This window comes from Vreelandella olivaria (assembly GCF_023507745.1).
Taxonomy (GTDB): Bacteria; Pseudomonadota; Gammaproteobacteria; order Pseudomonadales; family Halomonadaceae; genus Vreelandella; species Vreelandella olivaria_A.
Map to the genome: position 1 here is coordinate 1 of NZ_JALPZO010000117.1, position 48622 is coordinate 48622.

The 48622-nt window shown below is 54.7% G+C and carries 44 protein-coding genes, 1 tRNA gene and 1 pseudogene; 32 read left to right on the top strand and 14 right to left on the bottom strand.

Features of this window, described 5'->3' with window-relative positions; all coding sequences use genetic code 11:
* Positions 1-347 (top strand): annotated as a pseudogene (locus HP566_RS11700) (hypothetical protein); the annotation flags it as partial.
* A 109-nt stretch (positions 348-456) separates the two neighbouring features.
* On the opposite strand, the gene HP566_RS11705 reads toward HP566_RS11700, so the two are convergent.
* A complete protein-coding gene (locus HP566_RS11705; RefSeq protein ID WP_284041433.1) occupies positions 457-1146 on the bottom strand; it encodes a pirin family protein in 690 nt (229 codons plus the stop codon).
* A 247-nt stretch (positions 1147-1393) separates the two neighbouring features.
* On the opposite strand from HP566_RS11705, the gene HP566_RS11710 reads away from it, so the two are divergent.
* From HP566_RS11710 to ybiO, 4 genes are all read left to right on the top strand, one after another.
* Positions 1394-2341 carry a rhodanese-related sulfurtransferase gene (locus HP566_RS11710; RefSeq protein WP_249977443.1) on the top strand — a complete coding sequence of 316 codons (948 nt, stop codon included), beginning with the start codon at positions 1394-1396 and terminating at the stop codon, positions 2339-2341.
* A 221-nt stretch (positions 2342-2562) separates the two neighbouring features.
* A complete protein-coding gene (locus tag HP566_RS11715; protein WP_249977444.1) occupies positions 2563-3384 on the top strand; it encodes an IclR family transcriptional regulator in 822 nt (273 codons plus the stop codon).
* Between the two features lie 16 nt (positions 3385-3400).
* Positions 3401-3832: a YqaA family protein gene (locus HP566_RS11720; protein ID WP_249977445.1), complete on the top strand. Its 432-nt coding sequence runs from the start codon at positions 3401-3403 to the stop codon at positions 3830-3832.
* Between the two features lie 189 nt (positions 3833-4021).
* A complete protein-coding gene (ybiO, locus tag HP566_RS11725) occupies positions 4022-6412 on the top strand; it encodes a mechanosensitive channel protein (RefSeq protein ID WP_249977446.1) in 2391 nt (796 codons plus the stop codon).
* Positions 6413-6476: 64 nt separating this feature from the next.
* Here the strand turns inward: ybiO and HP566_RS11730 are convergent, their stop codons facing one another.
* The gene (locus HP566_RS11730) at positions 6477-7223 is read right to left on the bottom strand and encodes an SDR family oxidoreductase (protein ID WP_249977447.1); all 747 of its coding nucleotides are present in this window, start codon (positions 7221-7223) and stop codon (positions 6477-6479) included.
* Between the two features lie 177 nt (positions 7224-7400).
* Here HP566_RS11730 and folK point away from each other — a divergent pair, with 177 nt between their 5' ends.
* The 5 genes from folK to HP566_RS11755 all read left to right on the top strand — a co-directional run bounded on the left by folK (position 7401) and on the right by HP566_RS11755 (position 12030).
* The gene (folK, locus tag HP566_RS11735) at positions 7401-7841 is read left to right on the top strand and encodes a 2-amino-4-hydroxy-6-hydroxymethyldihydropteridine diphosphokinase (RefSeq protein WP_249977448.1); all 441 of its coding nucleotides are present in this window, start codon (positions 7401-7403) and stop codon (positions 7839-7841) included.
* A gap of 115 nt (positions 7842-7956) precedes the next feature.
* Positions 7957-8778, top strand: coding sequence for a flagellin (locus HP566_RS11740; protein WP_249977449.1), 822 nt, complete (start codon positions 7957-7959; stop codon positions 8776-8778).
* Positions 8779-9394: 616 nt separating this feature from the next.
* Positions 9395-10462 (top strand): ABC transporter substrate-binding protein, encoded by a 1068-nt coding sequence (locus HP566_RS11745; RefSeq protein ID WP_249977450.1) that lies wholly within the window; start codon positions 9395-9397, stop codon positions 10460-10462.
* Positions 10462-11244, top strand: coding sequence for an ABC transporter ATP-binding protein (locus HP566_RS11750; protein WP_249977451.1), 783 nt, complete (start codon positions 10462-10464; stop codon positions 11242-11244). Before HP566_RS11745 ends, HP566_RS11750 begins: the two co-directional genes overlap by 1 nt.
* A 15-nt stretch (positions 11245-11259) precedes the next feature.
* Entirely contained in the window at positions 11260-12030 is a 771-nt protein-coding gene (locus HP566_RS11755; protein WP_249977452.1) for an ABC transporter permease, read from the top strand.
* Positions 12031-12059: 29 nt separating this feature from the next.
* On the opposite strand, the gene HP566_RS11760 is transcribed toward HP566_RS11755, so the two are convergent.
* Positions 12060-12806, bottom strand: coding sequence for a DUF481 domain-containing protein (locus HP566_RS11760; RefSeq protein WP_249977453.1), 747 nt, complete (start codon positions 12804-12806; stop codon positions 12060-12062).
* Positions 12807-12939: 133 nt separating this feature from the next.
* Between HP566_RS11760 and HP566_RS11765 the strand changes: the two genes are divergently transcribed.
* The 13 genes from HP566_RS11765 to HP566_RS11825 all read left to right on the top strand — a co-directional run bounded on the left by HP566_RS11765 (position 12940) and on the right by HP566_RS11825 (position 28832).
* Complete coding sequence (locus HP566_RS11765; protein WP_249977454.1) at positions 12940-14631, top strand: ATP-binding protein; 1692 nt, start codon at positions 12940-12942, stop codon at positions 14629-14631.
* Between the two features lie 24 nt (positions 14632-14655).
* Complete coding sequence (locus HP566_RS11770) at positions 14656-15393, top strand: response regulator (RefSeq protein WP_249977455.1); 738 nt, start codon at positions 14656-14658, stop codon at positions 15391-15393.
* Positions 15394-15807: 414 nt separating this feature from the next.
* Positions 15808-17136 (top strand): CitMHS family transporter, encoded by a 1329-nt coding sequence (locus HP566_RS11775; RefSeq protein WP_249977456.1) that lies wholly within the window; start codon positions 15808-15810, stop codon positions 17134-17136.
* Positions 17137-17402: 266 nt separating this feature from the next.
* A complete protein-coding gene (locus HP566_RS11780; protein WP_249977457.1) occupies positions 17403-18401 on the top strand; it encodes a Bug family tripartite tricarboxylate transporter substrate binding protein in 999 nt (332 codons plus the stop codon).
* Positions 18402-18496: 95 nt separating this feature from the next.
* Entirely contained in the window at positions 18497-18979 is a 483-nt protein-coding gene (locus HP566_RS11785; RefSeq protein WP_249977458.1) for a tripartite tricarboxylate transporter TctB family protein, read from the top strand.
* A 48-nt stretch (positions 18980-19027) separates the two neighbouring features.
* A complete protein-coding gene (locus HP566_RS11790) occupies positions 19028-20518 on the top strand; it encodes a tripartite tricarboxylate transporter permease (RefSeq protein ID WP_249977459.1) in 1491 nt (496 codons plus the stop codon).
* Between the two features lie 384 nt (positions 20519-20902).
* Positions 20903-22255 (top strand): urea ABC transporter substrate-binding protein, encoded by a 1353-nt coding sequence (gene urtA / locus HP566_RS11795; protein ID WP_249977460.1) that lies wholly within the window; start codon positions 20903-20905, stop codon positions 22253-22255.
* An 83-nt stretch (positions 22256-22338) separates the two neighbouring features.
* Complete coding sequence (gene urtB, locus HP566_RS11800; RefSeq protein ID WP_249977461.1) at positions 22339-23940, top strand: urea ABC transporter permease subunit UrtB; 1602 nt, start codon at positions 22339-22341, stop codon at positions 23938-23940.
* Between the two features lie 3 nt (positions 23941-23943).
* Positions 23944-25092 carry an urea ABC transporter permease subunit UrtC gene (gene urtC / locus HP566_RS11805; protein ID WP_249977462.1) on the top strand — a complete coding sequence of 383 codons (1149 nt, stop codon included), beginning with the start codon at positions 23944-23946 and terminating at the stop codon, positions 25090-25092.
* Positions 25089-25925 carry an urea ABC transporter ATP-binding protein UrtD gene (gene urtD / locus HP566_RS11810; RefSeq protein ID WP_249977463.1) on the top strand — a complete coding sequence of 279 codons (837 nt, stop codon included), beginning with the start codon at positions 25089-25091 and terminating at the stop codon, positions 25923-25925. The genes urtC and urtD overlap by 4 nt, the downstream gene beginning before the upstream one ends.
* Entirely contained in the window at positions 25925-26635 is a 711-nt protein-coding gene (urtE, locus tag HP566_RS11815; protein WP_249977464.1) for an urea ABC transporter ATP-binding subunit UrtE, read from the top strand. The genes urtD and urtE overlap by 1 nt, the downstream gene beginning before the upstream one ends.
* A 130-nt stretch (positions 26636-26765) precedes the next feature.
* Complete coding sequence (locus HP566_RS11820) at positions 26766-28127, top strand: diguanylate cyclase (RefSeq protein WP_249977465.1); 1362 nt, start codon at positions 26766-26768, stop codon at positions 28125-28127.
* 153 nt (positions 28128-28280) lie between these two features.
* Complete coding sequence (locus HP566_RS11825) at positions 28281-28832, top strand: copper chaperone PCu(A)C (RefSeq protein ID WP_249977466.1); 552 nt, start codon at positions 28281-28283, stop codon at positions 28830-28832.
* A 109-nt stretch (positions 28833-28941) separates the two neighbouring features.
* Here the strand turns inward: HP566_RS11825 and HP566_RS11830 are convergent, their stop codons facing one another.
* Positions 28942-30282, bottom strand: a complete 1341-nt coding sequence (locus tag HP566_RS11830; RefSeq protein WP_249977467.1) for a PepSY-associated TM helix domain-containing protein — start codon at positions 30280-30282, stop codon at positions 28942-28944.
* A 458-nt stretch (positions 30283-30740) separates the two neighbouring features.
* On the opposite strand from HP566_RS11830, the gene HP566_RS11835 reads away from it, so the two are divergent.
* The 7 genes from HP566_RS11835 (at position 30741) to ureG (ending at position 36090) form a co-directional block, all read left to right on the top strand.
* Complete coding sequence (locus HP566_RS11835; RefSeq protein ID WP_249977468.1) at positions 30741-31625, top strand: urease accessory protein UreD; 885 nt, start codon at positions 30741-30743, stop codon at positions 31623-31625.
* A gap of 37 nt (positions 31626-31662) precedes the next feature.
* Positions 31663-31965, top strand: a complete 303-nt coding sequence (locus HP566_RS11840) for an urease subunit gamma (protein ID WP_126952249.1) — start codon at positions 31663-31665, stop codon at positions 31963-31965.
* A gap of 9 nt (positions 31966-31974) precedes the next feature.
* On the top strand, positions 31975-32289 hold the full coding sequence (locus HP566_RS11845) for an urease subunit beta (protein WP_249977469.1): 315 nt from the start codon (positions 31975-31977) through the stop codon (positions 32287-32289).
* A gap of 144 nt (positions 32290-32433) precedes the next feature.
* On the top strand, positions 32434-34149 hold the full coding sequence (ureC, locus tag HP566_RS11850; protein WP_249977470.1) for an urease subunit alpha: 1716 nt from the start codon (positions 32434-32436) through the stop codon (positions 34147-34149).
* Between the two features lie 80 nt (positions 34150-34229).
* Positions 34230-34754 (top strand): urease accessory protein UreE, encoded by a 525-nt coding sequence (ureE, locus tag HP566_RS11855; RefSeq protein ID WP_249977471.1) that lies wholly within the window; start codon positions 34230-34232, stop codon positions 34752-34754.
* A complete protein-coding gene (locus tag HP566_RS11860) occupies positions 34744-35436 on the top strand; it encodes an urease accessory protein UreF (protein WP_249977485.1) in 693 nt (230 codons plus the stop codon). The genes ureE and HP566_RS11860 overlap by 11 nt, the downstream gene beginning before the upstream one ends.
* A gap of 21 nt (positions 35437-35457) precedes the next feature.
* On the top strand, positions 35458-36090 hold the full coding sequence (ureG, locus tag HP566_RS11865; RefSeq protein WP_249977472.1) for an urease accessory protein UreG: 633 nt from the start codon (positions 35458-35460) through the stop codon (positions 36088-36090).
* A 202-nt stretch (positions 36091-36292) separates the two neighbouring features.
* Here the strand turns inward: ureG and fdhD are convergent, their stop codons facing one another.
* The 4 genes from fdhD to HP566_RS11885 are packed head-to-tail and all read right to left on the bottom strand — an operon-like array spanning position 36293 to position 39969.
* Positions 36293-37168 carry a formate dehydrogenase accessory sulfurtransferase FdhD gene (gene fdhD / locus HP566_RS11870; protein WP_249977473.1) on the bottom strand — a complete coding sequence of 292 codons (876 nt, stop codon included), beginning with the start codon at positions 37166-37168 and terminating at the stop codon, positions 36293-36295.
* Between the two features lie 22 nt (positions 37169-37190).
* On the bottom strand, positions 37191-38453 hold the full coding sequence (locus HP566_RS11875) for a TRAP transporter large permease (RefSeq protein ID WP_249977474.1): 1263 nt from the start codon (positions 38451-38453) through the stop codon (positions 37191-37193).
* On the bottom strand, positions 38450-38971 hold the full coding sequence (locus HP566_RS11880) for a TRAP transporter small permease (protein ID WP_249977475.1): 522 nt from the start codon (positions 38969-38971) through the stop codon (positions 38450-38452). Before HP566_RS11880 ends, HP566_RS11875 begins: the two co-directional genes overlap by 4 nt.
* Positions 38971-39969, bottom strand: coding sequence for a TRAP transporter substrate-binding protein (locus HP566_RS11885; protein WP_249977476.1), 999 nt, complete (start codon positions 39967-39969; stop codon positions 38971-38973). The genes HP566_RS11880 and HP566_RS11885 overlap by 1 nt, the downstream gene beginning before the upstream one ends.
* 143 nt (positions 39970-40112) lie before the next feature.
* On the opposite strand from HP566_RS11885, the gene HP566_RS11890 reads away from it, so the two are divergent.
* Positions 40113-40189 (top strand) — tRNA-Arg (locus tag HP566_RS11890).
* A 187-nt stretch (positions 40190-40376) separates the two neighbouring features.
* Entirely contained in the window at positions 40377-41285 is a 909-nt protein-coding gene (locus HP566_RS11895; RefSeq protein ID WP_249977477.1) for a LysR family transcriptional regulator, read from the top strand.
* 167 nt (positions 41286-41452) lie between these two features.
* Here the strand turns inward: HP566_RS11895 and HP566_RS11900 are convergent, their stop codons facing one another.
* From HP566_RS11900 to HP566_RS11925, 6 genes are all read right to left on the bottom strand, one after another.
* Positions 41453-42229 carry an ABC transporter permease gene (locus tag HP566_RS11900; RefSeq protein WP_249977478.1) on the bottom strand — a complete coding sequence of 259 codons (777 nt, stop codon included), beginning with the start codon at positions 42227-42229 and terminating at the stop codon, positions 41453-41455.
* Positions 42226-43068 (bottom strand): ABC transporter ATP-binding protein, encoded by an 843-nt coding sequence (locus tag HP566_RS11905; protein WP_249977479.1) that lies wholly within the window; start codon positions 43066-43068, stop codon positions 42226-42228. The genes HP566_RS11900 and HP566_RS11905 overlap by 4 nt, the downstream gene beginning before the upstream one ends.
* A 21-nt stretch (positions 43069-43089) precedes the next feature.
* Positions 43090-44079 carry an ABC transporter substrate-binding protein gene (locus HP566_RS11910; RefSeq protein ID WP_249977480.1) on the bottom strand — a complete coding sequence of 330 codons (990 nt, stop codon included), beginning with the start codon at positions 44077-44079 and terminating at the stop codon, positions 43090-43092.
* 52 nt (positions 44080-44131) lie between these two features.
* Positions 44132-45535 carry a UbiD family decarboxylase gene (locus tag HP566_RS11915; protein ID WP_249977481.1) on the bottom strand — a complete coding sequence of 468 codons (1404 nt, stop codon included), beginning with the start codon at positions 45533-45535 and terminating at the stop codon, positions 44132-44134.
* A 362-nt stretch (positions 45536-45897) separates the two neighbouring features.
* Entirely contained in the window at positions 45898-47523 is a 1626-nt protein-coding gene (locus HP566_RS11920) for a BCCT family transporter (RefSeq protein WP_249977482.1), read from the bottom strand.
* A gap of 455 nt (positions 47524-47978) precedes the next feature.
* Positions 47979-48622 (bottom strand): hypothetical protein (locus HP566_RS11925; protein ID WP_249977483.1); only part of this gene is annotated, 644 nt, incomplete at its 5' end.

The following is a 48622-nucleotide window of genomic DNA, read 5'->3' on the forward strand; positions in this document are numbered from 1 at the left end:
GTGAAAAAGCCGAGTGCGAGCGCACTAATGATATGGCCCGCTGGCGACGCTTTCGGCGCAAACGGCTGTGGGAGCATGCCCGTTTCGCCCACTGGTACACCGAGTACCGCATGAAGCATGTGCTGCCCAAAGCCGTGCCGGATGACTGGCTGGCGGAGTGGTCCAGGCCCCTCCCCAAGGCGCAGTGGGCCACACCCTCCCAGGCATTGACGGAACTGAGCGAACACCTACGTGCCGCCTACCAGCGCGGCGAGAAATTCAGTGAGATGGGCGATATTGAAAAGCGCTTTGGGGTCACCCCCCCTGATACCCGCCAACACGCGTACCCTGCGTTTCCGTTTAGGTAGTAGGTGATGTTAGGTACACCACGAGGAGCCTTAATCTGCTTTTGTGAGGTCAATAAAAGCGATCAGAAAAACGGCCCAGTAAAGGACTGTTTTGCTATATATCATCGGTTCAGGCCAGGTCAAACAGCAGCACTTCGGTGGCCAGGGTGGCCGTTACGCTGAAGCTCTCCCCTGGCGTAAAGGCTGCGGCATCGCCAGTGTTCAGGGTTTCGCCGTTCACCTCTACGGCACCTTGGACCACGTGGAGCCAGGCGTAGCGAGTAGGCGGTGTCGCGATTTGCTCTCCCGCCCCCAGCAGGCTGGCGTAAAGGTTTACATCCTGATTAACGCTCACTGAACCATCACGGCCCGTTTGTGATGCTACCAGGCGCCACTGGCTTTGGCGTTCGGCGATGGGGAAAGCTTTCTGCTCGTAGCTGGGGGTAACCCCCCGTTGGGCAGGTTCGACCCAGATCTGCAGGAAGTGCAACCCGTTTTCCTGGGAGTGGTTAAACTCGCTGTGGAGCACGCCGGTACCTGCCGACATGCGCTGCACGTCCCCTGGGCGCATCACTTCACCGTTGCCCATGTTGTCCTTGTGCTCCATTTCCCCCTCTAATACGTAAGAGATAATCTCCATATCCCGATGAGGGTGGGCACCAAAGCCATGGCCAGGGGCAACCCGGTCTTCATTAATGACCCTCAAGGCCCGAAACCCCATATGGTTGGGATCCATATAGTTGGCAAAAGAGAACGTATGGTATGAGCGCAGCCAGCCGTGGTCAGCATAGCCCCGTTCGTTGGAACGGCGAATGTTCATGATGTGCTCCAAAAATGTCGTAAGGATAAGCGTTAATATACGCCTGCCCGAATGTCTTATGGGGTGAAGGTTTCTCAATGATGTGAACGAATAAATCGATGATTCGCCATAGCTATGAATAGGTATTGTTGTCGCCTATATAAGCGGTCGTGGTTAGCGCTTATGTTTTGTTGGGCTTTCCGGTAAAATATGCGCGTCTATTTTAACCCGGTCCGCCCTTTGCGAGGGCGACTACCAGGAGCATTACATGTCTATCTCTACCCCCACGCCTCCCATTGTGGCGGCGGCGTTATATAAATTTGTCACCCTGAACGACTTTGAAGCCCTGCGTGAACCACTGCGCCAAACCATGGTGGACAACGGTGTAAAGGGCACGCTGCTATTGGCAAAAGAGGGAATTAACGGCACCGTGGCTGGCACCCGCGCGGGCATTGATGCCCTGCTGGCCTGGCTTACCGCAGACCCACGCTTAAGTGATATCGACCATAAAGAGTCCTTTTGCGATGAGCCGCCTTTCTATCGCACCAAAGTGAAACTGAAAAAAGAGATCGTCACACTGGGCGTGCCTGACATAGACCCCAACGACACGGTGGGCACCTATGTTGAGCCTGAACACTGGAACGACGTGATTGCCGACCCGGAAGTACTGGTGATTGACACCCGCAATGACTACGAAGTGGCTATTGGCAGCTTTGCAGGGGCCATTGACCCGAAAACCACCACCTTCCGCGAGTTCCCTGAGTATGTGCGTGAGCACTACAACCCGGCACAGCATAAAAAAGTGGCGATGTTCTGCACCGGTGGTATTCGCTGCGAAAAAGCCTCCAGCTTTATGCTAAAAGAGGGGTTTGAGGAGGTATATCACCTGAAAGGCGGTGTGCTGAACTATCTTGAAAAGGTTCCTGAGGAGCAGTCGCTCTGGCGCGGTGAGTGTTTTGTGTTCGATAACCGCGTCACGGTGCGCCATGACCTGAGCGAAGGCGCCTATGAGCAGTGCCATGCCTGCCGCATGCCTGTTTCGGTAGAGGATATGCAGTCGCCAGCCTATGAGCCAGGTATTAGCTGCCCTCACTGCATTGACTCACTTCCCGAAAAAACCCGTGCTGCCGCCCGCGAGCGTCAGCGCCAAATCGAGCTGGCTAAAGCCCGTGGTGAACCCCACCCATTGGGTCATAACCATCGTGAAAAAGCGTAAATATTGAAAGTGCAGGGTACCGGCGCTGAATGAAGTCTATGCGTAGGTTGGCTGAAGACGTGGCTGGAGGCATTGATACCTGTATTGCCAAGCGCTCAACTCAGTGGTGCCATCGTTAGACGAGCGTGTGCTGTCCATTGGTGGAATTTGTTTCCGTAAACGCGACAGCGGGCCCTGCGCACGTTATCCTCACTCCCTTTACACCTTCAGGAGAGAGCAAGGTGAGTGAAGCCAAGCGCAGGCCGGTCGGTCGTCCAGCGGGAGCCACTAAGGCGAGTGGTGGGCATAGCCAATCGCTGGTACGCGGCCTAACGCTATTAGAGCATTTGTCGGCGAGTCCTTTAGGGTTGGCCCTTTCAGATCTGGCAGAGATGGCCGATCTCGCGCCTTCCACCACTCATCGTCTGTTGCAAGCACTGCAAAGCCAGGGGTTCGTCACCCAGGAGAGCGAGCAGGGGCTGTGGCGCATTGATGTGAAGACGTTTCGTATCGGTAACAGCTTTTTAGAGGCTCGTGATGTTGTGGCTAAAAGTCGGCCTTTTCTGCGTCGGCTAACGGCGGAGACTGGCGAAACCGCGAACCTGGGAATTCGCGATGGCGCGACCGCAGTGTTTCTTGCCCAGCATGAGTCCCCGCAGATGATGCGCATGATTACCCGTCTGGGGTCACGCGCCCCGTTGCATGCCTCTGGTGTAGGTAAAGCACTGCTGGCCTGGATGAATGAAGAGGAGCGTGCGGAGCTGCTTGAAGGCTATGACCTCGCCAGGGTAACTGAAAACACGCTTTACCAACCGGATGCGCTGTTAACAGAGATGGCGAACATTCGTGCGCAAGGGTTTGCCTGTGATCGCGAAGAACATGCGGTGGGCCTCCATTGCGTAGCCGCCTGTGTACATGATGAGCATGGTACGCCGCTGGCGGCGATTTCGGTATCCGGGCCAATGGCGCGTATCCCTGAAGAACGCCTGTTGGCACTGGGGGCGTTGGTGCGCACCACGGCTGATGAAATTACGTTGCAGCTGGGTGGGCACGTACCCCGCTGATAAGGCCTGAAACCCTATGTTCAGCCTGTTTTGGATTGCCTTGGCCAGTGCCACGTTGCTGCCTGGTGGCTCAGAGGTATGGTTGGCGCGGCTGTGGTGCGTGGGAGAGCCCGCACTGGCCTTATGGGTGGTGGCTACCACGGGCAATACGATAGGCAGCATGATTAATGTGGCAATGGGGCGCTACGCCCGTCAGTTTCAGCACCGTCGTTGGTTTCCTGCTTCACCTAATGGCCTGGCTCGGGCTGAGCGCTGGTATCACCGCTTTGGGGAGTTTAGCCTGCTGCTTTCCTGGGCGCCTGTGGTTGGCGATCCCTTAACGGTGCTGGCGGGCATTTTTAAGTTGCCTTGGTGGCGCGCATTGCTGTGGATTGTGGTCGCAAAAGGTGCGCGTTACGCGCTGGTGCTCATGTTGGCACAGCAATGGTTGGTTCCGCTGTGTCATTAATGCGTGCAGCAGTGTCCCATTATTCACCTGGCAAGCCTGCTGGCCCCGCGAGACTTCTCTTTACCCATGTTACCCTAAGGCTATCGCTAACCAGCGTTGCGCTTCTCTGCGAGGTGCGCTATTGAGTTGCATAACGCGATTCAACCGTTAGATTGATAAGGGTACTCACCACAAAAGGGAGGTTAAGGTGTGACGTCACTACGTTTACTACCCTGGCTAGGTGTCTGGATGTTGGCGCTGTTTGCCATATTCTCAACGCCAGCAATAGCACAAACCACGCTTGGCGCAGCTAATGAAGACACCGCTCCAGCAACCCAGGAGCCACCTTCTTACGCGGCACTTGCTGATCTTCTGGAGGATGAACAGGCACGGCAGGAGTTGATAGAGCTGTTACGGCATCAAGCATCCGCACTGCCTGAAGGGCTTGCCAGTGAACTTTCCCCAGAGGCTGCTGCCGAGGGCAGTGATATCGCGCCTGAGGATGTTTCACTGCCACGCCAACTTGCTGAACTCACCAGCCGGGTAGTGAGTGATGTGGGTGGGCAGCTTGAGCAGGCAATCGCCATTGTGGGTAATCTGTTGACCGGTCAGGCGGGTGGCACCTTCGATATGTCGGCGTTTATTAGCGCAGCTATCAACCTTGGCCTGGTGATCGTCGCCACCTTCGCGTTATTTCTAACTTTCCGCCGGATAGCGAAGCCTCTGTTCACCCGCATCAGTGCGTGGTCCCAGCAAGGCGGGGGGTTAACACCTGTACTGCGGCTGGTGCTGTGTGTGGCGGTGGCCGCCGTTATTGATGTCCTGCTGGTCGCGGCGGCGTATGTGGGTGGTAATCTGGTGGCCACCTTTGCGGTTGGAGAGACAGGAGAGCTTTCTACGCGCGCCTCACTGTTTTTAAATGCCTTTTTGATTATCGAGCTGTTAAAAGCGTCTGTGCGGATGCTCTTTTCCTCTCGTTATGAGGGGCTTCGGTTATTGCCTGTCTCCGCCCCGGAAGCCTCTTACTGGAACCGCTGGATAGCGCGCCTGATCGGCATGGTGGGTTATGGCCTGATGGTGGTTGTACCGCTGATTAACTTCTATGTGTCCGTTACGTTAGGGCAGGCCGTTGGCACGCTGATCATGGTGCTGGCGTTTATTTATGCTGTGGGCGTCGTGCTTAAAAACCGTGTTCGGATACGCACTAACCTCAACCAGATGGGTAACCGCTCCACGTTGACGGCCAGCCGTGTCTCGTTACGCCTGTTTGCACGCACCTGGCATCTGTTTGCGCTGCTCTATTTCCTGGTGGTGTTTGTGCTTACTCTGGTTCGCCCAGGAGACGCCCTGCCATTTGTATTGTTTGCCACCCTGAAAACCCTGGCAGCTATCGTGGTTGGTCTGTTGCTATCGACCTTCTTAAGCCAAACCATTGGGCGCCGCATTCAGCTTTCCGATGACCTGCGCCGCAAGTTACCACTGCTGGAAGCACGCTTGAACAGCTATGTGCCGAATGCGCTGCGAGTGCTGCGAAGTGTGATTTTAGTCGCTGTTATTATGGTGGTGTTGGATGCCTGGGGAGTCTTTAATCTGGCGGGCTGGTACGCCTCTGAGCGTGGTGCTCATATGGTGGGCATTCTGATCAGTATTGCGATCATTCTTATGGTAGCACTGGGTGTGTGGTTAGGGTTGGCCAGCTTAATTGAGCATAAGCTGAATCCTGAGACCGGCCACGGTGAGCCTTCAGCACGGGCCAAAACGCTGTTAAGCCTGTTCCGTAATGCCCTGGCCATTGCCATGGTCACCATCACTGGCATGATTCTGCTGTCAGAAATTGGTATTAACATCGGGCCGCTGATTGCGGGTGCCGGTGTTTTGGGCCTGGCAATCGGTTTTGGGGCGCAAACGCTGGTCCAGGATGTGATTACCGGTATCTTTATTCAGGTCGAGAACGCGATGAACACGGGGGATGTGGTCACTGTAGGTGGTATAACGGGGACTGCTGAAAACTTGAGTATTCGTTCCGTAGGAATTCGTGATCTATCGGGTACTTACCATATTGTACCGTTCTCCAGTGTTAATACAGTGTCTAACTACATGCGTGAGTTTGGTAACCACGTTGGTGAGTACAGCATTGCGTATCGTGAAAATATTGATGATGCCATTGAGCAGCTCAAACTGGCCTTCGAAGATCTGAAAGCCAGCGAAGATTATGGCTACAAGCTATTAGCAGACATGACCGTAGCGGGAGTCACGGCGCTTGCAGACAGCTCGGTAAACATCCGTGTGGTCATCAAGACGGCTCCAGGCGAACAATGGGGTGTGGGTCGTGCGTATAACCGTCTTGTGAAGATGCGCTTTGATTCTGCGGGTATCGAGATCCCGTTCCCGCATACGACGCTCTACTTTGGCCAGGATAAAACCGGCTCTGCACCCCCCGCGAATCTGCGTGTCATGCAGCAGGACTTCACCATTGATGGCAGCCCGGCTGGGCAGCCCAAATCCAAGCATCTGGACACAGATGATCGTTATGATCCTCGCCAGAAAAAGTCCCAGCCTGTCGATAAAGAGCACCTCAAACCTGATGGGGAGGATGTCTAGATTATAAAAAGGCGCCGCTTTACGTGGCGCACAGAAGGGGCTGCCTTAGGGCAGCCCCGCTGGGTTAGCCAGGGTAATTTTCGGAGTGCCGCCCTTCAAGGTTGATAGACTCTCCTCCATCCACCGTGAGTATCTGCCCCGTGACGAAATCATTACTCAGTAAGTAGTGCAAAGCCTGTATCAGATGTTTAGGGGCACCCTGGTGTTTTAGGGGGATACCCTCTAACCGCCACTGAAGATAATCGCCGGTCCGCTGCGAGGCAGGTAAAACTACGCCTGGAGCGATGCCATTGATACGAATACGGGGTGAAAATTCAAGTGCTGCCATACGTGTCATATCGGCAAGACTTTTTTTAGACAATAAATAAGCCGCATAGGGGTACTGATGGTAGGCCGTTTTATTGTCGATGATATTGATAACCTGGCCTTGCTCCACACGTTCGGCAAACAGTCGTGTTAGTAGTAGCGGTGTAAACATATTGACCCGAAACTGCGTTTCCAGCATGGACATATCTGTCGCTGATACAGGCGCAGCCTGGTAGGTTGAGGCGCTGTTAAGCAATAGGCTCAAACCAGGAAAGTGCTGTTTGGCTGTGGTTATTAACGGCTCAAGGGGGTCTACTAAAAAATCGCAGGCTAATATTTCACATGCCCGTCCTTTGTCACGAATCACTTGAGCAACGTTTTCGGCTTCAGCTCGCGAGCTGTTAACGTGCAAGGCAATGTCATAGCCTGTATCCGCCAATGCTTCAGCAAAGTAGCGGCCCAGTCGTGTAGCGCCTCCAGTCACTAAGGCAGCAGGTGTGGTCATCTATGTCTCCCCTTGCTTATTAGTGTTAGTTGCTACCATGACTTTCTGCGTGAGCTTAACGTTTGTCAATGAGCTGTATAGCCCTTGAACATAATAGCAGTAAGTCTACTCTGGGAAAGTGCCTACATGGTTCAGTAACTTCTTTGCTGGCAGTGCCTTATAAAGCGGGATGTTGATATGCCATCATCAGCGTTTCAGACAACACTAACGAGTGCTTACCATGAAGGTTTCATTTCGGTAGGTACCAATATTGAGCCCGAGCAGCACTATGCTGATGTGCTGGCCATTCTTAACCGAGAATGCATTTTACTGGCCAGTTCCAGCGTTATTCGCACCTCCCCAGTGGGGTACCAGTATCAGCCTGACTTTCTCAATGCGGCGCTGTTGGTACGCACACCTCTTGAGTACGACGCCTTCCGTGCCTATTTAAAGGAAGTCGAAAATCGCCTTGGCCGCGTACGCGGGCCAATCAAGTCCGGCCCCAGGACCATGGATTTGGATATTGTGGCATGGGATGGAGAGGTAGTAGATGAGGGTTACTACCAGTATGACTATGTACGTGGCCCAGTCGATGAAGTGTTAGCGGCGACTGGGCGAGTGCTAACCACCCAGAATTAACAGTCATTTTTTTGATCACGGAGCTAACGCTTTGCAACAAACGGCCGATAATGCCAGTACTATCCTGTTGCTTACTCCAAGCTGCACTGAAGGGGTAGTCTGAAGAGGGACAACCGTGATCAGCCTCGCGACTAATGTCACGTCGTTACTGGTGCTCAATAACCTGCGCAGTAGTCAGCAGGCGATGCAAACCGCCATGCAGCGGCTTTCGTCGGGCCTGCGTATCAATAGCGCCAAGGATGACCCCGCAGGGCAGGCCATTGCCAATCGTATGGAAGCGCAGATCCGCGGTATGAATCAGGCGATTCGTAATACCAATGACGGTATTTTCATGGTGCAAACCGCTGAAGGTACGCTTAATCAGATTAACGATAACTTACAGCGTATTCGCGAATTGAGTGTTAAAGCTGCTAACGGCACTAATGCCTCCTCAGATCTCGCCTCTATCCAGATTGAAATTGACCAGCGCCTGGAAGAAATTGATCGTTTGGCAGCCCAGAGCAATTTTAATGGAATAGGCCTGTTCGGCAGCGATCAAACGCTCAATATCCAGGTAGGGGCGAATGCGGGAGATATCATTGGGGTGCGCTTTGAAGCCATGGGTATAGAAGCCCTTAACCTTGATGGCTTTAGCGTACTGGATGATGGTAGTGCAACGCCAAACCCCATGGAGGCCATTGATGAGGCAATCAAGCGGGTGGACCGCCAGCGCAGTTATATGGGCGCGGTGCAGAACCGTTTTGAAAGCGTGATTGATGGCCTTCACACCAGCATTATTAACACATCGGCAGCCCAGTCGCGTATTCAAGACGCCGATTATGCCCAGGAAGTCTCTAACCTGATTCGTGCACAACTGCTGCAACAGGTGGGAATGGCGATGCTGGCACAGGCAAATCAACAGCCGCAGATTATTCTACGGCTGTTAGAAGGGCTTTAAATAACTCAATAATCCCCTGTTCCCGTGCCATAGCATAGGCTGCGAAGTGATAGATCGGCGCTCCTGAGGCAAAACATACTGCCACTGGCCAGAAACGTGCATGCAATGACGGGGCGTCACATCGACATGCTCATTTATGGTGCATAAAGATTGCTGATTTCTGCTTTTAGCGGCGGGAGTGACTGCCGAGCTGATTTAGTACCCGCTCAATAGGATCACCAATGGCAAACTGTAAGCGGCCCTCTGGATGTTGGGTGGGTTGAGCCACTAAGTCATCGAGTGATTAAAAAGGTCGGCTGGTAGGGTTTTTGGCTGCAAAATATATGGATATGTAGTCAGAACATCCATATTGTTGGAGTGTTTGTGGCAAAAAAAGCGCCATTCAATGAATGGCGCGAGGACAGGAAACTGAATACAGTATATAGCATATGTAGACCAACGTCTAACAAGTTTTAAAATGGTGCATCAAATATTCAGGGCGCACCAATCTGGACTTGCCGGATGGCGTAAAGATGATTTTTATGAAATCTAAGATATTGAAAATAATAAACAAATAGAAATATGGCAGCATTGCTGCAACCAGCAAAGCAGGTTTTGTATACAAGGTGCTTTGCGAATGACACGTTTATCCTCATTTCCTACCCGGTCATGTGCTGTTGGCCCACGTTCCTTTAAGGCTTGGGCGGCGGCCCTGGCCTTGCTGCCGATGAGTGCATTGGCGGACAACACGTCCGTGCGCTTTCAGTTGGATTGGCGTTTCGAGGGGCCTGCCGCGCCATTTTTAATGGCTGCTGAGAAAGGCTACTTTGCCGAAGAGGGCCTGGATGTACAGATTGATTCGGGCAGTGGTTCTGCAGGGGCCATTAACCGCGTTGCTTCTGGTGCCTACGAAATGGGTTTTGGTGATTTAAACGCTCTGGTTGAGTTTTTAGCCGAAAACCCCGATGGCCCTGGCATTCAGGGCGTCTACATTGTTTACGATGGTACCCCTGCGGCAGTGTTTGCACGTAAGGATAGTGGTATCGAGAGCCCTGCTGACCTTGCTGGTAAAACAATAGCTGCCCCCGCCTTTGATACAGGCTACCGTGGCTGGGGGATTTTTGCAGCGGCCAATGGGCTGGAGGCGGATGCTGTCGAGTGGCAAAACGTTGATCCTACCTTGCGGGAAACGTTACTTACCCGTGGCGACGTGGATGCCATTACGGGGTTCTACTTTACCAGTCTGCTGAATTTGGAAGAGCGGGGCATCAGTGAGGAGGATCTCACCATTATGCCATTCCCTGATTACGGGGTGCCGCTGTATGGCAATGCCATTATTGCCAGTGAAGCCTTTGCCGAAGAGAATCCTGAGGCTGTGCAGGGTTTCCTGCGTGCCTTTAACCGCGCGTTGGGTGAAACGCTGGCGGACCCTGAAGCGGCTATTGAGTATGTTAGAAATCGCGATGGGCTAATTGATGTTGATATGGAAACCCGCCGCCTCAAGCTTGCGCTGGATAGCGTTGTGGACACCCCCGATGCGCGTGAATTCGGCGTTGGTGGAGTGGATGAAGAGCGCCTGGTGCAGGCCATTCAACTGGTGGCGGATGCCTACGACCTGCCCACCCTACCCTCGCCGGATCAGGTCTTTAACTCTCGTTATCTCCCACCTGTAGACGAACGGATGCTGCTGCCGGAGGTAGAGTAATGTCGGCAGCGTTTGTCACCTTTGATGGTGTGAGTTTGGCCTACGACGGGACAGGCAATGCCATTGAGGATATTAATTTAGCCATCCACGAAGGTGAGTTTGTCGCCTTCGTTGGGCCATCCGGGTGCGGAAAATCGACCTTTATGAAGCTTTGCACCGGACTGCACGCCCCTACAATGGGAACGGTCAGTGTGGATGGCACGCCGGTAGCGGGGCCGTTGAAAATTTCCGGTATGGCCTTTCAAAACGCCAACCTGCTCCCTTGGCGCACAACATTGGATAACGTGCTGCTGCCCCTCGAAATAGTCAAACCCTACCGGCACCAGTTTCGTAAACGACGTGAGGAGTTTGTGGGCTGGGCTCGCAAGCTGCTGAAAACCGTTGGCCTGGAAGAGCATGAAAATAAGTACCCATGGCAACTTTCCGGCGGTATGCAGCAGCGTGCTTCCATTTGCCGGGCGCTGATTCACCAGCCGCGCCTGCTAATGCTGGATGAGCCGTTTGGTGCCCTGGATGCGTTTACCCGGGAAGAGCTGTGGTGTGTACTGCGGGACTTATGGGAAGAGCAGCGCTTTACCGTTGTGTTAGTGACACACGATTTGAGAGAGGCGGCGTTTCTCGCTGACACCGTGTATGTCATGAGCCGTCGCCCGGGCCGCGTTATCGAAAAACGCAGTATTACGTTACCGCGTCCCCGTCCGCTGGAAACCACTTACGAAAAACCATTTATTGATCTGGTGCAGGAACTTCGTGCCCAGATTGGTGATGTACGTAGTACTTGATGAAAGGCGTCTTTAATGACTAAAAACAGCAGTCTCATTGAGCGGCTAGCCCCGTGGATCGCCGTTGTCGCCCTGGTGGTGGTGTGGGAAGTCACGGTGCGTCTTTTTAATGTACCCAGCTTTATTTTTCCCAGTGCATTGGATACTGCCCAGGCATTGGTGACCTATGCAGGCCCCATTGGCAGGCACTCATGGCAAACGTTCTGGACCACACTGATTGGCTTTGGTCTGGGGGTGGTGGTAGGTCTGCTGCTTGGTTTTATTATTGGCTCGTCACGCTTTCTGTATAACGCCTGCTACCCACTGTTGGTCGGCTTTAACGCTATCCCCAAGGTCGCGTTTGTGCCGATTTTGGTCGTGTGGTTTGGTATTGGCTCCGTGCCCGCCATTCTTACCGCGTTTCTGATTTGCTTCTTCCCGATTGTGGTGAACGTTGCCACTGGACTGGCAACACTGGAGCCGGAAATGGAGGATGTGCTGCGGGTGTTGGGTGCGCGTCGGCTGGATGTACTGCTCAAGGTGGGGCTGCCCCGCTCCTTGCCCTACTTTTTTGCCTCCCTGAAAGTCGCCATCACTCTGGCGTTTGTGGGTACAGTGGTCTCTGAAACCGTGGCATCGAATCAGGGGATTGGTTATCTGATGATGAGTGCCGGCTCGCAGATGCGCATGGGCCTGGTGTTCGCGGGACTATTAGTGATTAGTGCAATGGCTATGGTGATGTATGAGCTATTTGCACTGCTTGAGAAGCGTATGACCGGCTGGGCGCACCGCGGCCAGCAGCGATAATCGATCATCATCACCAACGATAACTATCATCACCAACGATAGAGCAAGGACGCACTGGTCGTATGGTCAGTGCGTTCGCTGGCATCTTCCGGTGGCTCGGAGTTATTCTTGATTTCATGGGAGAGCCGCAGCGAGAGTCGCGAGTTCAAGCGAGCCGTAAGGGCAGATAATGAGCGCGAAGTGGTGTTTTGTTCAGTGTATTCAACTGACATTTCCTGGCTTAAATCAACGTGCTGTGAGAATTCCCAACGATAATCAAGGGCCGAATAGGCCACTGCTAGCTGCTCGTTATCGTCACCGCGTAGTCGGTCGTGACGATAACCAGGGCCAGCTTCAAGCGAAAGATAGTGTCGCTCACCATCCAGAATTTGTCGGCCATACCCGCCAATGGCCGATAGCTGTTGGTCGTAACCGGCAAAGCGGTCCTTCTCCCACCGGGCAAAGCCAAACAAGTAGTGCGGGCCATTGAAATCATAGCGCTCGCGCCCCGAAAGCAGGTACTGCTCGGCACTTGTCTCACCAGATTTGCTAACGTTACGAACTTCGCCACGCAAGGAGTGTGTAAAATCGCCGGTTAACCATGTCAGGCGCGTTTTACCAATCAAGGTACGGCTGTCGGTATTACCTGAAAGCTGATTGAACCCCAGTTCTGCATCACCACTGAAAACAGGGGCATTTTCGGGCGGCGGCGGCGGGGCATAAAAAGGGTTGGCGGTGGCGGCACCAGCAAATAATGACCAGCTCAACAGCACTATACTTCTTGATAGGCTAAGCACTTATCTCCTCCGTGAGAGTGGGTATGAGTGGAAAATCAGCTGCTATATAAGCAGAGTGGCATAAAAGCGCAACGATTATCGCAGTTATGCTCAGCATGTCATAATGGCGCTGTCGCGCTTTTTGAGTTCCGCTATGACCACTTCCCGTCCACGTACGCTGGCTGAGTTACAGCGCTGGCGACGCACCCGCGCCAAGCGCCGTTGGTATAAGCGTAGCTTTCGTTTGCAGGTCATGCTGCTGGTTGGGCTGCTGTTGGCCGGTATGCTACTGGCCCAGGGCACTTATCTCAATCATCGTAAAGCGGAAATTATTACCCATCAAATGGGTGAACGCGCCTTGGCGGTGGCTAAAACAGTGGCGGGTATGCCGCAAATCGTCAATGCGTTTGCCACGCCGACCCCCGCGCTTATTATTCAACCACTCGCCGAGCGGGTACGGCAAGAAACCGGTGCTCGCTATGTGGTGGTGGGCAATGCCCAGTCGATACGCTACTCACACCCGGTGCCGGAGCGTATTGGGCAACCCATGGTGGGTGGAGATAACGATCAGGCATTAATTTACGGCCAATCCTATGTTTCTGAGGCCACCGGAACGCTGGGCACGGCCATGCGCGGCAAAACGCCTATCTGGGATGAAGAAGGCAATATCATTGGTGTGGTGTCGGTCGGTTTCATGATGGATCGCGTTGCCCTGGATGTGGGCCGTTACACCAACTTTGGGTGGGCGCTGGTAGCGCTCATGATTATCCTGGGGTTTGCGGGGGCATACTGGTTATCACAGCACCTCAAAAAAATTATTCTAGGACTTGAACCTTATGAAATTGCACGTCTGGCGATGGAAAAGGAAGCCATTCTGCAGTCAATTCATGAGGGCATTATGGCGGTTAACAGGGAAGGGCAGATTACCCTGGTGAACCAGCAGGCGCGGCGCTTTCTGGAGTTACCTGATGGGCACGTACTGCTGGGTCAGCCAATACGTGAGGTAGTGCCCAACTCACGTTTACTTGAAGTGCTCAAACGTGGCGAACAGGAGTTTGACCAGGAGATGTGGCTGGGTGATCACCCGGTCGTTGTTAACCGTGTACCGATTCTCCACGAAGGTGAGGTTGAGGGCGCCGTTGCCACCTTCCGTAGCCGCCGGGAAATTATTGATCTTTCCCAGGCGCTTACCCAGGCAAGCCGCGATGTGGATATGCTGCGCGCCCAGGCCCATGAGTTCTCTAATAAGCTCTACACCATTTCAGGGCTATTGCAGCTTCAGCAGATTGACGAAGCATTGGCGCTTATCCACCAGGAAACCGAACGCGCCCAGGCCCAGATGAGTTTCTTGATGCATAACGTGGCCGATGCGGTGTTAAGCGGTACACTGCTGGGTAAGCTCACTCGGGCTCGTGAGTTGGGGGTCACGCTGGAGATTGATCAACAAAGCATGCTCTCTTGTCATTTAACGCCGACTGGCCAGGAAGTCATGATGAGCGTGGTAGGTAACCTGTTGGATAATGCCTGCCATGCCGCCCTTAATGGGCCTAATGCAGCGATACCAAAAGTGCGGCTGTTTTTCACCGATCTGGGGGAGCAGTTATTGATAGAGGTAGAAGATAACGGCTCTGGCGTCCCTTCTGAGCATACTGAGTCGGTTTTTCAGGAAGGTTTTTCTACTAAAACGGGCAAGCATTGTGGCATTGGGCTGGCCTTGGTGGCGAGGCTGTGTCGTCAGCACGGCGGGGCAGTGACCCTGGAAGAGAGTGAGCTTGGAGGGGCATGTTTTATTGCGGTGCTCGACCGATCTTTATGCGCCCAGCTGGAGACAACCTATTCATCATAATAATGATGCCCGCGAGGAATAAGCATGGCTGCGAGGCAATATGGCATTTTGGTAGTCGAAGATGATTTTCGCATTGCCGATATTCACAAGGCCTTTATCGAACAAAGCGACGGTTTTTACGTCGTGGGTATGGCGCGCAATGGTAGTGAAGCGAAAGCGCTAATGGCTCAGCACGCAGATGATATCCATTTGATTCTGCTGGATGCCTATTTACCCGATGTGGAAGGGCTGGAGCTTTTATGGGCGATCCGCCGCGACTATGTGCATGTGGATATCGTCATGGTGACCGCTGCCCGGGAAGTGGAAACCATTAGCGAAGCGTTGCGAGGCGGGGTCTTTGATTACTTGATTAAGCCTATTGCAGCGGCACGCATGAGCCAGATGCTTATTCGCTTTCGTCGTGAGCGCGAAGCGTTAGCGAATCGTGCAGAACTGAGTCAGGCTGAATTGGATCATGTACTGGCCCGGTTACAGCCTGGTAATGCTCCACGTTTGCCCCACAAAACACGCACTCTTCCCAAAGGCATTGACCGCCTGACCCTGCGTGCAGTGGTGGCAGCTCTGCAAGCATCAACACAGCCTCTGGCTGCTATGCAGGTAGCGCGGGAAATGGGAACCAGTCGCTCCACGGCGCGGCGCTATCTGGAGTTTCTGGTTTCGGTACAGCTGGTAAACGCCGAGTTGGGCTATGGCGATGTCGGCAGGCCGGAGCGCCGCTATCGCTTGATAGGCGACGCCTTACTCTGGTGCGAAGATGAGTAAGAACGCTGAGGGGGAAAAGGCAGGGGTGTGAGCAGAATGCACACAATGCCCAGAAAGCACTTTTTGTTCCTTATGTTCACAACGTTGAGAGACGTTGTGCCAATCCTTTAACGTGCGCTTCGCACGCTTCCATCGTCATGCTTTCTTCGGCAAGAAGAGCGCCATGTTCGTCAGCTTACCGGCACCGGAGCGTGCTTGCTGCCCAGGACTGTTTCGGAGCTTCCTTCCGTCTCATTCCAGTAACTTTCTCGCTTTGGTCAATTCCAGAGGCGGGCAGAGTATTCCGGTCCCGCTGCTAGACAATCAACGTTTATCGTCCGTGGTTCGTCGATAGCCCATCGGGGTCGAGACGCTGCCTCTGTGCGGGTTGCTATGGCTGGTTAAGTTTAAAATTAAAGCAAGGATTAATAACGCATGAGCTTAAGTGTTATTGGTTTTATTACCATAATCGTTATCGTCGGCCTACTCATTAGTGGACGCGTGTCGCCACTGGTGGCAATGGTGATACCGCCGGTGATTGCTGCCTTTATGGCTGGGTTTGACGCAAATGATCTGGGAGGATTCTTTAGTTCAGGCTTGAACTCTGTGATGAATGTGGCGGTGATGTTTATCTTCGCCATTATTTTCTTTGGCATTATGCAGGATACGGGGCTGTTCGAGCCGGTGATTAACAAGATGATTGCCCTGTCGAGGGGCAATGTCATTACGGTTGCCGTTATTACCGTGTTTATTGCAATGGTGGCGCAGTTGGATGGCTCGGGTGCATCCACCTTCCTGATTACCATTCCTGCTTTATTACCGCTCTATTTGCGGCTGCGTATGAACCCCTACTTACTGCTCCTCCTCATTGCGGGTTCCGCTTCCATCGTCAATATGGTGCCGTGGGGTGGTCCATTGGGCCGGGTGGCATCGGTACTGGAGGTGGATGTAACCGAGCTATGGTATCCGCTGATTCAAATTCAGGCCATCGGGCTCGTTCTGATGCTGTCGCTGGCTATTTTTATGGGGATCCTGGAAAAACGCAGGATTCTGAGAACCTATGGCACTCTGCAGCCAAGCCAGGAGCGTAATGAAGCGCCGCTTACTCAAGGGGTTGTATCCAATGAGGTAGATGTCAGCCTGCAACGTCCCAAATTGATCTGGGTGAATGCGCTGATTGCCATTGCGGTTATTACTATCCTGGTGGCCGGTGTTTTACCTGCTGGCCTGGCCTTTTTGCTGGGGGTCTCGGTGGCGCTGTTGGTGAACTATCGAACACCTAAAGAACAGATGGCGCGCATCCAGGCACATGCGCCGGATGCATTGACCATGGCATCCATCATTATTGCGGCAGGGCTGTTTCTGGGGGTACTGAATGGCACGGGCATGTTGACTGCCATTGCCAACGATGTGGTAACCGTGTTGCCGACCGCATTTTCTGGTTATTTGCATATCATCATCGGGATACTAGGCGTGCCGTTTGACCTGCTGCTCAGCACAGATGCGTATTACTTCGCCCTGCTCCCCGTGGTGGAGCAAATCGGCTTATCCTTCGGAATTGACTCCTATTCCACTGCTTATGCCATGATCATCGGTAACATCGTGGGAACCTTTGTATCCCCCCTGGCACCGGCAGTATGGCTGGCTCTGGGCCTGTCTGGTCTTGAGATGCACAAACATTTGCGCTATTCGTTCTTCTGGATGTGGGGATTGAGCGTCGTACTGCTGGTGTGTGCAATTCTACTGGGCGTGATTGCCGTTTGATTGATTGGCTACTCACATACTAAGCTTAAGTAGTACTAAACTAAGTAGTGAGGGCGCAGGCGGCTATGGGAGGCGGCGCATCCGTGTTGGGATGCGTTGTGATCAGGAAGAGCTGGTGAACAAAATGAACAAAACGATCACAAAGAACATTTTGTCTTTTATGTTCACAAACTTGTCTCACAGGGTAGGCTTCTTCTAACGTTCGCGACGTAACCACTGCGCAATAACACATTTATAACAACGTAGCCTATACGTGGAGAACGCAAATGACGTCGCTTTCCTTGAAGCGCTTGGCGGTGATCGCCTTGCCAATGGCAGCTCTTAGCGGAATGGCCACCGCTGTCAATGCCCAGGAGTGGACACCAAGCCGCTCAATCGAATTTGTTGCACCTGCTAACCCAGGCGGTGGCTGGGATACGCTGGTGCGTACGGTTTCCCGTGTGATACAGGAAGAGCAGCTTTCTGATCGCAACTTTGCTGCCATCAATGTTCCTGGTGGCGGCGGGGCAGTTGCCTGGGCACAAATCGCCCGTGATAGCGGTAACCCGCATAAGCTGTTTGCTACCAGCCCGCCGGTCATTCTTGTGCCGCTGGCGGGCGCCTCACGCTATGACCATAGCGACTTTACCCCCGTTGCGCGCTTGATCACCGATTATTCGATTCTCCTGGTCGCTGCCGATTCCGAATATGAAACCATCAACGACCTGTTCGACGCGCTGAGAGAGAATCCCAACCTCAGCATCGGTGGTGGTAGTGCCCCAGGCTCGATGGATCATATCTCGGTGGCAGGCCTTGCCTCAGCTGCTGGCCTGGAAGCCTCCAGCGTGAACTATATTCCTTTCTCGGGTGGTGGCGATGCCATGACCAACCTGATGGGCGGGCATGTGGAGGCAGTCATCACTGGCGCGGGTGAATCGGTTGGCCAACTGGGCGAAGGCAGCCAGCTGCGTGCTCTGGGTGTTTCCGCTCCTGAGCGCTTAAGCGGTAGTCTGGCCGATGTACCTACCTACCAGGAGCAGGGTGTTGATTACACCTTCGATATCTGGCGCGGTGTGATGGGCGCTCCAGATATGCCCGAAGAAGCGGTTGCCTATTACGAAGATCTCTTTGCTGAAATGCTGGAAACCGATGGCTGGCAGCGTGCCCGCGATCAGTTGGGATGGATTGATGCTTACCAGGACAGCGAAGAGTTTGGCGTTTTCCTGGATGAGCAACAAGAGCTGTTCAGCAGTGTCCTAAGCGACCTTGGCCTGCTACGCCAGTAGCTATTACTCCTGTAATTGATGTACCCCAGCGGCTGACGCCGCTAGGGGTTCCCGCCTGACACCGTGAGGGGCAATAGCCTCTTCGGAGAGATACCATGACCCGATTAAATATCAACCAATGGCTGGCGCTTGTGTTGGCGCTGTTTGCCGCTGCTTATTTGGCAATGGCGTGGCAAATTCCGACGTTTCCATTACCGCGGCCAATTGACTCTGACCTGTTTCCCAAGGTGTTAGGTGTCTCGCTGCTTTTGTTGGCGGTGCTTTTGTACTTTGAAAAGCCCGACGTTATCGCAGGGTCTGACCAGATTGATGAGGAGGCAACCCAAGGCCCGTTACTGTTTACGCCCTGGGCACGCGTCGTGGTAACCGCTCTGGCAATTGCCGTATATGCGCTGCTGCTGGTGCCTTTGGGCTTTGTGTTGGCATCGACACTGCTGTGTGTTGGTTTGACCGCTTACTATGGTTACCGCCGTCATGGAATCAATCTGGCGACATCACTGGGTGTGGTGCTAGCTCTTTACCTGACGATGACACGGGTAATGGATGTCTATCTACCCACAGGCGTCTTGCCATTCTAATCATACCGTGATGCGAACTTTGTAGCGGGTTTTGAGAGAGATACTCCCATGGATGCCCTGAATAATCTTATGTATGGCTTTGGCATAGCGCTTGAGCCAATCAATATTGCTTATGTTTTTGCCGGTGTTTTCGCCGGTACCATTATCGGTATGTTGCCGGGTCTCGGGCCGATCAGTGCTTTGGCGTTAATGATCCCTATTACATTCGCTATGGAGCCTTCCTCCGGCCTGATCCTGATGGCGGGTGTCTATTACGGTGCCATTTTTGGTGGTTCCACCTCGTCCATCCTGCTCAACGCCCCCGGTGTGGCAGGGACTGTGGCGACGTCTTTTGATGGTTACCCCATGGCTAAACAAGGGCTGGCGGGTAAAGCCCTGGCAATCGCCGCTTATGCCTCCTTTATTGGCGGCACCGTGTCCATTATCTTTCTGATGCTGGTGGCTCCGCTGCTTTCAAAAGTGGCGGTGAGTTTTGGACCCGCTGAATATTTTGCGCTGATGGTGTTGGGTTTGACGGCAGTGGTTTCACTGTCGGATAAATCATTGGTGAAGGGGTTAATTGCAGCGGTGATTGGGATCATGATCTCGATTGTGGGGATCGACCTGCAAACGGGCACTGAGCGTTTTACACTTGGTTCCATGCACCTGCTTGACGGTATCGACTTTCTGGTGGTGGCGTTGGGCATCTTCGCCCTGGCAGAAGTCTTTTACATGCTGCTGCGTGGTGGCGGTGGTAAAGAGCCCAAGCGTAACGTTATTGGTTCGCTGAAATTATCCGGTAGTGAAGTCAAACAAATTGCAGGCCCCATCAGTCGTAGCTCAATATTGGGATTCTTCACCGGCGTTCTGCCGGGGGCTGGGGCAACGATCGGCTCGTTCCTTGGTTACAGCATGGAAAAACGCTTGGCGAAGGATGGTGATACCTTTGGTAAAGGGAATATTAAAGGTGTTGCTGCACCGGAAGCCGCGAATAATGCTGCCTGTACCGGCTCATTCGTACCCTTGTTAACACTTGGTGTGCCTGGCTCCGGTACCACCGCAGTACTGTTGGGGGCGCTACTGGTAATGGGTGTTACCCCTGGCCCCATGATGCTGGAACAGCGCCCTGACGTATTCTGGGGGGTGATTGCCAGTATGTATATCGGCAATATCTTCCTGTTGGTGCTTAACCTGCCCCTGATCCCGTTGATTGCCAAGATTCTTGATCTGCCACGGCCACTGTTGCTGTCACTGATTTTAATCTTCTGCATGATCGGCGTGTATGGCATGAGCTTCAGTGTGTTTGACCTGATGCTGCTGCTTGGCTTTGGCCTGATGGGCCTGGGAATGCGTCTGTTTGGGTTCCCGGCTGCCCCGCTGATTCTGGCGCTGATTTTGGGCAATATCATGGAAGAATCCATGCGTCGTGCACTGCAAATATCAGGCGGCGACTGGATGATTTTCGTTGAGAAGCCTATCTCCCTGTCCTTGCTGTTGATTGCGCTATTGTCGCTTACCCTGCCGCTGTTGAAAAAGCGTCGCAAACGCCCAGTCACTTAAGTGGCAGTATTTAAATGCCAGCGCCCCGGTCATGGACCGGGGCATTTTTTTATATGTATATAGCTTAAAAAGTCGCTATTGGTGCACGGAAATCTATTGGTGCATTGGGTTTGTGCGATTTGTATTTATGATTGCCTTGTTTTGGTGCAATCGGCAATGTTTTGTTTTTTTAACCTTAATTTAAGTAATTGATTGTATTTTAGTTAGCCTCCTTTGTTCCAATGTGGCGCATCCCTTGCAAGCGTTAAGCGCTAATAGTGAGTAGCTAATGCTAGAGGACGCTCCAAGCCGTTTGCCCTGTGAAAACCAATGATAACGGGTGAATGGTTTGGCTGCGAAGCCCAGACAACGAGCCCCAGCCATAAGGGGCGCAAGGAGGTTCAAGTGACCAGATTGCAGCGCAAGACACACCCTCGTACTCCTGGCCGTTTCGCCACTGCTTTAATTGCCGCCGCCGTAATGGGCGTCAGTGCCCAGGCGGTGGCTCAAGAGAATGACCCTATTAAGGTCGGTATTCTCCACTCGCTTTCCGGCACCATGGCTATCAGTGAGTCAACCCTGAAAGACACTGTCGAGATGCTGATCGATAAGCAGAACGAAGAAGGTGGGTTGCTGGGGCGCCAGTTGGAAGCCGTTGTGGTGGACCCAGCCTCGAACTGGCCGCTATTTGCTGAGCGTGCGCGCGAGCTGTTGGCACAGCATGAAGTTGACGTGGTGTTCGGTACCTGGACCTCTGTGTCGCGTAAAGCCGTCTTGCCTGTGTTTGAGGAGTTGAACGGGCTGCTGTTCTACCCGGTGCAGTATGAGGGTGAAGAGTCCTCTGAAAACGTCTTTTATACCGGTGCAGCGCCCAATCAGCAGGCGATTCCAGCCGTTGAGTATCTGCTCAACGAAGTGGGGATTGAGCGTTTTGCATTGATCGGTACTGATTACGTCTATCCGCGTACCACTAACCGGATTCTTGAAGCATTCCTGATGGAAGAGCACGGTATCGCGGAAGAAGACATCATGGTCAACTACACGCCGTTCGGCCACTCCGACTGGCAGAATATCGTCTCGGAAATTCGCCGTTTTGGTGAAGAGGGTAAGCCCACCGCTGTGGTATCGACGGTTAATGGTGACGCGAACGTACCTTTCTATCGTGAACTGGCGAACCAAGGGGTAGACGCAGCGGATATCCCCGTCATCGCCTTCTCTGTGGGCGAGCAGGAGCTGTCGGGTATCGATACCGGCCCCCTGGTGGGCCACCTGGCTGCATGGAACTACTTTATGAGCGTGGACACCGATGAGAACTACGACTTCATCGATGCCTGGATTGACTGGACCGGCGATGAAGACGCTGTTACCAACGACCCCATGGAAGCCCATTACATTGGCTTTAACATGTGGGCAGAAGCGGTACGTAAAGCGGGCACTACCGATGCTGATGCCGTTAAAGACGCCATTATCGGTGTTGCTGTGCCGAACCTTTCCGGTGGTTACGCTGCAATGATGCCGAACCATCACATTACCAAACCGGTGCTGATTGGTGAGGTACAGGATAACGGCCAGTTCGACGTCGTATGGCAAACTCCCTCTACCGTGGCGGGTGATGCCTGGTCAGACTTCCTGCCGGGTTCCCGGGATCTCATTGCTGATTGGCGTGCTCCGATGCGCTGCGGCAACTTCAACGTCGTGAACGGTTCGTGTGGTGGCAGCACCGCAGCAGAAGAAGCCGAAGCGGCACTGGCTGAATAAAATTAAGCCTTTTTACCCCTCGTCGCCCAAGGGCGGCGAGGAGGCACGCTGTCTCTCCCGCTACTCAACGTAGGAATAGACCCATGAGGCGCTTCCTGATACTGGGACTTGCATGCCTGCTGATGGGGTGGTTACCCACCGCGCAGGCACAGCAAGCCTCCCCTGATGATTCGGCTGCGCTCGAGCTGCTTGAGGCGCTCGACGTTAGCTCTTACCCCGCCAAAGGGGAAGCGATAACCGCCATTCTGCAAAGCGACGACGAACGCGCCCGTGACTGGCTGCAGGCGCTGCTGGATGGCCGCCTGCAACGTACCGAGGATGGTCGTTTCGTTATCGTGCTGGACAACAGTGGCCGTAACTGGCCGGTTGAAGATGCACTGACCAATGAATCGCTGGGCGAAATGTCCCGGCGCGACTTGAACCGTATAGGGATTAACAATGCGTTGCGCAACCAACTGCGCAGCGCCATTGCCGTGGTTGATCTCTACTCCCCCAATGTTGACCGTCGCCGCACCTCCGCCACACGGCTGTTAGGTGAAGTTGATGAAGAGCTGGCCGCCCCGTTAAGCGAACTGATCGCTGAAGAGGAGGATGGGCAGGTACAGCGTCGTCTTGCACAAGCGCTGGCGATCTATCAGGTAGAGAGTGGCCAGCTTGAAGGGGTCGAAGCGCTGCGCGGCAGTTTGCATCCCCGTGCCCGTGTTGCACTGAGCCGGGCAGCCAATGGCGATGACCCCATTGTGGCGGATGCCGCACGCGAAGCACTGGCCAGTATCGAGCAGAATCTGAAAATTAACCGCGGTATTGAAACCCTCTATTTTGGCCTCAGCCTTGGGTCTGTGCTGGTACTGGCCGCCATTGGTCTGGCGATTACCTTTGGGGTGATGGGCGTCATCAATATGGCGCATGGCGAGTTGATTATGCTGGGGGCCTACACCACCTGGATGATGCAACAGCTGTTGCCCGGCCAGCCGGGGTTGGCGTTGATTCTTTCAATCCCAGCGGGCTTTATGGTGGCCGCTTTAGTTGGCATAGCTATCGAGCGTGGCGTTATCCAGTTTCTTAAGGGGAGGCCGCTGGAGACCTTGCTGGCGACCTTTGGTATTAGCCTCATCCTGCAGCAGCTGGTGCGCACGGTAATTTCGCCTCTCAACCGCACGGTGGTGACGCCGGAGTGGATGAGTGGCTCGCTGGTGATCAATGATGCGCTCTCGCTAACTCTGAATCGTATGGTGGTGCTGGGCTTTGCCCTGGTAGTGTTTGCCTCTCTGATGCTGATCATGCGCCGTACGCGGCTTGGACTTGAAGTGCGCGCTGTCACTCAAAACCGCGCCATGGCACGCTCCATGGGGATTCGCGCCACGCGGGTGGATATCATGACCTTCGCGTTGGGTTCAGGGGTGGCTGGCTTGGCAGGCGTTGCGCTCTCACAGTTAACCAACGTTGGCCCCAACCTGGGCCAGAACTACATCATCGACTCCTTTATGGTGGTGGTGTTCGGTGGGGTTGGCAACCTGTGGGGCACACTGGTGGCCGGGCTCTCCCTGGGTGTGATTAACCAAATACTGGAACCCTGGGCAGGCGCTGTGCTGGCCAAAATCATTGTGCTGGTGTTCATCATTCTGTTTATTCAAAAACGCCCGCGTGGACTCTTCCCGCAGAAGGGCCGGGCTGCGGAGGGCTAACCCATGATGACACAATCATCCTCAAGCCAGTTTTGGCTAACCCGGCCATTGGGCGAGCGTACAACGCAGATCTTTTTGGGCGTACTGTTTGCTGCCCTGCTGCTGGTTACGGTACTGCATCTGGCGGTTCCGCAGGGTCACCCACTGTATGTCAATGCCTATACCGTTAACCTGTTCGGCAAGTATTTGAGCTATGCCCTGTTAGCGGTTGCGGTGGATTTGGTATGGGGCTATCTGGGGATTTTAAGCCTTGGGCATGGGGCATTTTTTGCCATTGGTGGCTATGCCATGGGCATGTACCTGATGCGCCAAATTGGTGACCGTGGCACTTACGGCCACCCGGTGCTGCCAGATTTCATGGTATTCCTTAACTGGGATAGCCTGCCCTGGTATTGGTACGGCTTTGATATGGCCTGGTTTGCTTTTGCCATGGTGCTGTTAGCCCCAGGCCTGCTGGCACTGGTGTTTGGTTTTCTCGCCTTTCGTTCCCGGGTCACCGGGGTCTATCTCTCGATTATCACCCAGGCGTTGACCTTTGCCCTGATGCTGGCGTTTTTCCGCAACGAAATGGGCTTTGGCGGCAACAACGGGCTGACCGATTTCCGCGAGCTATTGGGCTATAACCTGCGCAGCAACGACACGCGCCTGGGGCTGTTTATTGCCACCGGTGTGGCGCTGGCGCTGGGTTACATCCTGTGCCGGGCGATTGTCACCAGCAAATTGGGCCGGGTGTGCGTAGCAACCCGAGACGCTGAGGCACGGACACGTTTTATCGGCTATCGGGTTGAGCGTTTCCAGCTGTTTGTCTTTGTGGTTTCCGCCATGTTGGCGGGCCTTGCCGGTGCACTGTACGTGCCTCAGGTAGGCATCATTAACCCCAGTGAATTTTCACCGCTGTTCTCTATCGAAATCGTGCTGTGGGTGGCATTGGGTGGTCGGGCAACACTCTACGGTGCCGTGATAGGCGCTATTTTGGTGAACTATGCCAAAACGGTCTTTACCGGTGTTATGCCCGATGCCTGGCTGTTTGCCCTGGGGGCGATGTTTGTCCTTGTTACCGTGCTGTTGCCTAAGGGGGTCGCAGGGTTGTTGATTAGACGTAAACGCCAAAAGCACGATGAGCGTGCCAGTACCGGGGAGGCCTCCGCATGAGCTTTTTGCAATCGCTTAAAACGCGGGATCGGGTGTTTGGTTTTATGGCACCAGAGGCCTCACCGGTTGACGTTCGTCACGGCCCGATTCTGTATCTGGAGGATGTCACCGTCAGCTTTGATGGGTTTAAGGCGATCAATAACCTCAACCTGACCATTGATGACGGCGAGTTGCGCTGCATTATCGGCCCCAATGGGGCCGGTAAAACCACCATGATGGACATTATCACGGGTAAAACTCGCCCTAACGAAGGCAGTGTCTGGTTCGGTAGCCGCCACAACCTGCTACAGATGAATGAGCCGGAAATAGCCAGTCTGGGCATTGGGCGCAAGTTCCAAAAACCCACGGTCTTTGAAGCACTCAGCGTCTTCGAAAATCTCGAACTGGCCATGGCGGCGGATAAGCGGATTTTCCCGACGCTGACAGCCCGCATGACCGGAGAGATCAAAGACCGCATTGATGAGGTGTTGGAAACTATCGGCCTCACTGCACTGCGCTACCAGCCAGCGGGCATTCTTTCCCACGGCCAGAAGCAGTGGTTGGAAATCGGTATGCTGCTGATGCAGCGCCCCCGGCTACTGCTGGTGGATGAACCTGTCGCGGGTATGACGGAACAAGAAATGGAGCGCACCGCAGAGCTGCTCACCGGACTGGCGGGGAAGCAATCGGTGGTGGTAGTGGAGCACGATATGGGGTTTGTGCGCTCCATTGCCCGTACCGTGACCGTACTGCACCAGGGTAGTGTACTGGCAGAAGGCAGTATGGATCAGGTCTCCAGCGACCCCAACGTCGTTGAAGTTTACCTGGGTGCGGACGACGAGGAGGCCGCCTGATGCTGGCGATTGAAAAACTTAACCAGTTCTATGGAGAAAGTCATACGCTCTGGGACCTGGACCTGGAAGTGCCCGCTGGCCAGTGTACCTGTGTGATGGGCCGTAACGGGGTGGGTAAAACCACGCTGATGAAAGCCATCATGGGCGAGGTGGCGGTGAAAAGCGGCCAGCTACGCTACCGTGCCGGTGATAACGGTGAGATCGAGTTAACCAAAAAAGCGGTTGAAGCCCGCTCCCGGCTGGGGATTGGTTTCGTCCCCCAGGGGCGGCAGATATTCCCGCTGCTAACAGTGGAGGAAAATCTGCGCACCGGGCTTGCCGCTCGCAGCGATGGGCTAAAAAAAATCCCTGAGCGTATCTTTGAGCTGTTCCCGGTACTCAAAGAAATGAAGCACCGCCGGGGTGGTGACTTGTCGGGTGGGCAGCAACAGCAGTTAGCCATTGGGAGGGCGCTGGTGATTGAGCCAAAACTGCTGATTCTGGATGAGCCAGGCGAGGGTATTCAGCCCAATATCGTGGCACAAATCGGCCAAGTGATTCGCCAACTGATCAAAGAGGATGGTTTAACGGTTCTGCTGGTAGAGCAGAAGCTGCCTTTTGCCCGTAAATACGCCGACCGGTTTGTGATTATGGACCGCGGACGGCCAGTGGCCAAAGGTGAGATTGGTGAACTCTCGAACGAACTTATTAAGCAGCATTTAACGGTTTAAATACGTTACTGCCCCTATCATGCCCGCCATATGGGTGGGCATTTTGGCTAAAACACTGCGCTGGATGTGTGTTGGTGGCCTTGTTTTGCGTGTAGCATGGTATGTTTTCGCACTAAGAATAGGGTGGGTTATGCGCTACAAGGATAAACATCAGCTCGCCGCAGAGTGGAAAACGCTTATAGAGCGCACTCCCGGGCCACTGCGCCAAGCGGTGGAGACACTTGTAGAGTATCACCGTGATCTCTTTGCGGATCGCTTCTATGGCATTATGCTGGAAGACCCGCATGCCTCGCTTTTCCTTTCCAACGATCAGGTGCAGCAACGCTTAAACCCTTCCATGCGGCGTTGGCTGAGTATGATGTTTGCCGTGGATCATACCGACTTTGTCGCCCTGGTAGAGCATCAAGAGATAGTTGGGCAGGTACATGCCCGTATCGATCTTCCAGTGAATCTGGTGCTGAATGGAGCACGCCAACTCAAGCAGGCGTTTTACGAGCAGATCAACGCTTCGTTTGAAAGCCCCTTTTCGCCAGGTGAAGCCTCTGTTTACGTATCAGACCATATCGATATGGCCATGGAGATTATGAGCCATGCCTACTCGGTTGCCAGCGACCGCAATGTGCGTACAGAAGAGGCATATAAGCTATTTTCGCTTACCCAAAGTATTGGTGACGAGCATGAACGTCAGCGCTCGTCACTGCTGAGCTGGGAAAACGCACTGATGTTTGCTGTGGCGGCCCAGCATGGAGCTGGAGCGTTGCCCAGGCTGGCTAATTCCGAATTTGGACTGTGGTATTTCCATAAAGCCTGTCATGCGTTTGAAGGCGCACCCGAAATCGCCACCATCTCATGGCATATTCAGCAAGTGGATGGAGAGTGGCTGCAAGCGCTGAGCAGTGGTGATGCCACCCAACGGCTCAAGGCGCTCAGCGATATTCGTGACGCTGCACGCACCATCTTAATGTTGCTGGATGATGTACTGGAGCGGGCGTCGGGCTTAGAAGCCGGGCGCGATAGCTTAACCCGACTACTGAACCGCAAGTTTTTATCAGTGGTGCTTAACCGGGAAATCAATATCGCCCGTCACTCTGAGAAGTGCTTTGCGCTACTGATGGTGGATATTGATCATTTCAAGTCGATTAATGATACTCACGGGCATGATGCTGGTGATAACGTGCTGCAGCAGGTGGCGAGCATTCTGGACCGCTCCACCCGTGGGGGGGATTACGTATTCCGTATGGGGGGAGAGGAGTTTCTGATCGTGCTGGTGGATACCGACCATGATGGCAGCCGGCTGTTTGCCGAGCGCCTGCGCCAGTCGGTCGCCAAAGAGCCAGTACTGGCTGCCGCCGACACCCTGCTAAATGTAACGATCAGTGTGGGGATAACGCTGCACGATGGCCACCCCGACTACCAGCACTCCCTGCAGCGGGCAGACAAGGCGCTGTACCAGGCGAAGCGTAGTGGCCGTAATCGTGTTGTAGTGCATTAGGCTTTGTACGAAAATAGCTTGCGCTCGACCGTACTGCGTTAAAAAAATGATACCTACTCCCCCTTTAGCGTTTTAATGATGCCATTGATGACTTGCCTCTTAATTGTCTATTAAGAGAGTGTTAGCGCCTAAGCGCTATTTATGGAGGCCACTATGTTTATACTTCGCACAGTCCTGTTGTTCTCACTGTTATTAATCAGCACCTCGCTTTTCGCCCATCATGGCGGCTCTCATGAAGGTGACGGCTCAGATGGTCACGGTTCGCTTATTGAAGTCTCTCAGCCCTGGATTCGGGCCACACCTCCTGGTGCGGGTGCAGGAGGTGGTTTTGTCACCTTGACCAACCGTGGCGATCAAGATGACCGGCTAGTGGGTGCAACGTCTTCCATCACCGAACGGGTCGAGATTCACACCATGGAAATGGATGGCGATGTGATGCGGATGGCGCCGCTGTCTGGTGGTATTGAAATACCTGCGGGCAGTACGGTGACATTGGCACCAGGTGGCCTGCACCTCATGTTTATGGACCTTGCGACCCCCATTGTGGAAGGAGAGCCGCTTCTGGTAACGCTGGAGTTCCAGCATGCTGACAGTATCGACATTCAACTTCAGGTGGTCCCCCCCGGAGCTTCTCCTGAAGGCGAAGAGCATCACCAGGACAGCCATGACCACCAGGAGGAAGCGCACGGGCATACGCAGCACTAATGTCGTGGGCACCCTGGCCTATGACGTTGATCTGGGCTCAGCTCAGGCATCGGTATTGCGTTTATTGCCATCTGCCAGGGCGCTTCATCACCCCCCCACTCAGGTGCGCTTAAGCTATTTTTCTTGCCAGTTTGCGTGCTTGTAGAGGACGTACGACAAACCAGTCAAGCAGCAGCATAATGATGAACGAGGCGCCAACCAGTGGGAAAATCATCCCACCGATAGCCAGCATGACGATCAGGCCGCGAAATACACGTTTATCCGCCGGTAAGGGAGGGACGCCCATCGTGCCCCTGGGGCGGCGCTTCCACCACATAACCACCGCCGCCACCGACATAAGAATGATGGCGAGGCAGACAGCCAGCAGGAATAGCTGGTTCATCAGGCCGAATTGCTGGCCCAGGTGGATATTGATACCCAACTCCAGCCATCTGCCCAGCGGGCCGTAATCGGCATAACTCATATCGATCAGTGGCTCGCCGCTATACTGGTCAAGGTGCACAACACGCTGCTGGCTTACATCATCCGGGTAGGCGGAGCCGCTATAAACACCCGCTGCCGAAGAAGGCAGACTAACGGCAAAGCCACGGTGCAGGCCGAGTTCATTGAACACCTCGACAGCATGGTTAAGGCTGATACGGGGGGCTGGCGTGGCGGGCGGTGTGGACGCTGGCAGGCGGGCATGCTCCAGTGACCAACTGGTTTGCCCCTGGTCACGTAGGTAGGCGTTGGAAATCGGCACTTCCACCCGAACACCCGCTGGGTAGCCAAAGTTATTGCCATTGGCCCACGCGTTGACTTTAGTGCCCCATACGCTGGACCACGGCATACCCGTAACGGCCAAAAAGATAATAAATGCACCGGCGAAAAGCCCCAGTATAGCGTGAAGGTCACGCCAAAATACCCGACTCTTGGGTTTGCCGCGTACGTTAACCACACCGCCAGAGCCGGAACGGCGCGGCCACCACAAGTAAAGGCCGGTAGCCACGAGTAGAATTGACCAGCCTGCGGCGATCTCAATCACCTTTCGGGCAGTGGAGCCGAAGAAGCGAAAGCTATGTAGTTCACGTATTGTCCACATAACGGTACCACGGTCATCCAGTGCCCCCAGTACATTCGACGTATAAGGGTCTACATACACAGCGAGGCGCTCACCCTCTAGAGTGTTCACGGTGATCTCGGCAGAGCTTTCGGGTGTCGCTGGTTCGGTGTACTTCACGGCGGTGCCGGGGTGGGCCTCAAGCGCAGCGCTGACCAGGGTAGAAGGCGGCTGCGCGGCTTCCTGAACCGCAACGCGTTTCAAGTCAGCGTGAATCAAAGCGTCCAATTCATCTTTGAAAAGATAAAGCCCCCCGGTGATCGCAAGGGTAATCAGAAAAGGCAGCACCAGCAGGCCAGCATAAAAATGCCAGCGCCATACGGCACGATAAAGATCAAAGGTGTTAGACATAAGAGAGGCTCCGAACCGCTACGCGGCCATATAAAGCGCCATGCAATACCAAAGAGCTTCCGTTGAGCGGGAGAGTTGCCTCTCAAAATTACGCTTTGTTGGCTGGCGTCGATTGGTTGCGTAGCTTACAACGTTATATGCCGGTTAAGTACCTTCATCCAGCGTTGTAAACTGTGGTGTTTTGCCGCTTAAAACAGCGCATGGGACAGCACGTTAAGCGCTTAAGTGGCGTACGGTTATGTTAGCTCGGTATTTTTGCATTTTTTTGGTGCTCGCTGGCTGCTGTCTGTCTCTTTTTGGTGCCTTGAGTGGGCGGTTGCCACCACTCATAGCGCTGAACAATTGGCGATGAGTATGGATATGGCGCATGGTAGGGCTCAGTAAAGCAACTTTCACCATTTTGGCGCATTCTTTGCATTTAAAGAGAAAATGTTAATTAAAGGACGCGATAGCTCCTCATGATGTTGTGCGATATCGCCAAAAACGCTGCCAGCTCCGGCCACCGCTTCGACCAAGACCGCCATTGGGCGGCGTCGTTGGCGTTGCGCTTTGCTAAACGGGATGGCACTACGCGGCTTATTCAAGCGCGCCACCAAGGGCCGCTGCGGGTACAGCGCCCCTTTTATCCTGAAGGCAGCCACGAGGCGTGCCACGTTTATGTGCTGCACCCCCCAGGCGGTTTGGTAAGTGGGGATGCACTGACGATCAGCGCTGCGGTGGAGAGTGGTGCCCATGCGCTGCTGACCACGCCTGCCGCCAATAAACTCTATAAAGCGGACAGCCAGGGCGTTGCCTGGACACAGCATACCGAGCTTAACGTGGAAGAGGGCGGCACCCTGGAATGGCTACCCCAGGAAACCATCGCCTTCGATGGCTCCAAAGGCACTCAGCGCACGCATATTGCACTGAGTGGCAACGCGCGCTGCCTGGGTTGGGAGGTCATGGCGTTAGGCCGCCCGGCCAGCCAGCTTCCCTATGTTTCGGGCCGTATAGAGCAGCATTTTCGGTTAACGCTGGATGGCAAGCCGCTGTGGCTGGAACGGCAACCACTCGACCCAACTCACCCGCGTTTTATCGGCCGTTGGGGGCAAGGTGGTGCCACGGTACAGGCCACCCTGTGGGCGGTTGGCCTTGACGATGCCACTGATGCGATAGAGGCGTTGCGTGGCGCACTCCCCGCCCATCCGCGCTGGGCGGTGACCCACCGCTATGGTGTGCTGTTGCTACGCTATCTTGGTAATTCCCGTAATGAAGCCTGGGCACTTTGCGAGCAGGCCTGGCACCTGCTGCGCCCGCGCTGGGTTGAGCGCGATGCCCATACGCCGCGAATTTGGCTAACTTAATAGGCATCACTGTGATGCACTCCTGGAGACTTGCCCCATGGAACTAACCCCAAGAGATAAAGATAAGCTACTGCTGTTTTCTGCCGCCCAGTTGGCCGAGCGACGCAAGGCCCGTGGCCTGAAGCTTAACTACCCGGAAGCCGTGGCGCTGATCAGCTTTGAAATTATGGAAGGCGCGCGGGATGGCCGCAGTGTGGCTGATTTAATGAGCTATGGCCGGGAAATCCTCACCCGCGAGGATGTGATGGAAGGTGTGGCGGAGATGGTCGATGAGGTACAGGTAGAGGCCACCTTTCCAGACGGCACCAAACTTGTGACCGTACACACGCCAATTAACTAGGAGGCTGCCATGATTCCTGGCGAGTATCAGTTAAAAGAGGGGGATATCGAGCTGTGTGCAGGCCGCGAGCGTATCACCGTGGAAGTTGCCAATACAGGCGATCGCCCTATTCAGCTTGGCTCCCACTACCATTTTGCCGAAGCCAATCCCGCGCTGGTGTTTGATCGTGACAAAACCCGCGGCTACCGGCTGGACGTAGCCGCTGGCACCGCCATTCGCTTTGAGCCTGGTCAAACCCGCGAAGTCACGCTGATTCCGTTTGTTGGCAAGCGGGAAATTTACGGCTTTCGTGGCGATGTCATGGGGCCTTTGGACGCTAACTAATGATGCCCATTAATCACGCCAACACCGCAAGCCCTATGTAACTCGCTGTAAATACGTCCTTGTACGTTCGACTGCCGCATCCATGCGGCAGACGGTCACTTAAGGGCTTGCGCTGATGGCTGCTGACAGGATGAGGGATGCAGAATGAAACCGGTAAATAAGATCAGTCGGCAAGCCTACGCCGATATGTACGGCCCCACGGTAGGTGACCGGGTGCGCCTGGGCGATACCGAGCTGTGGATTGAGGTTGAAAAAGACGCCACCCACTACGGCGATGAGGTGAAATTCGGTGGCGGTAAAGTGATCCGTGATGGCATGGGCCAAAGCCAGCTCAATGACGACACGGTCATGGATACGGTGATTACCAACGCGCTGATCCTGGATTGGTGGGGTATCGTCAAAGCTGATGTAGGGCTGAAAAACGGGCGTATTGCCGCAATTGGTAAAGCCGGTAACCCGGATGTACAGCCCGATGTTGATATCGTTATCGGCCCTGGCACTGAAATTATCTCCGGTGAAGGTAAGATTCTTACCGCTGGCGGTATCGATGCCCACATCCACTTTATTTGCCCTCAGCAGGTGGAAGAAGCTCTGATGAGTGGCGTGACCACCATGCTGGGCGGCGGCACAGGCCCTGCTACCGGCTCAAATGCGACCACCTGCACCCCAGGTGCCTGGCACATTGGCAAAATGCTCCAGGCAGTGGACGACTTGCCAATGAACATTGGCCTGCTGGGCAAAGGCAACGCCAGCCTGCCGGAAGGGTTGGAAGCACAGTTGGAAGCGGGTGCCATGGGGCTCAAGCTTCACGAGGATTGGGGAACAACGCCTGCCTCAATTGATAACTGCCTCAGTGTGGCGGAGAAGTATGATGTACAGATCGCCATCCACACCGATACGCTCAACGAATCCGGCTTTGTGGAAGACACCCTGGCAGCCTTTAAAGAGCGCGGCATTCACACCTATCACACCGAAGGAGCGGGGGGCGGCCACGCGCCGGATATTCTGACGGCCTGCTCAAAAGAGTATGTGTTGCCCTCCTCCACCAATCCGACCCGGCCCTACACGGTGAATACCATCGACGAGCACCTGGATATGTTGATGGTGTGCCACCACCTGGACCCCAATATTCCCGAAGACGTCGCTTTCGCTGATTCGCGCATCCGCCGCGAAACCATTGCCGCCGAAGATATTCTTCACGACCTGGGCGTTATCTCCATGATCGCTTCCGACTCCCAGGCCATGGGGCGGGTAGGGGAAGTGGTGTGCCGCACCTGGCAGACCGCCCATAAGATGAAGGTACAGCGCGGCCTGCTGCCGGAAGACGAAGCACTGGGCGCCGACAACCTGCGTGCCAAGCGCTATATCGCCAAATACACCATTAACCCGGCGATTACCCACGGTATTGCCCATGAAGTTGGGTCTATCGAAGTGGGTAAGCTGGCGGATCTGGTGTTATGGAAGCCCGCCTTCTTCGGCGTGAAACCCGCACTGATTTTAAAAGGCGGTATGATTGCGGGCGCCCCCATGGGGGACCCTAATGCCTCAATTCCCACCCCCCAGCCGGTGCACTACCGCCCGATGTTTGGTGCCTTTGGGCGTGCCACCAGCCAGACACGGCTAAACTTTGTTAGCCAGGCGGCGATTGATGCGGGCATTCAAGAGCAGCTCGGGCTGCAGAGCACGCTGGCGGCGTGTAAAAACGTGCGAGGCGTGCGTAAAAAAGATATGAAGCTTAACGATGCCTGCCCCGAACTCACCGTAGACCCACAAACCTACGAAGTGCGCTGTGATGGCGAGTTGCTAACCTGTGAACCCGCCACCGAGCTGCCGCTGGCCCAGCGCTATCATTTGTTCTGAGCAAGTGGGCTACAACTTCCACCGTCAGGATTGCCGGGCTACCCCGGCTAGATGGCAGGATACTTAACAGGACAATAGCAATGCTAAAACTCATAGAACGTTTAGGGCCAGTGGATGAAAGCGCTGCTAGCGACACGCTCACGTTGCCATTTGAGCTACGCATTCGCGGGCGCTTAAAAGCCCAAAGTGACAGTGGTCGTGAGCTGGGGCTGTTTTTGGATCGTGGTCCGGTACTGCGCAGTGGTGAAGGCCTTAAAGCCGAAAGCGGCGAGGTGGTACGTGTCTGTGCGGCGGTTGAGCCGGTGGTTACCGCGCGAGTAAGTACTGGCTTACCGCTGGCGCGGCTGGCGTACCACTTAGGCAACCGCCATGTGCAGCTGGCGTTGGGGGAAGACGAACGCGGTGGCTGGGTGCGTTTCCCACCCGACCATGTGCTGGAAGAGTTGGCGGCGTTGTTGGGGGCTGAGCTTGAACACCATGAGGCAACGTTTGACCCAGAACCGGGCGCCTACAACCAGGTAGGCGGCCATGGGCATTCGCACTCCCATTCTCACGACCACGACCACGACCACGACCACAGCCATGGGCATCACCATGCCCACTGAACCAACCGCCAGCCAGCCGGATCTGGCGCTGCTGGGTTTGATGCAACTGGTAAGCCCGGCACTGCCCATCGGCGCCTTTGCTTTTTCACAGGGGCTGGAAAGTGCTTTCGAGCTGGGCTGGGTGCGCGATGAACAGACACTGGCCGAGTGGCTATCGGGCGTGCTTGAAGATGGCCTGACCCGCTGCGAGCTACCGCTGATTGAACGTCTGACCACCGCATTTGACCTACAGGATAGGGTTGTCGTTGGCTACTGGGATGACTGGCTTTCAGCCACCCGGGAAACGGCGGAATTGGCCGCTGAGGATAGCCGCCTGGGCGCCTCTCTAAAGCGCTTGCTGGGCAGCCTTGAGCTGCTGCCAAGTGAGGGCTTACTACCGCAGCAAGCCTGCTATGTCACGGTGTTTGCCTATGCAGCCCATATGCGCGGTGTTACCGCCCGTCAAGCCATGCTGGGGTTTGGCTGGGCCTGGTTGGAAAACCAACTGGCTGTTGCGTGTAAGGCACTGCCGCTGGGCCATACGGCAGCGCAGCGGGTGATTGAACAATTACGTCCCGAACTGGTGGCTGCGGTTGATGGTGCGCTGGCGCTTGAAGACGACGAACTGGGGCCCGTATTGCCCGGCGTGGCATTGGCCAGCGCGCTACATGAAACACAGTATTCACGGCTGTTTAGAAGTTAAAAGATCACTAAGGAGAAAGACATGACTCACTGTTTACGTGTCGGCGTAGGTGGCCCGGTAGGCTCCGGCAAGACAGCGCTGCTTAAGCAGCTCTGTTTGGCGCTACGCGACTATTACGATATTGCCGTGGTCACCAATGATATCTATACACGGGAAGATGCCGATTTTCTGCTTAAACACGATGCGCTGCCCGCCGACCGCATCCTGGGCGTGGAGACCGGAGGGTGCCCCCACACCGCGATTCGTGAAGACGCCTCCATGAATCTGGCGGCCATCGACGAGCTACAGGCGCGCCACCCCAAGCTGGAGCTGGTATTGGTGGAATCAGGCGGTGATAACCTGTCAGCGACTTTTAGTCCTGAGCTTTCGGACCTTACCCTCTACGTTATTGATGTTTCCGCAGGGGATAAGATCCCTCGTAAGGGGGGGCCGGGCATTACCAAATCAGATCTGTTGATTATTAATAAGATTGATATTGCCGAGCAGGTACATGCTTCACTGGAAGTGATGGAGCGTGACTCGAAGAAAATGCGCGGTGAGCGGCCTTTCGTATTTACCAACCTCTACGATGGCGTAGGGCTTGAAGAGATCATCCGCTTTATTCTTGATAAAGGCATGCTGGAAGAGCGCCGCCCGGAAGCAGCCACCGCGTAGCCAGAAAAGCTACCGATATTAAAAAGCTGCCCTGACCAGGCGGTATAAGGTCAGGGCAGCAGCAGAGGCGTGGTTGGCGTCTTGCCCAAAACGGGCCATCCCTGGCCACCACACCCCTACATTGAACCTATAGGTCTTTGATAGCCTTAACCTATGTTATGAAAGTCCAAACCTTGCGTTAAATAATGGCGCTAAGGGCAAATTAATTTGGATGAAGATCGGTAAAGCGCTCTTTTTTAGCCTGGATAGCACCATGGTAGACCACATAACGCCCCGGCCGAGCGAATCCCACCAGGAGTAAACCGGCATCGCGGGCCTGCTGGATAGCCAAGGCGGTTGCCGCTGATACTGCCACTAAAGCACCGATGCCAGCGCTGGCGCATTTGTGAACCATTTCATAGCTGGCGCGACTGGATATCAGCACGAAACCCTCGGTGGTTCCCATTTTGTTATGCGCCAACGTGCCAATCAGCTTGTCCAGTGCATTGTGGCGCCCCACATCCTCACGCACCATGATGATTTCCCCATGTGCATCGCACCACGCTGCACAGTGGGTTGCCCCTGTGGCTGCCTGCAGGGGCTGATGCTCAGGCAGCTGTGCTAATGCCCGCTGAATGGCCGCACCGGCTATCTGTGGCGCGATAACGTGGGGTATAGGCCGTACTGCCTGCTCCAGTGCTTCGGTGCCACATAAACCGCAGCCGGTACGCCCGGTGTGGTTACGCCGCTGCGTTTTAAGGGCTGCCATGCGCTGGCTGCTGATGGATAAATGCACCGCCAAACCTTCCGGCGTTTGCACCACCTCCCAGTCATAACACTCATGGGGGTGTGCCAGAATACCCTCGGAGAGGCTGAAGCCCAGGGCGAGTTCAGCCAGGTTTGCAGGGGTGGCCATCATCACCACGTGGGAGATGCCGTTGTAGACCAGAGCGACCGGCACCTCAGCCGCAACATCGTCACTAAAGAGTTCACTATACCAACCGTTATGCTCCTGATGGACCGCCACCGGCTGTTGCTTCAGCCCATGGGCAAGGGTTTCGCTTTGGGGCGGAAGCGGTTGCTGGTGTGGGTTATACATAGTGACTCTCCTGGTAACGATATCAGCCCCCCGACCAGCCCAGCAGCATGGGTAGGTAAACCACCAGTAGCAGCACGCCAATCAGGCCCAGCATATAGGGCACTATGGCTCGGGTGATGCGTTCCAGCGGCAGTTGTGTGATGGAGGAGGCCACATAGAGGTTGATCGCCACCGGCGGGGTGATCATGCCAATGGAAAGCCCCACCACAATGATCAGACCAAAATGGATCGGGTCGATACCTAACTGTAGCACCAATGGCAGCAGTACCGGGGTAAGGATGATCAGTGCACTGGCCGTTTCGATAAATACCCCCGTCAGCAGAATCACCGCCACTACCAATAGCATAATCGTGTAAGGGTTGGTGGAGAGCGAGAGCACCGACTGGGCAATCGCACCGGGTACCTGCCAACTGGAAAGTGTCCAGCTCAATACCGCCGACATGGAAATCACCAGCATGATCACCGCAGTGGTCATGGCAGAGCGAATCAGCAGCTTATATACCTGAGGAAGGGTTAAATCCCGATACACAAACAGCGACACCAGCATCGCATAGTTCACCGCCACCACTGCCGCCTCTGATGGCGTGAAGACCCCTGAGAAAATGCCGCCCAGAATAATCACTGGCGTCATCAGCCCCCAACTGGCCGATTTTAGCGTACGCCAGATGGTGGCCAAGGAAAGCGGTGTGCCTTTCGGATACTGACGCTTGTAGGCCTGGGTGATGGCAATGGCCATTAACCCCAGTCCCATTGCCAGCCCCGGTAAAAACCCACTCAAAAACAGTTTCGATACCGACTGCTGGGCAATCACTGCGTAGATAATCATCGGCACCGAGGGTGGAATAACCACCCCGATGGTGCCACTGGCGGCAATCAGGCTGGCCGCCGAGGCGGGATCATAGCCTTTACGCTTCAGTTCCGGTACCAGACTGGAGCCCACCGCCGCTGTGGTGGCCGCACCAGAACCAGAGATAGCCGCAAAGAACATGCCCGCCATCACTGATACTACGGAAAGCCCGCCACGCATAAAGCCCACCAGCGAATCGGCAAAGCCTACCAACCGCTCGCTTACCTTGCCCTGGGCCATCAAATCCCCGGCCAGAATAAACATCGGAATAGCGACCAGGGCAAAGGAGTTGATGCCCTGAAACATCTGCTGGGTGACCACCATCAGAGGCACACCAGATTGGTGCAAGGCATATAGCGTGCTGGCGCCAATCGCAAAGGCAATCGGCACGCCCAGCAGCATAAACAGGAAGAACAGGCCGAACAGCACTAAGGTCATGCCGGGCCCTCCTGTACACTAGAGGGTTCGCCGTTTACCAGCACTTCAAGCATATCCACCAGGGCATACCACGCCATGATGGTTGCCGAGAGAGGGATGACCGCGTAAACGTAGGTCATGGAAAGCCGCAGCGCAGCGGATTTCTGGAAGCTCTGCACCTGCATATAGCGGTAGCCAATCACAATGAGTGTGATCATAAAGGCCAGCACCACGGCCAGGGCCGCAAAGCGTGCCAGGGAACGCAGGCGAAGGGGAAGCGCATCAACGGCAAACGTTACGGCAATATGCCGCCCCCGCTGAAACGCCAGCGTACCGGCTAAAAAGGTGATCCACACCAACAGAAAACGAGCGACTTCTTCTGTCCAGCCAACGGCACTGAACAGCACACGCGACACAATCTGCAGTGTAATCACACCAATTAAAGCTGCCATGCCCGCAAATACCACAGGCTGGATGATGGCATCCAGCCCGCGCTCAATGCGTTGCAGCAGCGTCAAAAGAGGCTGTGCAAACGCCATCACTGTTGCAGCGCCTCCTGAATACGCGGCAGGTAATCGCCAAACTGCTGACCATACTTCTCATATACCGGGGCCACGGCTGCCTGGAAGGCTTCCATATCCGGTGTTTCGTTAATCTCCATACCAGCTTCGCGCAGGGAGGTTAACTGTTCGGCTTCCATTTCCGCATTCACCTGGCGCTCATGTTCTGCGGCTTCCTGGGCGGCCTGGCGCACAACATCCTGTACCGCTTCCGGCAACTGGTTCCACGCTGGCATACCCATTACGAAAATGGCAGGGGCGTAGGTATGGCGGGAAAGGGTCATGTAGTCCTGGGTTTCATCCAGTTTGAACGAGTGAATCACGTTGACCGGGTTTTCCTGCCCATCAATGGTGCCCTGCTGCATAGCGGTGAGCGCTTCGGTCCAGGCCATGGGGATGGCGTTGGCACCCAACTCGCGGAAGGTATCGGTATACACCGGGTTTTCCATAACACGGATACGCAGGCCATCCAGATCTTCCGGCGTGTTCACTGCGCGTTCGCTATTGGTCAGATTGCGGAAGCCGCGTTCGGCGTAAGCCAGCCCCTTCAGGTTTACATCAGAGAGCTTATCCAGCAATTCCTGACCAATGGGGCCATCCAATACTTCGTAAGCCGATTCAGGAGAAGGGAACAGGAAAGGCAGTTCAAACACCGCCATCTCTTCGACAAAGTTGGCGACTGGACCGTTGGTAATCACGCCCATATCCACGGTGCCGATCTGCATCCCTTCCAGCAGCGTGCGTTCGTCGCCCAGCGAGGCGTTGGGGAAGATCTCGATACTCACCTTGCCATCGGTACGCTCTTCCACCAGTTCTTCAAACTTGATAGCGGCGATATGGAAGCCATCCTGCTCGTTAACCACGTGGGCCAGACGCAGGGTAACCGGGTCTATATCAGCAAACTCAGAAGCGTGGGCGGCGCTAACCAGCGCCAGTGAAACCGAGAGTGCCAGCGTGTGTTGTGTTAGTTTTTTCATTATGGTGTGTTCCCAAAGTGCAAAGATGCAGAAGTGCCCGCAAAGCATGCACCACACTGGGGAAAAGGGTCAATCGCCGCTCAGCGTAAAACCGCTTCGCGGCTGGACACAGCGCGCCTACACGGGTACGATACGCACCCAAAGCGCCCGTAGCTCAGTTGGATAGAGTGTCGGCCTCCGAAGCCGAAGGTCGCAGGTTCAATTCCTGCCGGGCGCGCCATAATATCAAGGGCTTACGTTAACGCGTAGGCCCTTATTTTTTATGCGTGTCAAATCTGTGTCATCGTGTGCCAGGCTCGCTTACAGCCAGCAGGCGCGTTTTATGCATGGGAAGTCGGTTTGGTCAACGTTCAGGCCTTCTATAGAGCCTTCATTTTTTGCCGCCGCCATTCACCAAGTAGGTTCCCATGATTCCGAGAAGTTCCCAGATCGACTCAACCGCCCTGCGATACTTTGAGGCAGCTGCTGAGTATCAGTCCGTTCGACATGCTGCCCAGGCCCTCAATATCTCTGCATCTTCGGTAAGCCGTCAGATTGCCGGGCTCGAAGATCGGTTGGGTATTCCTTTATTCGAGCGGTGTCCACGAGGTTTGATATTGACCAGTGCCGGAGAGCTTTTGCTGTTCCATGTGAAGCAGAGCATTCGCGAGCTGGAGTACGCTCAGCGGGCGATTCGGGAAATGGCCGGGGTCTCGGTCACCAAGTTCAGGGTGGCTTTGGTAGAAACCGCTGCTCGAGGAATACTGGCTGACGTGATGCGGGGTTTCTGGCAGGAAAATCCCCGCGTAAAGGTATCGCTAACGGTGGCCGGATCGGCGGAGGTGGTACAGCTGTTGGAGCGGGGCGAAGCCGACCTGGCGCTTGCCTTCGATACGCCGCGAGAAACCGAACGTTATGTTTATGAGGTGGCCAATCTGCACCTTGGTGCAGTGATGGCGGCAGATCACCCACTGGCGGCTTCGGGTACGCTGCGGGTTCCAGATCTGGTTGGTTATCCCATTTTTCTGCCGGATGCGTCCCTGATGTTGCACAGCGCAATCGCCGAGTTGGAAAAGCATTGGCCTCTGAACGTACAGCTGATTACCAACTCGATCAGCGCCATGAGCCTGCTCACCATGTGTAGTTCAGGCGTTGCCATCAAAACCCGACTGGGGCTCGCGGACGAGATTGCCAGAGGCGAACTGGCTTTCGTGAAAGTCCGCGAGCCTACCCTGACGGTTCAGCGTTTATCTTTGCTGGTACGTCGGGGCATGCCATTTCCCAGTTTGGCGAATCATATCGCCCGTGTTCTTCAGGAGGTCAATGAGGTTCGCTAGCTGGTTCGGGAGATTTCACGGGGTGCCGGTAACAGGCTCGGCTCCCGGGCGATGTCCTTGGGCAACAGGGACGTGAACTGCATGACATCGAACATGTCCAGACGATTGTTTGCTTTGCCGCGCTGCTTTCGGAACAATGAGAATGTTGCGGATTTGGGTGGAGTGGCTCATTGGTCAGCCCTTCCTTCACCTCGGAAAGACTTGCGCTCCAGCCAGCTGAAGAATGTAAACGAAATTACGCCAAGGGCCGCCAGCACGGTTACCGCGACAAAAAGCAGATCGGTCCGAAGTTCGGTAGCTGCTGTAATGATGAGGTAGCCCAGGCCCCGGTCAGAACTGTAGAACTCTGCAACGACGGCGCCTACCAGGCTTAGGGATGCCGCTATTTTGAAGCCGGCAAAAATGGAGGGCAGCGCACTGGGCAACTGCACCTTGAGCAATATCTCGAGCCGGGTTGCGTTTATCGAGTGCATAAACTCAAGCACCCGTTTGTCGGCGGATTTCAGGCCTTGTGTCGTATTGGTGACGATGGGGAAGAAGGTTACGATCGTGCAGATCATCACCCTCGGGGTCATACCAAATCCGAACCAGATGGTTAACAGCGGGATGATGGCGACAATCGGAATGGCATTTGAAAGGACGATGTAAGGCAGCAGGCCCCGTTCAAGAAACCGGGAATGCACAATCATCGCTGCCAGCGAGATCGCGAGCACTACTGAGATCAGAAATCCGGTAGCCGCTTCCATCACGGTGATGCCAGTATGGTAGCCCAGGGTAGAGGTAGCCAGGAATCTGTGGATGACGTCGGTGGGGGCGGGTAACAGCCACGGTGGCATGTCCATTAGCCATACGGCTCCCTGCCAGGTTAAAAGCAGGCAGACCAGAATAATGAAGGCAGGCATGACCGTGTTCCAGTGGCGCCTGAAGCTGAAAGAGGCTCTCATTGGGTCAGCTCCTTACGTGCTTTACGCACCAGGCTCAAGAAGGCACTGGTTTCCCGGACAGTGTTACCCCGGGGGCGGGGTAGCTCTACGGGGATGATGGACCTTACCCGGCCCGGGTGGCTCGACATGATGACAACCCTGTCGGCAAGATAGACCGCTTCCGTGATGTTGTGTGTCACGAAAAGAATGGTCTTCTTTTCCCGGTTCCAGAGCTCAAGCAGGTCGTCCTGCAGTTGTTCCTTGGTAATCTCATCGAGTGCGCTGAATGGTTCGTCCATCAGCACAATGGGCGGATTCCACGCCAGTGCCCGAACGATTGCCACGCGCTGGCGCATGCCGCCGGACAACTCGTGGGGGTAGGCGTCTTTGAACCCGAGCAGGCCGACCGATTCAAGCAGGGTTTCGCAGCGTCCTGATCTTTGTTCGGCTGGGTAACCAACGACTTCCAGTGGCAACCGGACGTTCTCCAGCGCCGTGCGGTTGGCAAGCAGTGCCGGCTCCTGGAACACAAAGCCGAAGTCATTGGCTCGCCGGGCTTCGGTCGGTGGTCGGCCGCGGACGGTAATCTGGCCCTCGGTCGGCTGCAGTAGATCGCAAACAAGGCGAAGCAATGAGCTTTTCCCGCAACCGGTTGGCCCAAGCAGCGCGATGAACTCACCTTCGGCGATGTCCAGGTCAACATGTTGAAGCGCCTGCACGTCGCGGCGAGCGGTCTTGAAGGTCAGGCTGACACCGTTCATCCGGATATGGGCATTGGCCGGTGTGGGGTCTGGTTGGCTCTCAGCCGCCGCCGCTTTGGTGGCGCCGCCTGATTGAGGGCTGGGTGCATTCTCTGTCATAGTCACGTGTTTACCCCCTGCTCAGTCCTGGACGAACTGTGTGGTGAATATACCGGCTGCGTCGGGAGCTGCTTCAACCAGCCCCAGCTCTTTGGCAATCGCGATGGTCTGCTCCCATCGAGTCAGTTCCTGGTGGCCGATCACAGATACATCGCCGTTTTCTCCCAGCCAGTAGGGAATGGTTGCCGCCAGCACTTTCAACTCGCGGGCGGCGTCACGCTCATCCACCGCTGCCATCAGCGCAGCAACCGCTGCCTCGGGGTCCGTCACCGCATCGTTTATTCCGCGCAGGGTGGCGGAGACAAAGCCCTGCACCAACTCCGGGTGGTCTTCCAGAAAGTTGGAGTTCGCAACCAGCATTAGGCCGTAATTGTCCACACCATGCTCGGAAATCGGCATGGTTTGAATTGGCATGCCAGCCTCCTCCGCTTCAACGGGTTGGCCCATGGCAAACCCCATCATGGCTTCCACCTGGCCGGCGAGCAGGGGTTGCACACCGAAGCCCACCGGGATCAGGTTCAAATCCGTCAGTGCCATGTCGTTGGCTGCCACCAATGCCGTCAGGCCCTGGCTGGTGGCACTGCCGCGGTTGTGTCCGAGTTTGACTCCGGGCAACTGCTCCGGTGAGGTTACCGGAGCATTTTGGGGGCTCATCACCACCACGGGAGAACGTTGGTAGTAGGCAGCGATTGACGTTACCGGTACTCTCTGCTCGGCGCCCTGAGAGAGCACGAATGCGTCCGCCACACCTAGCTCGACCCTTCCAGAGCCAACCTGCTGAATAGTGTCAGAGGACCCCGAGCCAGAGATAATTTCCAGCTCCAGGCCCTCGTCGCGGTAATAGCCACGCTCCCGGGCAAGGAAAAATGGCGAGTGCTGGGCACCAGGTCGCCAATCCAGTCTGATTGAAGCCGATGTGGAATCGGCCGCATGGGTGATCGAGAAAAAAGGCACTGAGAGGGCGAAAGCCAGTGCGGCGATACTGCCCTGGAAGACGGTGAGTGTTTTCATGGCAAATTTCCTCGGCAAGGAAAAGCGGGTTGAACTAAACAGGGCACAGCCCTCAGGTTTGGGTGATTTTCGTATCCAGTATTTTTTGTACGTGCTCGATGGCCGTTGGTGGAACCACCGCGCGTTCGACGTCCCAGCCCAGCGGAGCGGTGGCATCAAGTGCCAGCTTCGCGGAGGTGCCATCCCGCGCTGACGGGTCCAGCCGGTTACAGAATGAGTTCGGCACCACGAACAGGTCGGTATCAGCCTGGAAGCGAGTGGCCATTGCCCAGAGCACTTCCTGTTCGTTGAACACATCGACATCTGCGTCTACCGCGATGGCGAGTTTTATGTAGGAATCCAGCCCCATCAGCAGCGTCAGGGCCTGATTAGCCTGTCCTTCCGCCGACTTTTTCAGGGCGATATAGCAATGAAAGTGAGTACCCGAGCGCGGATAATTCAGGGCCGTGAGGTTGGGAACCATTTCCTTGAGTCGCATGTAGACAAAGGCTTCCCGGGGACTGCGGCCCAGCAGCAGATGCTCTGAGGAATAGCCGGGAATAATGTCGTGATAGATCGTATTGTTGCGCCAACTGATCGACTTGAGGACGAAGATATTTCTTGTTGAGCGGTGTGTGGAGTAACCGGTGTACTCGCCAAAGGGTCCTTCATCTTCGTTCTCATTGGCAAGCAGCTCACCTTCCAGAACAATTTCAGCCCCGGCCGGTACCTCGACATCAATGGTACGGCACGGCACCAGTTGCAGGGGCTCTCCCAATAAAGCTCCGGCGATATCGTACTCATCCACCTCCTTGGCGACTTTTGCGGCCGCTGCCAGGTTAATTACCGGGTGCACTCCGATGACGACCGCCACTTCCAGATTCTTACCCAGTTCCTCGCACCGCTTCAGATGTTCCCAGATATGTCCCCTTGAATGCAGGCTGGCCCCAAAGCGATCTTTCCCCTTCAACTGAAGACGTTGATAGCTCAGGTTGCGCACCCCTGTATCCGGGTCCTTGCAGACCAGTATTCCGGAACTGATATACCGGCCCGCGTCTCCCTCAAAATGACGGCAGATGGGAAACATGCCGGCATCCATTGAGGGTCCTTCAATGGAGTTGTCATGGACTGAGCCGGTTGGCGTGATCTCGGGTGGGATCGGGTTGGCGAGTGCGTGAGACCAGGCTTCGTTGAATCCGCTCGCATGAGTTCCCACCATAGCGGCAATTCGCTCGCGACAGCCAAAAAGATTGGTGACAATGGGTATTCCCGAGGGCATCGGTGTTTCCAGAAAGACCACTGGACTGCGCTGTCTGTTTTCAAGCTCCATTACCAGAGCCGTAGCCGTATAGTCGGCTTCGACAGTGTCATCGACCCTCAGCAGTTCATGCTCAGGGAGTTGGGCAAGAAATGATCTCAGTGACTGTATTTCATTGTGGCCTGACCCGAAGCTCAGGGGAGATGGTTCCAATGCCATGTCTTTTTGTCCGATAAGGTATTGAATCAGACGTTAAGCGTTGGGCATATAAACGGTAAAGCAGCGAATTTCTAACGCTGCGTTGTCCTCAGAACAACACAACCCGATAACCCTATGGGCCACGGGTTCACTGGCGGCTGAAGACCGCTTTGAGTCCCGTTGGCGTGTAACTGTTCTGATTGGCATTGAGACAGGGTGAGAAACTGAACGAAGCTGCCTGCAAGCGTAGCACCGAGGTATCTGCCAGGCCGCATAAGCAAGGCTATGGCTAATACCAGGAACGGGTGCCGCGGGCCGCGGTTACCAGGCACACGGCAATCAGGCCCCGCCCCTTGGCCACGTCCTGACCCATGTTATGTCCCCTAGTCTTCCGGGCGCAGTTCCTTCGTGCTGGGTGGGGCACCTACCCTTACCTCGCTGAGGTCCTCCTGAGCCAGACCGCGGAACAATGAGAACATCATGGCAAACACCAGAATAAACATCGGTAGGCCAACAACGGTAATCACCTCCTGTAATGCGCTAAGCCCTGCATCACCAGCAAGCACGATAAGCATGGCGGCCAGCATGCCTTCAGATACACCCCAGAATACGCGTTGGTGCCATGGGCCGGGGTCTCCGCTGCCGGTACACAGCATATCGACGACCAGGGAGGCGGAGTCTGATGAGGTGGCAAAGAAGATGGCGACGATCACGACCGCCAGCCCCTGGATTAAGGTAGAAGCCGGGAAGTTCTCGAAAAATGCGAACATGGCGAGAGGAATACTTTCGGCGACGGCAGCGGATAACACGCCCGCCTGATCTCCCATGGCCTCGCGGGCACTGGACCCAATGCCATCAATTTCCATCGCAGACCAGCCAAAGATAGCAAACCAGACCAGCGTAAAAATGGATGGAGCGAACAGTACACCAAGGACAAACTCGCGGATGGTCCGCCCACGTGAAATTCGCGCTACGAAGATCCCAATAAAAGGTGACCAGGTCACTGTCCAGGCCCAATAGAACACCGTCCAACTGCCCTGCCATCCCCACCCGCTGCCGTCATTGCTGGTATAGCTCGCCAGCGTGTCATTCCAGAAAGCCATGGGCAGCAGGTTTGTGATGTAGAGGCCAAAGGTCTCGACAACGGCACGCAAAAGGAAAATGGTCGATCCGGTAAACAGCACAAATACCAGCAGGCCAACCGCCATACCGATATTGATATTAGAGAGCCGCTTTATGCCTGAGTCCAGCCCTGCCACAATCGACCCTACGGCAACGGCTGTCAGCACAGCGATGATTAACACCTTGGTAAACACGGCGTCTGGCACACCAAACAGCTCTGTTAACCCCGCGTTGATTTGCTGGGTGCCCAAGCCGATAGAAACCGCCACACCAAAGAGGGTGCCGAGAATGGCAAAGATATCGAGCGTTTTGCCAATGGGGCCATAAATGCGCTCGCCTATCAGTGGGTAGAAGACCGAGCTGAAACGCATTGGCAGGTTGTAACGATAGATAAAGTACGCAAAGGCCAGCCCCGGCATAGCGAAAATCGCCCAGGTATGCAGCCCCAGGTGATAGATCGAAAAGCTCATGGCGTCGTCGGCGGCTGCCACCGAGAAGGGTTCTACACCTGGCCTTGGGGGAGTGGCAAAGTGGGAAATCGGCTCAGCGACGCCCCAGAACATCAATACTGTGCCGATACCACCCGCGAATAGCATGGTGAACCAGGAGATATTGCTATAGGTTGGCTTGGCATCATTGCCACCCAGGCGAATCGAACCGTAACGGCTGAGCGCCACCCACAGCAGGAATGCCACCCAACTGGTCACCCCTAAAATAAAGAACCAGCCAAGGTTAGTAACGATCCATTCCCGCCCCGCGCCGAAGGCCTCTCCTATAGGGCCAGGCATAACCAGAAGCGCCACTAAAAACAGCACCATGATCCCAGCAGACGTGAAAAAAATGATGGGATCTGTCTTGAGGCCCAGCTTTCTCGCAAGTGCATCCATCGTTACGTCTCCCTGTGTCTTTACCAACCCGTTTTTAAAACAAGTCCTTAAAACAACGTAGGAGCAATCTGCCGATTACGCCAAGCTGGGTGGGGCAATGGAGTAACCCTGGGCTTCGAGAGGCGTGGCTTCGCTTTGGTATATCACTTTGAAACAGGCAAAGACCTTAGGGGGCTGCTAGAGATGGCATTTTCTAGCGACTACCCACATCACAGGGTCCTGAATGATGATGAAGATAACGCCGAGTACATAGTGCCGGTGTGTTAGCTGCATATGGTTCCCCTCACCTCTTATCCTTGTGCTTTAGAGGTGAGGGGAACGGTAAGTGTAAAGCTGGTCGGTACACTGATACCCTGGCTCTCCTCGCGGTTAGATATAAATACTTACCCTCAGTATTCTGGCAATCTCAATAATGGTTAAATGTTCTTGTTTGATTGTCAGCTGTCCATGTTTTTCTATAATGAGAAATTGCTATAAACTTTAAGCTCTCGCTCATGATAAGGAACCGCTGGTAACATGTTTCTAAAATAGTTAACGTTGTCTTCAAAATTGTCGGAATGGCAAAAAATAGAGCTATAGGTCGAGTACTCACCACCTTCCTCATTGAGGTAGGTGAAGCGTAGGCCGATTAAATCTCGCTTGTGCCAAGCGACAATCTCTTCTGTTTTTGTCCACTCATACTCACGGTGACGGTAGTCTCGCTGCATTGCCTGATAGCCCTTGGAAGTGCCCATCATCCAAGCCATTAGGCCCATGCCCAGCGGCCCGATACCGGCAATCACAAACGCGGGGTCCTGCAGCATAAGTATCACGACAATGGGCATTAAAATAATCGCCGACCACTTCAGAAATGGCTTAACGGCATCCATTTGTGGCTTCCAGGAGCACTCCTCAGCAACACTTTCGGTAAAACGGTAGACAATAATCGTGGTCTGGTGGGTCATGCTCATGGCAATTAATATGAAAAGTGTGAACATCCCCCCACCTAGCAAACATTTGGCTAAAAGTGATTCTCCCAATAGGGACATAAAATATGCCCACCCTAAGCTAATGAATGCTAAAACGCTAAAAAGTATGTTTGCAACAAAGGTATTATAAT

What these genes read in the sequence shown, in the direction of transcription:
- HP566_RS11905 (WP_249977479.1), bottom strand. Translation starts at nt 43,068, where the DNA reads ATGACAGAGAATGCACCCAGCCCTCAATCAGGCGGCGCCACCAAAGCG.
- ureG (WP_249977472.1), top strand. Translation starts at nt 35,458, where the DNA reads ATGACTCACTGTTTACGTGTCGGCGTAGGTGGCCCGGTAGGCTCCGGC.
- HP566_RS11745 (WP_249977450.1), top strand. Translation starts at nt 9,395, where the DNA reads ATGACACGTTTATCCTCATTTCCTACCCGGTCATGTGCTGTTGGCCCA.
- HP566_RS11705 (WP_284041433.1), bottom strand. Translation starts at nt 1,146, where the DNA reads ATGAACATTCGCCGTTCCAACGAACGGGGCTATGCTGACCACGGCTGG.
- fdhD (WP_249977473.1), bottom strand. Translation starts at nt 37,168, where the DNA reads ATGTATAACCCACACCAGCAACCGCTTCCGCCCCAAAGCGAAACCCTT.
- HP566_RS11835 (WP_249977468.1), top strand. Translation starts at nt 30,741, where the DNA reads ATGATGTTGTGCGATATCGCCAAAAACGCTGCCAGCTCCGGCCACCGC.
- HP566_RS11875 (WP_249977474.1), bottom strand. Translation starts at nt 38,453, where the DNA reads ATGACCTTAGTGCTGTTCGGCCTGTTCTTCCTGTTTATGCTGCTGGGC.
- HP566_RS11710 (WP_249977443.1), top strand. Translation starts at nt 1,394, where the DNA reads ATGTCTATCTCTACCCCCACGCCTCCCATTGTGGCGGCGGCGTTATAT.
- HP566_RS11820 (WP_249977465.1), top strand. Translation starts at nt 26,766, where the DNA reads ATGCGCTACAAGGATAAACATCAGCTCGCCGCAGAGTGGAAAACGCTT.
- urtD (WP_249977463.1), top strand. Translation starts at nt 25,089, where the DNA reads ATGAGCTTTTTGCAATCGCTTAAAACGCGGGATCGGGTGTTTGGTTTT.
- HP566_RS11790 (WP_249977459.1), top strand. Translation starts at nt 19,028, where the DNA reads ATGGATGCCCTGAATAATCTTATGTATGGCTTTGGCATAGCGCTTGAG.
- HP566_RS11840 (WP_126952249.1), top strand. Translation starts at nt 31,663, where the DNA reads ATGGAACTAACCCCAAGAGATAAAGATAAGCTACTGCTGTTTTCTGCC.
- ureE (WP_249977471.1), top strand. Translation starts at nt 34,230, where the DNA reads ATGCTAAAACTCATAGAACGTTTAGGGCCAGTGGATGAAAGCGCTGCT.
- HP566_RS11785 (WP_249977458.1), top strand. Translation starts at nt 18,497, where the DNA reads ATGACCCGATTAAATATCAACCAATGGCTGGCGCTTGTGTTGGCGCTG.
- urtC (WP_249977462.1), top strand. Translation starts at nt 23,944, where the DNA reads ATGATGACACAATCATCCTCAAGCCAGTTTTGGCTAACCCGGCCATTG.
- HP566_RS11895 (WP_249977477.1), top strand. Translation starts at nt 40,377, where the DNA reads ATGATTCCGAGAAGTTCCCAGATCGACTCAACCGCCCTGCGATACTTT.
- HP566_RS11750 (WP_249977451.1), top strand. Translation starts at nt 10,462, where the DNA reads ATGTCGGCAGCGTTTGTCACCTTTGATGGTGTGAGTTTGGCCTACGAC.
- HP566_RS11825 (WP_249977466.1), top strand. Translation starts at nt 28,281, where the DNA reads ATGTTTATACTTCGCACAGTCCTGTTGTTCTCACTGTTATTAATCAGC.
- HP566_RS11915 (WP_249977481.1), bottom strand. Translation starts at nt 45,535, where the DNA reads ATGGCATTGGAACCATCTCCCCTGAGCTTCGGGTCAGGCCACAATGAA.
- HP566_RS11720 (WP_249977445.1), top strand. Translation starts at nt 3,401, where the DNA reads ATGTTCAGCCTGTTTTGGATTGCCTTGGCCAGTGCCACGTTGCTGCCT.
- HP566_RS11770 (WP_249977455.1), top strand. Translation starts at nt 14,656, where the DNA reads ATGGCTGCGAGGCAATATGGCATTTTGGTAGTCGAAGATGATTTTCGC.
- HP566_RS11775 (WP_249977456.1), top strand. Translation starts at nt 15,808, where the DNA reads ATGAGCTTAAGTGTTATTGGTTTTATTACCATAATCGTTATCGTCGGC.
- HP566_RS11780 (WP_249977457.1), top strand. Translation starts at nt 17,403, where the DNA reads ATGACGTCGCTTTCCTTGAAGCGCTTGGCGGTGATCGCCTTGCCAATG.
- urtB (WP_249977461.1), top strand. Translation starts at nt 22,339, where the DNA reads ATGAGGCGCTTCCTGATACTGGGACTTGCATGCCTGCTGATGGGGTGG.
- folK (WP_249977448.1), top strand. Translation starts at nt 7,401, where the DNA reads ATGCCATCATCAGCGTTTCAGACAACACTAACGAGTGCTTACCATGAA.
- HP566_RS11765 (WP_249977454.1), top strand. Translation starts at nt 12,940, where the DNA reads ATGACCACTTCCCGTCCACGTACGCTGGCTGAGTTACAGCGCTGGCGA.
- ureC (WP_249977470.1), top strand. Translation starts at nt 32,434, where the DNA reads ATGAAACCGGTAAATAAGATCAGTCGGCAAGCCTACGCCGATATGTAC.
- HP566_RS11885 (WP_249977476.1), bottom strand. Translation starts at nt 39,969, where the DNA reads ATGAAAAAACTAACACAACACACGCTGGCACTCTCGGTTTCACTGGCG.
- HP566_RS11730 (WP_249977447.1), bottom strand. Translation starts at nt 7,223, where the DNA reads ATGACCACACCTGCTGCCTTAGTGACTGGAGGCGCTACACGACTGGGC.
- HP566_RS11830 (WP_249977467.1), bottom strand. Translation starts at nt 30,282, where the DNA reads ATGTCTAACACCTTTGATCTTTATCGTGCCGTATGGCGCTGGCATTTT.
- HP566_RS11880 (WP_249977475.1), bottom strand. Translation starts at nt 38,971, where the DNA reads ATGGCGTTTGCACAGCCTCTTTTGACGCTGCTGCAACGCATTGAGCGC.
- HP566_RS11900 (WP_249977478.1), bottom strand. Translation starts at nt 42,229, where the DNA reads ATGAGAGCCTCTTTCAGCTTCAGGCGCCACTGGAACACGGTCATGCCT.
- HP566_RS11860 (WP_249977485.1), top strand. Translation starts at nt 34,744, where the DNA reads ATGCCCACTGAACCAACCGCCAGCCAGCCGGATCTGGCGCTGCTGGGT.
- HP566_RS11910 (WP_249977480.1), bottom strand. Translation starts at nt 44,079, where the DNA reads ATGAAAACACTCACCGTCTTCCAGGGCAGTATCGCCGCACTGGCTTTC.
- HP566_RS11755 (WP_249977452.1), top strand. Translation starts at nt 11,260, where the DNA reads ATGACTAAAAACAGCAGTCTCATTGAGCGGCTAGCCCCGTGGATCGCC.
- HP566_RS11845 (WP_249977469.1), top strand. Translation starts at nt 31,975, where the DNA reads ATGATTCCTGGCGAGTATCAGTTAAAAGAGGGGGATATCGAGCTGTGT.
- urtE (WP_249977464.1), top strand. Translation starts at nt 25,925, where the DNA reads ATGCTGGCGATTGAAAAACTTAACCAGTTCTATGGAGAAAGTCATACG.
- HP566_RS11920 (WP_249977482.1), bottom strand. Translation starts at nt 47,523, where the DNA reads ATGGATGCACTTGCGAGAAAGCTGGGCCTCAAGACAGATCCCATCATT.